This is a genomic window from Acidovorax sp. LjRoot204, assembly GCF_056175785.1.
On record NZ_JBGFFF010000022.1, the window covers coordinates 1 to 44,762 of the forward strand.

The 44,762-nt window shown below is 66.3% G+C and carries 43 protein-coding genes; 33 read left to right on the forward strand and 10 right to left on the reverse strand.

The genetic code is table 11. From position 1 onward, the window contains the following. The 8 genes from AC04MI_RS06620 to AC04MI_RS06655 form a co-directional block, all read left to right on the forward strand. Positions 1-732 (forward strand): ABC transporter ATP-binding protein (locus AC04MI_RS06620; protein WP_476497393.1); only part of this gene is annotated, 732 nt, incomplete at its 5' end. Continuing rightward, a complete protein-coding gene (locus AC04MI_RS06625; protein ID WP_436079124.1) occupies positions 729-1,466 on the forward strand; it encodes an ABC transporter ATP-binding protein in 738 nt (245 codons plus the stop codon). The genes AC04MI_RS06620 and AC04MI_RS06625, both read left to right, overlap by 4 nt. Positions 1,467-1,581: 115 nt before the next feature. Beyond that, positions 1,582-2,568, forward strand: coding sequence for a branched-chain amino acid ABC transporter permease (locus tag AC04MI_RS06630; RefSeq protein WP_056064590.1), 987 nt, complete (start codon positions 1,582-1,584; stop codon positions 2,566-2,568). A 16-nt stretch (positions 2,569-2,584) separates the two neighbouring features. Then, positions 2,585-3,658, forward strand: coding sequence for a branched-chain amino acid ABC transporter permease (locus AC04MI_RS06635; protein WP_436079123.1), 1,074 nt, complete (start codon positions 2,585-2,587; stop codon positions 3,656-3,658). 92 nt (positions 3,659-3,750) lie between these two features. Then, on the forward strand, positions 3,751-5,907 hold the full coding sequence (locus AC04MI_RS06640; RefSeq protein ID WP_436079122.1) for a D-(-)-3-hydroxybutyrate oligomer hydrolase: 2,157 nt from the start codon (positions 3,751-3,753) through the stop codon (positions 5,905-5,907). Positions 5,908-6,007: 100 nt separating this feature from the next. Beyond that, entirely contained in the window at positions 6,008-7,174 is a 1,167-nt protein-coding gene (locus AC04MI_RS06645; protein WP_056064584.1) for an ABC transporter substrate-binding protein, read from the forward strand. A gap of 48 nt (positions 7,175-7,222) precedes the next feature. Beyond that, positions 7,223-8,089 (forward strand): alpha/beta fold hydrolase, encoded by an 867-nt coding sequence (locus AC04MI_RS06650; RefSeq protein ID WP_056747092.1) that lies wholly within the window; start codon positions 7,223-7,225, stop codon positions 8,087-8,089. A gap of 45 nt (positions 8,090-8,134) precedes the next feature. Continuing rightward, entirely contained in the window at positions 8,135-8,602 is a 468-nt protein-coding gene (locus tag AC04MI_RS06655; RefSeq protein WP_056747093.1) for a DM13 domain-containing protein, read from the forward strand. A gap of 169 nt (positions 8,603-8,771) precedes the next feature. Here AC04MI_RS06655 and AC04MI_RS06660 read toward each other — a convergent pair whose 3' ends face one another. Then, a complete protein-coding gene (locus AC04MI_RS06660; RefSeq protein WP_476497396.1) occupies positions 8,772-9,014 on the reverse strand; it encodes a glutaredoxin family protein in 243 nt (80 codons plus the stop codon). A 116-nt stretch (positions 9,015-9,130) separates the two neighbouring features. On the opposite strand from AC04MI_RS06660, the gene AC04MI_RS06665 reads away from it, so the two are divergent. The 8 genes from AC04MI_RS06665 to AC04MI_RS06700 all read left to right on the forward strand — a co-directional run bounded on the left by AC04MI_RS06665 (position 9,131) and on the right by AC04MI_RS06700 (position 17,305). Beyond that, on the forward strand, positions 9,131-9,697 hold the full coding sequence (locus AC04MI_RS06665) for a lipocalin family protein (RefSeq protein WP_436079120.1): 567 nt from the start codon (positions 9,131-9,133) through the stop codon (positions 9,695-9,697). An 11-nt stretch (positions 9,698-9,708) separates the two neighbouring features. Next, a complete protein-coding gene (locus AC04MI_RS06670) occupies positions 9,709-10,716 on the forward strand; it encodes an NAD(P)/FAD-dependent oxidoreductase (protein WP_436079119.1) in 1,008 nt (335 codons plus the stop codon). 23 nt (positions 10,717-10,739) lie between these two features. Then, positions 10,740-12,311 carry a cryptochrome/deoxyribodipyrimidine photo-lyase family protein gene (locus AC04MI_RS06675; protein WP_436079118.1) on the forward strand — a complete coding sequence of 524 codons (1,572 nt, stop codon included), beginning with the start codon at positions 10,740-10,742 and terminating at the stop codon, positions 12,309-12,311. A 3-nt stretch (positions 12,312-12,314) separates the two neighbouring features. Next, positions 12,315-12,488, forward strand: a complete 174-nt coding sequence (locus AC04MI_RS06680; RefSeq protein WP_099730703.1) for a DUF2256 domain-containing protein — start codon at positions 12,315-12,317, stop codon at positions 12,486-12,488. Beyond that, positions 12,485-13,801: a DASH family cryptochrome gene (locus AC04MI_RS06685; protein ID WP_436079117.1), complete on the forward strand. Its 1,317-nt coding sequence runs from the start codon at positions 12,485-12,487 to the stop codon at positions 13,799-13,801. The genes AC04MI_RS06680 and AC04MI_RS06685 overlap by 4 nt, the downstream gene beginning before the upstream one ends. Then, entirely contained in the window at positions 13,798-15,360 is a 1,563-nt protein-coding gene (locus AC04MI_RS06690; RefSeq protein ID WP_436079116.1) for a cryptochrome/photolyase family protein, read from the forward strand. Before AC04MI_RS06685 ends, AC04MI_RS06690 begins: the two co-directional genes overlap by 4 nt. Before the next feature lie 47 nt (positions 15,361-15,407). After that, positions 15,408-16,145, forward strand: coding sequence for an SDR family NAD(P)-dependent oxidoreductase (locus AC04MI_RS06695; RefSeq protein ID WP_436079115.1), 738 nt, complete (start codon positions 15,408-15,410; stop codon positions 16,143-16,145). A gap of 134 nt (positions 16,146-16,279) precedes the next feature. After that, a complete protein-coding gene (locus AC04MI_RS06700) occupies positions 16,280-17,305 on the forward strand; it encodes a phosphotransferase enzyme family protein (protein ID WP_436079114.1) in 1,026 nt (341 codons plus the stop codon). A 43-nt stretch (positions 17,306-17,348) separates the two neighbouring features. Here AC04MI_RS06700 and AC04MI_RS06705 read toward each other — a convergent pair whose 3' ends face one another. The 3 genes from AC04MI_RS06705 to AC04MI_RS06715 all read right to left on the reverse strand — a co-directional run bounded on the left by AC04MI_RS06705 (position 17,349) and on the right by AC04MI_RS06715 (position 18,888). Continuing rightward, positions 17,349-17,516, reverse strand: a complete 168-nt coding sequence (locus AC04MI_RS06705; protein ID WP_156379521.1) for a hypothetical protein — start codon at positions 17,514-17,516, stop codon at positions 17,349-17,351. A 128-nt stretch (positions 17,517-17,644) separates the two neighbouring features. Next, on the reverse strand, positions 17,645-17,893 hold the full coding sequence (locus tag AC04MI_RS06710) for a DUF2805 domain-containing protein (RefSeq protein ID WP_056747101.1): 249 nt from the start codon (positions 17,891-17,893) through the stop codon (positions 17,645-17,647). Between the two features lie 113 nt (positions 17,894-18,006). Next, a complete protein-coding gene (locus tag AC04MI_RS06715) occupies positions 18,007-18,888 on the reverse strand; it encodes a LysR family transcriptional regulator (protein WP_056747102.1) in 882 nt (293 codons plus the stop codon). Between the two features lie 144 nt (positions 18,889-19,032). Between AC04MI_RS06715 and AC04MI_RS06720 the strand changes: the two genes are divergently transcribed. From AC04MI_RS06720 to AC04MI_RS06740, 5 genes are all read left to right on the forward strand, one after another. Next, a complete protein-coding gene (locus AC04MI_RS06720) occupies positions 19,033-19,731 on the forward strand; it encodes a class I SAM-dependent methyltransferase (RefSeq protein WP_436079113.1) in 699 nt (232 codons plus the stop codon). Between the two features lie 217 nt (positions 19,732-19,948). After that, positions 19,949-20,374, forward strand: a complete 426-nt coding sequence (locus tag AC04MI_RS06725) for a hypothetical protein (protein ID WP_436079112.1) — start codon at positions 19,949-19,951, stop codon at positions 20,372-20,374. A 174-nt stretch (positions 20,375-20,548) separates the two neighbouring features. Further along, positions 20,549-21,349, forward strand: a complete 801-nt coding sequence (locus tag AC04MI_RS06730) for an alpha/beta fold hydrolase (RefSeq protein ID WP_436079111.1) — start codon at positions 20,549-20,551, stop codon at positions 21,347-21,349. A gap of 71 nt (positions 21,350-21,420) precedes the next feature. Further along, entirely contained in the window at positions 21,421-22,308 is an 888-nt protein-coding gene (locus AC04MI_RS06735; protein ID WP_436079110.1) for an alpha/beta fold hydrolase, read from the forward strand. A gap of 152 nt (positions 22,309-22,460) precedes the next feature. Further along, on the forward strand, positions 22,461-25,586 hold the full coding sequence (locus AC04MI_RS06740; RefSeq protein ID WP_436079109.1) for an SIR2 family protein: 3,126 nt from the start codon (positions 22,461-22,463) through the stop codon (positions 25,584-25,586). 181 nt (positions 25,587-25,767) lie between these two features. On the opposite strand, the gene AC04MI_RS06745 is transcribed toward AC04MI_RS06740, so the two are convergent. Then, complete coding sequence (locus tag AC04MI_RS06745) at positions 25,768-28,254, reverse strand: Lon protease family protein (protein ID WP_436079108.1); 2,487 nt, start codon at positions 28,252-28,254, stop codon at positions 25,768-25,770. Positions 28,255-28,455: 201 nt separating this feature from the next. After that, a complete protein-coding gene (gene hemH, locus AC04MI_RS06750; protein ID WP_436079107.1) occupies positions 28,456-29,568 on the reverse strand; it encodes a ferrochelatase in 1,113 nt (370 codons plus the stop codon). A gap of 202 nt (positions 29,569-29,770) precedes the next feature. On the opposite strand from hemH, the gene AC04MI_RS06755 reads away from it, so the two are divergent. The 12 genes from AC04MI_RS06755 to AC04MI_RS06810 all read left to right on the forward strand — a co-directional run bounded on the left by AC04MI_RS06755 (position 29,771) and on the right by AC04MI_RS06810 (position 40,097). Then, positions 29,771-30,442, forward strand: a complete 672-nt coding sequence (locus tag AC04MI_RS06755) for an amino acid ABC transporter permease (RefSeq protein ID WP_015014910.1) — start codon at positions 29,771-29,773, stop codon at positions 30,440-30,442. Positions 30,443-30,453: 11 nt separating this feature from the next. Next, positions 30,454-31,107, forward strand: coding sequence for an amino acid ABC transporter permease (locus AC04MI_RS06760; protein WP_436079106.1), 654 nt, complete (start codon positions 30,454-30,456; stop codon positions 31,105-31,107). Positions 31,108-31,169: 62 nt separating this feature from the next. Further along, positions 31,170-31,976 carry a transporter substrate-binding domain-containing protein gene (locus tag AC04MI_RS06765; RefSeq protein ID WP_436079105.1) on the forward strand — a complete coding sequence of 269 codons (807 nt, stop codon included), beginning with the start codon at positions 31,170-31,172 and terminating at the stop codon, positions 31,974-31,976. A gap of 27 nt (positions 31,977-32,003) precedes the next feature. Continuing rightward, positions 32,004-32,783: an amino acid ABC transporter ATP-binding protein gene (locus AC04MI_RS06770; protein WP_056064526.1), complete on the forward strand. Its 780-nt coding sequence runs from the start codon at positions 32,004-32,006 to the stop codon at positions 32,781-32,783. A 90-nt stretch (positions 32,784-32,873) separates the two neighbouring features. Beyond that, positions 32,874-33,629 (forward strand): sugar phosphate isomerase/epimerase family protein, encoded by a 756-nt coding sequence (locus AC04MI_RS06775; RefSeq protein ID WP_436079104.1) that lies wholly within the window; start codon positions 32,874-32,876, stop codon positions 33,627-33,629. Next, complete coding sequence (locus AC04MI_RS06780) at positions 33,626-34,576, forward strand: sugar kinase (protein WP_436079103.1); 951 nt, start codon at positions 33,626-33,628, stop codon at positions 34,574-34,576. Before AC04MI_RS06775 ends, AC04MI_RS06780 begins: the two co-directional genes overlap by 4 nt. A 2-nt stretch (positions 34,577-34,578) precedes the next feature. Continuing rightward, positions 34,579-35,598, forward strand: coding sequence for a 2-hydroxyacid dehydrogenase (locus AC04MI_RS06785; protein WP_436079102.1), 1,020 nt, complete (start codon positions 34,579-34,581; stop codon positions 35,596-35,598). After that, a complete protein-coding gene (locus AC04MI_RS06790; RefSeq protein ID WP_476497400.1) occupies positions 35,595-36,671 on the forward strand; it encodes a LacI family DNA-binding transcriptional regulator in 1,077 nt (358 codons plus the stop codon). The genes AC04MI_RS06785 and AC04MI_RS06790 overlap by 4 nt, the downstream gene beginning before the upstream one ends. A gap of 100 nt (positions 36,672-36,771) precedes the next feature. Beyond that, positions 36,772-37,479 (forward strand): HAD family hydrolase, encoded by a 708-nt coding sequence (locus tag AC04MI_RS06795; protein ID WP_476497401.1) that lies wholly within the window; start codon positions 36,772-36,774, stop codon positions 37,477-37,479. Positions 37,480-37,591: 112 nt separating this feature from the next. Further along, on the forward strand, positions 37,592-38,455 hold the full coding sequence (locus AC04MI_RS06800) for a DUF2189 domain-containing protein (protein ID WP_436074851.1): 864 nt from the start codon (positions 37,592-37,594) through the stop codon (positions 38,453-38,455). Continuing rightward, the gene (locus AC04MI_RS06805) at positions 38,452-38,664 is read left to right on the forward strand and encodes a DUF2788 domain-containing protein (RefSeq protein WP_110961089.1); all 213 of its coding nucleotides are present in this window, start codon (positions 38,452-38,454) and stop codon (positions 38,662-38,664) included. The genes AC04MI_RS06800 and AC04MI_RS06805 overlap by 4 nt, the downstream gene beginning before the upstream one ends. 143 nt (positions 38,665-38,807) lie before the next feature. Beyond that, positions 38,808-40,097 carry a type IV pilus assembly protein FimV gene (locus AC04MI_RS06810; RefSeq protein WP_476497404.1) on the forward strand — a complete coding sequence of 430 codons (1,290 nt, stop codon included), beginning with the start codon at positions 38,808-38,810 and terminating at the stop codon, positions 40,095-40,097. Between the two features lie 46 nt (positions 40,098-40,143). Here the strand turns inward: AC04MI_RS06810 and AC04MI_RS06815 are convergent, their stop codons facing one another. The 4 genes from AC04MI_RS06815 to AC04MI_RS06830 all read right to left on the reverse strand — a co-directional run bounded on the left by AC04MI_RS06815 (position 40,144) and on the right by AC04MI_RS06830 (position 44,526). Beyond that, positions 40,144-41,193 carry a tripartite tricarboxylate transporter substrate-binding protein gene (locus AC04MI_RS06815; RefSeq protein WP_476497408.1) on the reverse strand — a complete coding sequence of 350 codons (1,050 nt, stop codon included), beginning with the start codon at positions 41,191-41,193 and terminating at the stop codon, positions 40,144-40,146. Positions 41,194-41,228: 35 nt separating this feature from the next. Continuing rightward, positions 41,229-42,617: a sensor histidine kinase gene (locus AC04MI_RS06820; protein ID WP_476497405.1), complete on the reverse strand. Its 1,389-nt coding sequence runs from the start codon at positions 42,615-42,617 to the stop codon at positions 41,229-41,231. Between the two features lie 3 nt (positions 42,618-42,620). Next, a complete protein-coding gene (locus AC04MI_RS06825; RefSeq protein ID WP_015014896.1) occupies positions 42,621-43,289 on the reverse strand; it encodes a response regulator in 669 nt (222 codons plus the stop codon). 226 nt (positions 43,290-43,515) lie between these two features. Then, the gene (locus AC04MI_RS06830; RefSeq protein ID WP_476497407.1) at positions 43,516-44,526 is read right to left on the reverse strand and encodes a Bug family tripartite tricarboxylate transporter substrate binding protein; all 1,011 of its coding nucleotides are present in this window, start codon (positions 44,524-44,526) and stop codon (positions 43,516-43,518) included. Positions 44,527-44,762: the final 236 nt, after the last annotated feature.

The window sequence follows — 44,762 nt, forward strand, 5'->3', positions numbered from 1 at the left end:
GCGGTCAACGGCGTGACCTGCTCGTTCGAGCCCGGCACGCTGACCGCCATCGTGGGCCCCAACGGTGCGGGCAAGACCACCTACTTCAACCTCATCTCGGGGCAACTCAAGGCCACCAGCGGCAGCGTGATGCTGGGCGGGCAGGACCTCACGGGCCAGTCCGTCTCGGCACGCACGCACGCGGGCCTGGGCCGGGCGTTCCAGCTCACCAACCTGTTCCCCAACCTCAGCGTGCTGGAGAACGTGCGCCTGGCCGTGCAGGCCACACAAGAAGGCAAGCACCGCCGGGGCATGAACCTGTGGAGTATCTGGAGCGACCACAACGCGCTGACCCAGCGCGCCCGCGTGATCCTGCAGGCCGTGGCCATGACCGACCGGGCCGACACGCCCGTGGCCAGCTTGCCGCATGGCGACCAGCGCAAGCTCGAAGTGGCACTGCTCATGGCGCTGGAGCCGCAGGTCTACATGTTCGACGAGCCCACGGCCGGCATGAGCCATGACGAGGCGCCCGTGATCCTGAACCTGATCCGCGAGCTGAAGAAGGACAAGACCAAGATCATCCTGCTGGTGGAGCACAAGATGGACGTGGTGCGCGAGCTGGCCGACCGCATCATCGTGCTGACCAACGGCACGCTGGTGGCCGATGGCCCGCCAGCCGAGGTGATCGCATCGCCCGTGGTGCAAGAGGCTTACCTGGGCGTCTCCAAGGACGCAGAGAAGGAGGCCGCATGAGCACGACACCAACGACCAACCTGCTCGAACTCAAGGGTGTGCACACGCACATCGGCGCGTACCACATCCTGCACGGCGTTGACCTGGCTGTGCCCAAAGGGCAGCTCACCATGCTGCTGGGCCGCAACGGCGCAGGCAAGACGACCACGCTGCGCACCATCATGGGCCTGTGGCATGCGTCGCAGGGCTCCATCCACTTTGGTGGCAAAGACATCACCGCGATGAATACGCCTGCCATCGCGGGCCTGAACATCGCCTATGTGCCCGAGAACATGGGCATCTTTGCCGACCTCACAGTGAAGGAAAACATGCTGCTGGCCGCACGCAGTGCACGCAACGCCGCGCAGATGGATGAGGCGCGCTTGCAGTGGATCTTCAAGCTCTTCCCCGCGGTGGAGAAGTTCTGGAACCACCCCGCCGGCAAGCTCAGCGGCGGCCAAAAGCAGATGGTGGCCGTGAGCCGCGCCATCGTCGAGCCGCGCGATCTGCTCATCGTGGATGAGCCCAGCAAGGGCCTCGCGCCCGCCATCATCAACAACATGATCGATGCGTTCGACCAGCTCAAGAGGAGCGGTGTGACCATCCTGCTCGTCGAGCAGAACATCAATTTCGCCAAGCGGCTGGGTGACACCGTGGCCGTGATGGACAACGGCCAGGTGGTGCATGCGGGCAGCATGGCCGCGCTGGCGCAAGACGAAGAACTGCAGCGCTCGCTGCTGGGGTTGGCGCTATGAGTCGTGTGAGCAATTTCAGATGTTTTCGGGCGGTAGCGCAGGTATCTATTGCCCTGATAGCTATCAAATGTGTAGCTAATGTACGTGGTGCGGCGACTGCCGCTGGAGGTCGGGCATGAGCGTCACCCGCGATTTCGACTGGAAGCCCCTGGCACTGGTGCCGGCGCTGGCGCTGCTGGTGCTGCCCTTCATCGGCTCGCCCAGCACCTGGCTCACGCTCACGGTGGCGGGGCTGGCCATGGGCATGATCATCTTCATCATTGCCTCGGGCCTCACGCTGGTGTTTGGTCTGATGGATGTGCTGAACTTTGGCCATGGCGTGTTCATTGCGCTGGGTGCGTTTGTGGCCACCAGCGTGCTGGGCGCGATGGGCGACTACACCCAGAGTGCCGAGCTGTGGCGCAACCTGATGGCCGTGCTCCCCGCCATGGTGGTGGCCATGGCGGTGGCCGGGGCCGTGGGCCTGGCGTTCGAGCGCTTCATCGTGCGGCCCGTGTACGGCCAGCACCTGAAGCAGATCCTCATCACCATGGGCGGCATGATCATTGGTGAAGAACTCATCAAGGTCATCTGGGGCCCCGCGCAGATCCCGCTGCCATTGCCCGAGGGCATGCGCGGCTCGCTGCTGGTGGGCGATGCTGCCATCGAAAAATACCGCCTCGTCGCGGTGGCCGTGGGCCTGCTGGTGTTTGGCGTGTTGGCCTGGACGCTGTCGCGCACCAAGGTCGGCCTGCTGATCCGCGCTGGCGTGCAAGACCGCGAGATGGTCGAAAGCCTGGGCTACCGCATCCGCCGCCTGTTTGTGGGCGTGTTCGTGGTGGGCTCGGCTCTGGCGGGCCTGGGCGGTGTGATGTGGGGCCTGTACCAGCAGAACGTGGTGCCCCAGATGGGCGCGCAGGTCAACGTGCTGATCTTCATCGTGATCATCATCGGCGGCCTGGGCAGCACCGGCGGCGCGCTCATCGGTGCGCTGCTGGTGGGGCTGATGGCCAACTACACCGGCTTCCTGGTGCCCAAGGTGGCGCTGTTCTCCAACATCGCGTTGATGGTGGCCATTCTCTTGTGGCGCCCGCAGGGCGTCTATCCCGTGGCCAACCGCTGATGAGGAGCCGACTGACATGCTGAACCGACTTCTCTCTGGCGACTATCCGCGCAGCAAGGTGCTGGCGGTGATTCTGGTGGCCATCTTTGTGAGCCTGGCGTTCGCGCCGTTCCTCTTCCCGGGTGTCAAGGCGCTGTCCGTGGCAGCCAAGGTGCTGATCTTTGTGGTGCTGGTCGCCAGCTTCGATCTGCTCTTGGGCTACACCGGCATCGTGAGCTTTGCGCACACCATGTTCTTTGGCATCGGGGCCTATGGCATTGCCGTGGCCACCACCCGCATGGGGCCCACGTGGTCGGCGCTGCTGGTGGGGCTGGCCGGGGCGCTGGTGCTCTCGCTGCTGCTGTCGCTGGCGGTGGGGCTCTTCTCGTTGCGGGTGCGGGCCATCTTCTTTGCCATGATCACGCTGGCCGTGGCGGCTGCATTCCAGACGCTGGCCTCGCAGCTGTCGGACATCACCGGCGGCGAAGACGGCTTGACTTTCAAGGTGCCCGAGTTCCTGTCGCCCAGCTTCGAGCCGTTTGACGACCCCTTCCTGGGCGTGAGCATCGATGGGCGGCTGATCTGCTACTACCTGCTCTTTGTCACGGCCGTGGCGCTGGTGCTGGCGCTGCTGCGCATCGTCAATTCACCCTTCGGCCGCGTGCTGCAGGCCATCCGCGAGAACGAGTTCCGCGCCGAGGCCATTGGCTACCGCGTGGTGGCGTATCGCACCACGTCCAGCGTGCTGTCGGCGCTGTTTGCCACCATGGCAGGCGCCATGCTGGCGCTCTGGCTGCGTTACAACGGGCCGGATACGTCCCTGAGCTTCGAAATCATGATGGACTGCCTGCTCATCGTGGTGATCGGCGGCATGGGCACCATCTACGGCTCGGCCATTGGCGCCGTGCTCTTTCTGGTGGCGCAAAGCTACCTGCAGGATCTGCTGCGCCTGGGCAGCGAGGCCACGTCGGGCCTGCCCTGGCTGTCGGCGCTGCTGTCGCCCGACCGCTGGCTGCTGTGGCTGGGCGTGCTGTTCGTTCTGTCCGTTTACTACTTCCCCACCGGTGTGGTGGGGCGCCTGCGCGCGGCAGCTGCGCGCAAGGTGGGGTGAGTGGCCCAGCCGCGCCGGGTGACTGGCGTGGCCTGGGTGTGTGGATGAGCTGTGCAACAAGACGCAAAGAAAAAACTCCAGGAGACAAGCACATGAAGATGAGCATGAAGAACCCGCGTTTTCGTCCCTTTTCTCGTCCGTTCGTTCCCGCCGTGCTGGCTGCAGCCGTGCTGGCCGCCTGCGGCGGAAGTGATGGCGACAGCGCCGCACTCAACACCAAGCCCGCTTACCTGGGTGCGATCAGCGAGGCCACGTACGACGGCAGCAGCAACGACCTGCTCACCGCGGGTCTGGGCGCCACGGGCCTGGCTGCCGCCGTGCCGCCGGCCTATGCTGACCCGCTCAAGCCCACGGCGGCCGAGCTGCGCCGCACCGCCATCCACACCAATTACCGTGCCATGCTCGACATGACGGCGGCCGGCGGCTACGGCACGCTGTATGGCCCCAATGTGGATGCGCAGGGCAAGGTCACCACCGGCGAGGGCAAGGTGGCGGGCACCGAATACATCGCGTTTGCCGACGACGGCATGGGCCGCAAGAACGTCACCCTCATGGTGCAGGTGCCTGCCAGCTTCGACCCCAAGAAGCCCTGCATGATCACCGCCACGGCTTCGGGGTCGCGCGGTGTGTACGGCGGCATCTCCACGGGCGAGTGGGGCCTGAAGAAGGGCTGCGCCGTGGCGTACTCTGACAAGGGCACGGGCGGTGCTCCGCACGACCTGCAAAACGACACCGTGCCGCTGATTGACGGCACCCGCACCACTGCCACGGCAGCGGGCAAGGCGGCGGCCTTCAACGCAGGGCTCACCGCTACCGAGCTGGCAGCCTTCAACACCGCCACCCCCAACCGCTTTGCCTTCAAACACGCGCACTCGGGTCAGAATGCCGAGAAGGACTGGGGCACCACCACCCTGCAGGCGGTGGAGTTTGGCTACTACGTGCTCAACCAGCGCTATGGCGCCACCGATGCAGCGGGCCAGCGCCTCAAGACGCTGACCCCGGCCAACACCATCGTGATTGCATCCAGCATCTCGAACGGTGGCGGCTCCGCGATTGCTGCGGCCGAGCTGGACACCCAGGGCCTCATCAGCGGCGTGGCCGTGTCCGAGCCTGCCATCGAGATGCCAGCCAACCCCGGCATCACGGTGCGCCGTGGCAGTGCTGAGGTGGCCGTCACCGGCAAGACGCTGGTGGACTTCACGACCTACGCCAATCTGTACCAGGCCTGCGCGTCGCTCGCGCCATCGGTCAGCACCAGCCCCTACGCAGCCGCTTTTGCAGCGGGCTTCGGCAGTGCGGCCCTGCCCATTGCGCCCAATCGCTGCGCTTCACTCAAATCCGCAGGTCTGCTCACGGCCTCCACCACGGCCACGCAGGCCGAAGAGGCTTTGCAAAAGCTGCGCGCCTACGGCTGGGAGCCGGAGTCCAACGACCTGCATGCATCGCTGGCTGCTTTTGAAGTCGCTCCGGCGGTGGCCGTCACGTTCGCCAACAGCCTGTCGCGTGCCAGTGTCAAGGACCACCTGTGCGGCTTCAGCTACGCGGCCACAGCGGCTACGGGCGCGGTGACATCACTGGCACCCGCAGCCCTCGCTGGCATGTTTGCCACGGGCAATGGCGTGCCTCCATCGGGCGGCATCAACCTGGTCAACAACCTGGGCAAGCTGGGCCCGGCACGCGACTTCCTGTCGGTGTCGGACGCTGGCGTGGCCGACTGGAACCTGAGCGGCGCGCTGTGCCTGCGCAACCTCGTCACCGGCAACGACGCTGCTGCCAAGAAGCTGCAGGCCGGTGTTCAGGAAACCCGCCGCAACGGCAACCTGCGCGGCAAGCCCGCCGTGATCGTGCATGGCCGTGCCGATGCACTGCTACCCGTGAGCCATACGTCGCGCCCCTACGCTGCGCTGAACAAGAAGGTCGAAGGCGCCGCCAGCAAGCTCAGCTATGTGGAAGTGGCCAATGCCCAGCACTTCGACAGCTTCATCGGCTTGCCTACCGTGCTGCCGGGTTATGACAGCCGCTATGTACCGCTGCACGTGTACCTGAACCACGCGCTCGACGCCGTGTACGACCACCTCGCCAACGGCAAGGCGCTGCCCGCCAGCCAGGTGGTGCGCACGGTGCCACGTGGCGGCACACCTGGCAGCGCCCCGGCCATCACCGCCGCCAACGTGCCGCCGCTGGCCACCACGCCCGCTGCCGCCAACGCCATTGCCATCACGGCGGGCGCCATCTCCATCCCTGACTGACCGGGACGCTGAACGACCTATGTGGAAGCCCGGGACTCGTGCACTGCCGGCGCATGCCGCCCGGGCCATTGAAGGCGCAGTCATCACAAGGATGGAACCAATGAACACTGTGAAGAGTTGGGCACGCCGCGCGTCGGCCGCCCTGAGGTGGAGTGGCGCGCTGATGGTGGCACTGGCCGCAGGCGTTTCGGTGCCCGCGAGGGCTGCCGATGTGGTGGTGGGGCAGGTGGCCCCGCTGTCTGGCGTGCTGGCCAGCACCGGCGCGCAGATGGTGCTGGGCGGCAAGATTTATTTTGACTGGGTCAATGCACAGGGTGGCGTGCACGGCGCCAGCATTCGCCAGGCGGTGGCCGACGATGGCTACAAGGTGGCAGACACGGTGGCCCGCACCCGCGAGCTGCTGGCCAAGCCCGAGGTGGTGGCGCTCTACGGCTTTGCAGGCACGGCCAACATCACCCAGCTGCTTTCCGATGGCGTGCTGGAGCAGGGCGGCGCCGCGCTGGTGGCGCCGTACACCGGTGGCGAGTCGTTGCGCAGCCCGTTCAACCCCTGGATCTTTCATGTGCGTGCGGGTTATGTGGACGAAACCGAGCACATGGTGCAGCAGCTCACCACCCTGGGCATGAACCGCGTGGCCGTGATGTACCAGGACGACGGATTCGGCAAGGCGGGCCTGGCGGGCGTGGAGGCGGCACTGGCCAAGCGTGGCCTCAAGCTCGTGGTGTCAGCAGGCTATGAGCGCAATACCGACAAGGTGGATGACGCCGTCAAGGCCATCAAGGCTGCCGATGTGCATGCGGTCATCATGATTGCGGTGAACAAGCCTGCGGCGGCCTTCATCCAGCGCTACCGCGAGCAGGGCGGCGGCGCGCAGCTGTACAACATCTCGGTGGTGGACCCGACGGAGCTGGTCAAGCTCGCGGGCCTGAAGAACGCCCACGGCCTGGGCATCAGTCAGGTGGTGCCGTACCCCTACCGCCCGCAACTGCCCGTGGTGCGCGAGTACCAGACGTTGCTGAAGAAGTACGCGCCTGAGGCCGAGGTCAACTACACCAGCTTCGAGCAGTTTTTGGGTGCCAAGGTGCTGGTCGAGGCCCTGCGCCGCGCCGGGCCTGCGCCCACACGCGCTAAGGTTGTGAAGGCGCTGGAGTCACTGCAAAGCTATGACCTCGGCGGTATCACGCTGGGCTATTCGCCCACCAACCGCATCGGCTCGCGCTATGTCGAGGTTACCGTCATCGGCAGCAACGGCCGTCTCATGAAGTGAGCCGCCGACGCTTCACTTTTTTCTTCTCTGTTCCACAAGGTCGCCATCATGTCCCCCACCTCGCACTACGCCACCTGTGCTGGCTATGAAATCCACTACATGGAGTGGGGTGCGCGTGACGCGCCGGTGGTGATTGCATGGCATGGTCTTGCGCGCACCGGGCGCGACATGGACGAGCTGGCCGCGCACCTGGCACCGCGCTACCGCGTGATCTGCCCCGACACCCTGGGCCGAGGCCTTAGCCAGTGGGCGCGCGCGCCGCACGACGAGTACCGCCTGTCGTTCTACGCGCGCATTGCGGCCAGCCTGTTTGACCAGTTGGGGATCGAGAAAGCGCACTGGGTGGGCACGTCGATGGGTGGAGCCATCGGCACGGTGTGCGCATCGGGTCTGTTCGAGCCGCAGCTCAAGGGCCGCATCACCAGCCTGCTGCTCAACGACAACGCACCGCGCCTGGCCGATGCCGCGCTGGAGCGCATCAAGGCCTACGCGGGCCACCCGCCGGCGTTCGATACGGTGATGGAGCTGGAGGCGTTCTTCAGGCAGGTGTACAAGCCTTACGGCTGGCTGAGCGACGCGCAGTGGCGTCGGCTGACCGAGAGCAGCACGCGCCGCCTTGCCGACGGACGTGTGACGCCGCACTACGACCCCGCCATGGTGCAGCAGTTCACACACCATGCCAATGACTACCTGATCTGGGACCACTACGACGCGCTCAGCATTCCAGTGCTGTGCCTGCGCGGGGCGGAGTCTGACCTGGTGCTCCCGGATGTCACCGCCGAAATGCTCACGCGCGGCCCGGGTGCCCGGGGGCTGGCCCAGGTGGTCGAGGTGCCCGGTTGCGGCCATGCGCCAGCACTGAACGTGCCCGAGCATTTCGCACTGGTAGACGGGTTTTTGGCTCGGGCGGGGTGACGCGACTGGCGGTACATTGGCTCCAACTGTTTGTTGCCTACCGCCATGAAACCGTTCTTGTTGATCGCCTCGCATTTGCTCACCCTGGCTGTGGGGTTCGCTGCGGGTGTGTACTGGTTGCCGATCCTGATCGCGCCCGCAGCCCCTACGCTGCAGGAGGTGCAGGCAAGCCTGCCCACGGCAGCATGGAAAGCCACCTTTCGCCGCGATCTGAAGGACAGCGACGCCCTGCACTGGGGCGAGGGCGTGGTGTCGATTGGCCCGCAAGCCATCAGCCTGGCAGGCAAGCTGGCACCGGGGCCCGACTACAAGCTGTACCTGTCGCCTGCGTTTGTGGAGACAGAGGCGGACTTTCAGCGCCTCAAGCCACAAATGCTGCGGGTGGGGGATGTGAAGACGTTTAACAACTTCATCGTTCCGGTGCCGCAGGGCGTGGACCCCGCACGGTTCAACACCGTGATCGTGTGGTGTGAGACCTTCGGCCAGTTCATCACGGCCGCGCAGTACCGGTAGAACGACTGTTCAAGGTCTTTCAGGGTGTGTGCGAGCGCTCTGCCGGAAGGCGTGGAGCCACGAAGGGGGACTGGGCGCCCCGGCTAGTGGCATGTGCATCAGCCCATGCGGGGCGCCCAGTGCATCCACGCCCCCCGATTGCACTGCCCGCTGATGTCGGAAAAGGCGTTCAGGCGCCCAGCTGCGCCAGCGCGGCTTGCAACCCGGCGAGTCCGCCCACGCGCTGGTCATTGATGAAAATTTGTGGCATCTGCCGCACCGATGGCCCGCACTTGGCATAGAACGCCAGGCGCTCGGCTTCGTCATCGATCTTGATTTCCTCGTAGGGCAGGGCGCGGGATTTGAGGAGCATCTTGGCCGACTCGCACTGCGGGCAGGCAGACTTGGAATACACGGTGATTTGAAGGGTCATGGTGCGAGTTTACGGGGCGTGGAGTGGGTCATGAGACCGCGCCGACTTCAGGCTTGTACCGTTGCTGCAGCAGAGTGGTTTACTATTCTGTTTGTTTTGTGACTGATTGGTAATTTATGGCTCTGCTATTTCCTTGGGTCCGCCGTTCGGTGCTGCTTTTAGCGGCGTCTTTTGTCGTGGCCTTGGTGGGCTGCTCATCCACCTCGCCGCCTCCCGGTGTCACCCCCGTCACCCCGTTTGATCTGGCCCGGTACGAAGGCCGCTGGTACGAGGTGGCGCGGCTGGACCATTCTTTCGAGCGCGGCATGACGGACGTGAGCGCCACCTACCAGCGCCAGGCAGATGGCAGCGTGCGCGTGCTCAACCGCGGTTTCGATACGGGCAAGGGCGATTGGCGCCAGGCGGAGGGCAAAGCCAAATTCACCGGCGACACCAACACCGCCTCGCTCAAGGTCTCGTTTTTTGGCCCGTTCTACGGCGGCTACCACGTGGCCGCGCTGGATGCCGATTACCAATGGGCGCTGGTGGTGGGGCCGGACCGCAGCTACTGCTGGATCCTGTCACGGACGAAGCAGCTGCAGCCTGCTGTGCGCGAGCAACTTTTGGCCCGCGCACAGGCATTGGGCATCGATACCCAGGCGCTGATCTGGGTAGCCCAAGAACGCACCGACCCGCAGCCATGAGTGTTTTGACGATGTCACAACCCATCGCCGTCATCGGTGCAGGTCTGGCGGGCCTATCGTGTGCGCAGGCGCTGCTGCAGGCGGGACATACGGTGCATGTTTTCGACAAGAGCCGGGGGCCGTCGGGCCGCATGAGCACCCGGCGCGCGGAGGACGACAACGGCCCCTGGCAGTGCGACCACGGCGCGCAGTATTTCACCGCACGTGACGCCGCTTTTCGCTCAGAAGTTGCCCGGTGGCAGCAGGCCGGTGTGGCCGCCCCGTGGGGTGCACGCCTGGCAAGTTTTGATGGCACTGGCTGGACCACCCCGCACACGCCCCTTGAGCGTTTTGTGGGTACACCGCGCATGACATCGCCCGCTGCTTGGCTGGTGCAGGGCCTGGCACAGGCCGGCGAGCGCACCCACACCCAGTGGCAGACCACCGTGCAGCGGCTGGAGAGGCACCCCGAAGGATGGGCCATCACTTGCGCAGAGCAGGGGCTGCATGCGCAGCGCTACCGCGCTGTGCTGTTGGCTGTGCCCGCGCCTCAGGTGCCGCCGCTGTTGACCCAGGTGGCCCCTGTCGGCGCTGCGGTCGCAGTCAGTGCCCGCATGCGGGGCAGCTGGGCCGTCATGTTGCGTTATGCCTCGCCTGTGGCCTTGCCTTGGGACGGCGCCTTCATCAACACCGGCCCGCTGCGCTGGGTGGCGCGTGATAGCAGCAAGCCCGGCCGTACGGGGCCAGAAACGTGGCTTTTGCACGCCAGTGCCGAGTGGAGCGAGGCGCATATCGAAGACAGCGCGGACAGCGTCACCGCTGCCTTGCTCGCCGCCTTTGCGGCCCTGGGCGGCCCCACACCCCTGGCTGCCACGGCGCACCGTTGGCGCTATGCGGATACCGAACCCGCACTGACCTTGGGCTGCTGGTGGGACGCCAATGCCCGCCTGGGGCTGTGTGGTGACTGGCTGAATGGCGGCAAGGTCGAGGGCGCCTGGCTCAGCGGCCTGGCGCTGGCGCGACAGGTCGCAGCCGCCTGATCTGTGCGCACAGGGCTTGTGCCATGAGCTACACCGTGGTCTGGTTCAAGCGCGACTTGCGTGTGCACGACCACGCCCCGCTGCGGCACGCCGCCGCCCAGGGCCCGGTGCTGTGTCTGTATGTCGTCGAGCCCAGCCTGTGCGCGCAGCCTGATGTCGCCCTGCAGCACTATCACTTTCTGCAAGAAAGCCTGCACGACCTGGCCCAGGCCCTGCAGCGGCGCGGCGCCACGCTTCAGGTGGCCGTGGGCGAGATGGTGGACGTACTGGCCCGCCTGCATGCACTGGCCCCTTTCCACACTCTTGTCGCGCACGAAGAAACCGGCAACGCCCACACCTATTCCCGCGACTTGGCCGTGGGCCGGTGGTGCCGCACGCTGGGCGTAGCATGGCGCGAATGGCCGCAGCACGGCGTGGTGCGCCGCCTGCGCTCACGCGATGATTGGCAGGGACACTGGCAGGCCCACATGCACGCACCAGTGGTGCTCGCCCCCGGGCCTGATCTCTTGCAGGCCCGTACGTTGCCGTGGCCTGCACAGCCCTGGCCCAGCGGGGCTGAACTGGGCCTGCCCGCGCATGACCCACCCCAGCGCCAGCGCGGGGGGCGCAAAGAAGGCCTGCGCGTGCTGCAAGACTTTTTGGCGGAGCGCAGCCAGGGCTACCGGGGCGGCATTTCGTCGCCGCTGACAGCGCCCAGCGCCTGCTCGCGCCTGTCGCCCTACCTGGCATTGGGTTGCCTGGGCATGCGCGAGGTGGTGCAGGCCACCCAGCGGCGCCAGCAGCAACTCAAGGCCAGCACCGACTTTGGAGCTGCGTGGCAGCGCAAAGGCTTGACGGCCTTCATGAGCCGCCTGCACTGGCATTGCCATTTCATCCAGAAGCTTGAATCGGAACCCGCGCTGGAGCACCACAACCTGCACCGGGGCTACAACGGCCTGCGCGAAGCGGAATGGACCCCCGCTCACTTCGAGGCCCTGGTGGCCGGGCGCACCGGCTGGCCCATGGTCGATGCCTGCGTGGCCATGCTGCGCGAGACGGGATGGGTCAACTTCCGCATGCGCGCCATGCTGGTGTCGGTGGCCTCGTACCCGCTGTGGCTGCACTGGCGGCCTGTGGGTGAATGGCTGGCCCGCCAGTTTCTCGATTACGAGCCCGGCATCCACTGGAGTCAGATGCAAATGCAGGCGGGCACCACGGGCATCAACACCACCCGCGTCTACAACCCCATCAAGCAGGCGCAAGACCACGACCCCCACGGCCACTTTGTGCGTCAGTGGCTGCCCGCCTTGCGCCGCGTGCCCGATGCCTGGCTGCTGGAGCCCTGGCGCATGCCGCCCGATGTGCAGGCCCGCTGCGGCGTGCGCGTGGGCCACGACATTGCCGTGCCGCTAGTGGAGCTGGACACCGCCACCCGCACGGCCAAGGCCCGCGTGCACGGCCTGCGCGCCCAGCCCACCGTGCGCGCCGCCCAGGCTGCGATTGTGGAAAAGCACGGCTCCCGCCAGTTTCGCGATGGCGGCAGCCCCCAGGCACGCGCCCGGACCCGCGCACTCTACGCCGCCCAGCACCCCCAGCAGCAAACCCTGGACTTTTGAACCATGCGCATGCGCAAAAAATCCGACCTGCCGCAAAAGACCTGCCAACACTGCGGCCTGCCCTTCACCTGGCGCAAGAAGTGGGAGAAGGTGTGGGACGAGGTGAAGTACTGCTCCGACCGCTGCCGCAGCGAACGCAAACGCACCGACAAGGCCGCAGGGGAGGGCGCTGCATGAGCACCGTGCTGTTCTGGTTTCGTAACGACCTGCGCCTGCACGACCAACCCGCGCTGCGTTCAGCCCTCACCAGCGGTGCCACTCACCTGCTACCCGTGGTGTGCCTGCCTGCGCCTGATGAATCCACGCCGTGGGGCTTTGCCCGCGTGGGCGCGCACCGCCGCGCCTTCACCGCCGCTGCGCTGCGCGGGCTGCATCAACAAGCGAGCGCGCTGGGCAACCCACTGCTCATCTGCCAGGCCCCGCCTGCCACCGCCTTGCTGCAACTGGCCCAGGCCGTGGGTGCCACCACCGTGGTGTGCGAAGACATTGCGGCCCCCTACGAACAGGCCGAGGCGGCCGCACTGCGCGCCGCTGGCTTGCAGGTGCGTACCGTGTGGCACAGCAGCTTGCTGCCTCCGGCGCGTATGCCCTGGCCGGTGGACCAGTTGCCCGGCGTGTTCACCAGCTTTCGCCAGAAGGTAGAGCGCGCGGGCATCGCCCCCGCCGCACCATTGCCGTTACCGACCAAACTGCCGCCGCCACCCGATGTGCCCGCGCATGTGCGGCAGGCCTTAGGGGCAGAGCAGGGCACCGCAGCCATCCTGCAACCCGCGCCGCCGCAGGGCAGCGATGCCCGCTCGTCCTTCCCCTACGGCACCGCTGCCTGTGATGGCAGCGAGGCCGCTGCGCTGGCCCACCTGGCGCAGTACCTGGCCCGCAAGTTGCCCCACAGCTACAAGGACACGCGCAACGGGCTCACGGGGCTTCATTACTCCAGCAAGTTCTCGCCCTGGTTGGCTACGGGCGCGCTGTCTCCGCGCCAGATCTATGCCGATCTGAAAAATTTCGAGCGCGACCACGGCGCCAATGACGGCACCTACTGGTTGTGGTTTGAGCTGCTGTGGCGCGATTACTTCCGGCTGCTGCACCTGCAATACGGTGCAGCGCTGTACCGGGCGCGCGGGCTGTCAGAACTGCCGCCCGCCCCGCACAACCCGCGCGGTTTTGATCGCTGGTGCCGGGGCGATACGGGCCAGCCCCTGGTCGATGCCGCCATGCGCGAGCTGGCTGCGACCGGCTACCTCAGCAACCGCCTGCGCCAGGTGGTGGCCAGCTACCTCATCTACGACCTGCGCGGCGACTGGCGAGCGGGCGCGGCGTGGTTTGAATCGCAACTGGTGGACTACGACGTGTACAGCAACCAGGCCAACTGGCTCTACATTGCGGGACGCGGCACCGACCCGCGCGGGGGGCGGCGCTTCAACCCCATCAAGCAGGCGCAAGACCACGATGCCGACGGCAGCTACCGCAGCATGTGGGGCACGGCATGACCACGCCACAACCCTCCACCCTACAGAGTGCCCACACCCTGCGCCTGCTGCTGGGCGACCAGCTCAACCCCGAGCATTCGTGGTTTGCCACGCTGGACGAAGGCGTGGTCTACGTGCTGATGGAAGTGCGGCAAGAGACCGACTATGTGCTGCACCACGCGCAAAAGATACTCGCCATTTTTGCCGCCATGCGCGACCTGGCCCGCCACCTGCGCGAGGCCGGGCACCGCGTGCGCTATGTGGCGATTGACGACGCCAGCAACCGCCAGTCGATGCCCGACAACCTGGCCGCCCTCATGGCCCACTACGGTGCGCACACGCTGCAATACCAGCACCCCGACGAATGGCGGCTGGACGAGCAACTGCGCACCTGGGGCGCAGAGCAAGCCTTTGCCGTGCAGGCTGTCAGCAGCGAGCACTTCTATACCACCCGCACCGAAATGGCCGAGGTGTTCCAAGGCCGCAAACAGTGGCTCATGGAGCACTTCTATCGTCGCATGCGCCAGCGCCACAGCGTGCTGATCGACGCAGCGGGTGAGCCCGAAGGGGGGCAGTGGAACTACGACCACGACAACCGCAAGCCCTGGCCCGGCACACCCGTGCTGCCGCCCGATGCCCGCCCCACGCACGACCACAGCGCACTGTGGGCCACCATCCAGGCCGCGGGCGTGCAAAGCTTTGGCAACCCGCAGGCCCATGCATTGCGCTGGCCCCTCAACAGGGCCGAGGCACTGGCGTGGCTGGACCATTTCATCTCCACCACGCTGCCCGACTTTGGCGCTTACGAAGATGCCATGAGCACCAAGAGCGCGCGGCTCTTTCATTCCCTGCTGTCTTTCGCGCTCAACACCAAAATGCTGCGCCCGCACGAGGTGGTGCAACGCGCCCAGGCCGCCTACCACGCAGGCGCTGCGCCCCTGCCTGCGGTGGAAGGCTTCATCCGCCAGATCCTCGGTTGGCGCGAATACGTGCGCGGCATCTACTGGGCCCACATGCCCGGCTACGACGAGCGCAACGCCCTGTGCCACAGCACGCCGCTGCCTGACTGGTTTTGGACGGGCAACACCCGCATGCGCTGCATGCAGCACGCCGTGGGCCAGTCGCTGGAGCATGCGTATGCCCACCACATCCAGCGCCTCATGGTCATCGGCAACTTTGCGCTGCTGGCGGGGCTCGACCCTGCCGCCGTGCACCGCTGGTACCTGGGCGTGTACATCGACGCCTTTGAATGGGTGGAAGTGCCCAACACCGTGGGCATGAGCCAGTTTGCCGACGGCGGCTTGCTGGCCACCAAACCCTATGTGAGTAGCGCCGCCTACATCGACCGCATGAGCGACTACTGCAGCGGCTGCCACTACGACAAAAAACAAAAAGTCGGTGAGAGGGCGTGCCCGTACAACGCGCTGTACTGGGACTTTTTTGCGCGCCACGAAGGCACGCTGGGCAACAACTTCCGCCTCGGCATGGTGTACCGCCAGTTGCAAAAGATGCAAGGCCCGCAACTGGATGCGTTGCGTGAGCATGCGGCCAGCCTGCGCACGCGGCTGGATGCGCTGTAGCCCGCTTGCCGAACCACCCCACGACACCCTCACCGCAGGACCGCGCCATGTCTCAAGCACAATCTACCGCAACGCCGTTCACTTCTTTGCAGTCGCTGCCTGATGGCTACCGCGCCCTGGTGATCGGCGCCACAGGCGCGATTGGCAGTGCCTTCCTCGCCCACCTGCAGGCCGAACCGCGCTGCGCGCTGGCCGTGGGCCTGGGCCGCCACACCACCCCGGCGGTGGACTTGGACGATGAAGCCACCATCGCCGCCGCCGCCCACCAGCTCAAGGCCCAGGGGCCGTGGCACTGCATCATCCAAGCCGCTGGCCTGCTGCATGGCCCCCACGGCATGCCTGAAAAGCGCCTGGGCCAGTTGAACTACGCGCAGATGGAAGCCACCTTCCGCACCAACACCTTCGGCCCCGCGCTGGTGCTGGCCCACTTTGCACCGCTGCTGCCCAAGCAGGGGCGCGGCTTGCTGGCGGTGCTGTCGGCCAAGGTGGGCAGCATTGGCGACAACCGCCTGGGCGGCTGGTACAGCTACCGCGCCAGCAAGGCCGCGCTCAACATGCTGGTCAAAACGGCGTCCATCGAAGTGGCCCGCACCCACCCGCAGGCCGTGCTGGTGGCGCTGCACCCGGGCACCGTCGACTCGGCCTTGTCGGCCCCGTTCAATGGCGCAGAAATTGGCCGCCCGGCAGCGGATGCGGCGGGCGACATGCTGCGGGTACTGGATGGGCTGGCGCCCGAGGAGACCGGTAGCTTCTACGCCTACAGCGGCGCCCCACTCCCCTGGTAAGCGTGGCGCGCGGTGCTATGGTTTTGATACTGCTTGCGTACCAGCAGTAAGCGCTGGCAGGCCTTTTGATCAAAGGCACGCCATGTGCCACTGTCCGTGCGCGACCGCCGTATTGCTTGCATGCAGAATGCCGCATGCATTCCACCCCATCGCCCGACACAACACTGGTTGCCTCCCACACCACGGCCGCAGCCGCGTCTGTGGCGCAGTGGGTAGAGCGCCACTACGGCCTGCCCGTGCAGCAGTGCTACCTGATCCGCCGCAACCTCAATGACAACTACGCGGTGCGAGCAGCGGATGGCAGCCGATACGTGGCAAGGCTCTGCGCCATCCGACCGCGCGGTCCGTTCAATGTGGATTTTGAGCTGGCGTTGTTGGCTCACTTGGAGGCGCAGGGCGTGGGTGTGGCCTCTCCGGTGTTGGCTGCGAACGGCACGACCAGCGTGACCCTGTCGTTCCCGGAGGGCCCTCGTGTGCTGGTCCTGTTCCGCCACTGCGACGGCGCCGTGCCCGATACGCCCGAAGACCTGCACCTGACCGGCGCCACGCTGGCACAGATTCACAGCGCCGCGCAAAGCTACACCGGCCCCGCAAGCTTCTACGTGCTGGACGGCCACCATCTGGCGGGCCGCACGCTGGAGTACCTTGCCGCCCATCCTGAGCTGGCCCCCACCGTGCTGGATGCCTACCGCGAACTGATCCATCGCCTTCTGGGCGAGTTGGCGGATGTTGAAGGCACCTTGACCCGCGTGATGTGCCACGGCGACACGCATGGCTTCAACAACCATGTGTACACCGATGCCAAGGGTGTGCGCCGCGCCGCATTCTTCGACTTTGATGACGCCGGGCCAGGGTTCCTGGCTTATGACCTGTGCGTATGGCTGTGGTCGAACCTGCCGCGCAAAGCCCCCATGGAGCCCGACGAAGCCCTGCTGAAGCGCTGGCAGCAGTACCTGGCCGGCTACCGCGCAGGCGGCGGCCACATCACCGATGCCGACCTCGCCGCCTTGCCGCTCTTTCTGCAATTGCGGCACCTGTGGAACATGGGGGAGGGCGTGGCGCGCATCCACCACTGGGGCGCCAACATGATGTCTGCCGACTGGATCAAGAAGCAGCCGGATGTGATGGCCGCCTGGGCCCGCCTGGATTTGCCCGCTTGATGGGCCTTCACTCAATCCAGATGGTTTGCGCTGGCACTCGGGCTCAGGTCATGTGGCGTGGGGCCACTGGGTGCGTCAGTTGCTGCGCATCGCTGGGGTCTTGCTCCAGGCTGTACGGGACCGAGAGAAAGGCCACGCTGAACACAAAAAACAGCGTGGCGGACACGGCCCGGGCGATGGGGAGCACAAAGTTCTTGAGGTCAGTGTTCATGGTGGTTCCTGCAGCGGCTAGAAGTGGAGAAGGGTCGGGGTCAGATGCCGCCTTGACCCTTGCCGCCATGTTGCCGGTACCAGACTGAACGGGTGCTGAACAGGTGGCGAGCGGCGCTTGCTCATCGCCTACTTGTAGTTCTCCCGGCGCTCCCCAAACTCCCTCACCCGCTTGCGCCACGCCCTGTAGCTGCCCGGCGCCAGGTGCGTGCGCATCAGCACCTTGACTTGATCATGGTGCAGGCCGTGGACGGCGCGGATCTGCGCAAAGCTCACGTGGTCGCTCAGCGCCATCTGGATGATCTCGCCCACGGTGGCGGCGTCCAGCGGTGCGCTCGGGTGGGTGCTCGGCAAGTCGGCGGCGCGCGGTGTGGTCATGGTCAGAGTGTTCAGGTGGTGGCGCGAGGGTAGTGCGCCTGCTTTCACCTTGCGCTGCGGTGGCCCTTTCACCCTTGCCATGCAAGCCCTCCACGACCCCTTGGCGCGGGCGTTCAGCGGTCTAACGACAGCCCCTCGGCCAGCGCCTCAAACACCACCCGAATCCGTCGCGATGTGCGCAACTCGCGGTGCGACACCAGCCAGACGGGAAAGCGCACCGGCGCCACATCGTCCAGCACGCGGACGATGCCCGGCGTTTCGCGGGCGATCTCATCCATCATGGCACCAATGCCCATGCCCTGGCGCACCAGCGCCCAGTGGGCGGCGGTGTGGTCGGCGTAGCAGGTGAAGTTGTCTTCGCTCAGGCTCAAACCGTACTGACGCAGATACGCAAGGTACTGGCCGTTGCGGTCTGACCCCACAAACTCCGCATTCACAGCGTCCTCCGCGCTGCGCGGGTGGCCGTGGGCCTGCACCCAGCTCTCCGACGCGTAAAAGCACGCCCGGGCCTCGCGCACCAGGCGGGCGATCAGCTCCGGCTGCTCGGGCTGCACGTGGCGGATGGCAATGTCGGCCTCGCGGCGCAGCAGGTCGCTCAGCGCGTTGGAGGCGATGACTTCCACGGCAATGCCTGGCTCCTGTGCCCGCAGGCGTTGCAAGATCGGGGGCAGCAAGTGCGTCGCCACTACATCGGTGGCTGACACCGACACCACGCCCCCCACCGCCTGCGACCGCCCGCTGGCGGCCAGGCCCAGGGCCTCTGCAGCAGTGCCCATGGCGCGGGCATGTTCCAGCAGGTCCAGCCCGGTGGGCGTGAGCACCATGGATTTGCCCACGCGCTCAAACAGCGTCACGCCCATCTGCTGCTCAATGGCCGCCACCTGCCGGCTCAGCGTGGGCTGGGTGAGGCCCAGCTTGCGTGCGGCGGCAGACAGCGAGCCGGTTTGCGCCGTTTGCAAAAACGCCTTCAGTTGGTTCCAGTCGAGGTTATCCATGCGTAAACGTATATGTTCACTGCAATTTACCGCAGTTTCCTGAGCTTCAATGCATGGATAGCATCTGGGTGTTGCTCATTGCACTTGCCTCCACAAACTGCCTCTTTACCTCGCCGCTTCAGCACTTCACCCGGTCTGCACACCATGTCGTCTTCTGCCATTGCCCCCGCCACTCGCGCATTGCCCTCCGCCGCCACCCCGCCGGCTGCGTCAGCCAAAGCGCGCTTCTGGGACCGCATTGCACCCAAGTACGCCGCCGACCCCATTGCCGACTTGGCAGGGTACGAGGCCACCTTGCAGCGCGTGCAAGGCCTGCTGTCGCCCCAGGATGACGTGCTGGAGATTGGCTGCGGTACCGGCAGCACGGCGCTGCGGCTGGCGCCCTTTACCCGCAGCCTGCTGGCCACCGATGTGTCGTCGCAGATGATCGCCATCGCCCACCAGCGGCTGGCCGCGCAACCGTCAGCAGCCTTACGCTTCGCCGTGGCCGACGCCGAGGCCATGGCCCCTGGGCCAGAGGTGTACGACGCGGTGCTGGCCTTCAACGTGCTGCACCTGATGAGCGATCTGGACGACGCGCTCAGGCAACTGGTGAAGGTGCTGCGCCCGGGTGGGCTGCTGATCTCCAAGACCGCCTGCATCGCAGAGATGAACCCGCTGATCCCCTACCTGGCCGTGCCCCTGATGCGCGCCATCGGCAAGGCCCCTCCGGTGTTGTCCTTTGACGAACAGCGGCTCCGCTCGGCCATGGTGCAGCAGGGCCTGCAAATCGTCTGCACCGAGCGGCACGGCACGCGCGGCAAGGACATCCGCGCCTTCATTGTGGCCCGCAAACCGGGCTGAGTTTTACCCACCCACTTCAACACAGGCTGGCGGCTTTACAAGGCCGCCGGGCGGAGCCTTGCCCACGGATGTGTTGTTGGTCCCCTGCGTTCATCCCATGCGCCGCAGAAGGGTCCCCAGATATTCGATTTGCTGCGGCCCGGCCGTCATCACCCATCTTGTTGCACACACGGTTTCGCTCGCTCACCCACCACCTCCCATCACTGCCACTCACACCATGAACCATCGCAACCACCCCCTGTCCCTTACCTCCATTGCTGGCCTCGTCGCAGCCGTGGCATTTCTCACCGGCTGCGCGTCCACCCTCGACCAGGCGGGGCTGGAGCAGCGCACTGCGCAAGCCATTGGCCGCACGGCAGGCCAGTTCACCATCACCGACCGGCAGGAGGAAACCGGCGGCCGCATCAACTACACCGTCAACACCCGTGACGGCGCCAGCTACCGGTGCTATCTGTACGGTGCAACGGGCTTTCAGAAAGCCATGAGCTTCGGCCAGACACCACACTCCGATGCCATCTGCACCGCCATGGTGGGCAGCGCGGGCACTGGTGGCGCCCAGGCACCGGCAGCGGCCGCCCAGCCACAGGGCCGCAGCGCGGCCAAGGAATGCAATGCTCTGCTGCGCACGGCGGGCCGCTGCTAAGAGCGGCTCACAAAAATCTTCTGGCGTCGTTGCTGTGTCTTTTCGTACTGCTCGTACTGCCTGCGACACAGCGCCTGGCCAGAACCGCTTCGCTGAGCTTTGTGAGCCGCTCTAAATGGCACCACGCTGCTTTGGCCTGCGGGCCATGAACCTGTATGCAAAGGACTTGAGACCATGAACCGATGGCACTGGGCCAGCCTGCTGCTGGCAGTCTGCTTGAGCGGTTGCGCCAGCTTGCCCGGCGCCACCACCGACACGGTGGACGGGCGCACGGTGGAATACGTGCAGGCAGGGCTGGGCACCCCCGTGGTGGTGTTTGAGAACGGGCTGGGCGCCCGGCTGGACTGGTGGTCCAAGGTCTGGCCCGACACCGTGGCAGAGACCCGCGCGCTGGCCTACAACCGCGCGGGCTACGGCCGCAGCGATGCGTCCCCCCAGCCGCGCGATGGGGCGCAGGTGGTGCAAGAGCTGCGGGCATTGCTCAGGGTCCGCCAGCTACCGCCGCCCTATGTGCTGGTCGGCCACTCGCTGGGCGGCCTGTACATGCAGCTGTACGCGCGTCAATACCCCGCCGAGGTGGCCGCGCTGGTGCTGGTGGACTCCACCCACCCCGAGCAGATGCGAGGCGCTGGCAACCCAGACCTGTGGCCGACATGGCTGAAAGTGGCCTTCCGCCTGGGCACCTCTGACGTGGTCAAACAAGAGCTGGCAGCGCTGGATGCCACCGGGCAGCGCGTTGTCAGCCTGCCGGTGGACCCAACCCTGCCCGTGTTTGTCCTCAGCGCACTGCAAACCCCAGGCGCTTCATCTGCGCTGGCCGAAGAGGTGCGCCAAAAACGCGCCGACTTCGCCCACCTCTACCCCGGCTCCACCCAGGTGTGGGTGGACAGCGGGCACGGCATTCCACTGGAGAAGCCCGAGGCGGTGGTCAGTGCAATTCGCGCAGCATTGCAGGCGGCCCGCGCGCCACGCTGAAAGCGGTGGCGGCCACGCCAGTGGCAATTTCATCGTGGCGTGGCAACCAAACCCCGTGCCAGAATGAAACGATGAGCACCACCACCTCCTCCTTCCAGTCCAACGCAGACGGCACCCAGGTCACCACCTACACCTGGGCCCAAACCCCGGGTCAACCAGTGGGCGTCGTTCAAATCTCCCACGGCCTTGCCGAGCATGGCGAGCGCTACGACCGCTTTGCGCGGGCCTTGAACGCCGCAGGCTTCATCGTCCACGCCGTGGACCATCGCGGCCACGGGCGCACGGCAGGCGGCAAGCTGGGTGACTTTGGCAGCGCTGGCTTCGGCGGCCTCATTGCCGACGTGGCCCAGTTCGGCGCGCTGCTGCGCGCGCAGCATGGGCCGCAGCAGCTCCCGCTCTTTTTGTTCGGCCACTCCATGGGCTCGTTCGCAGCGCAGGCGGCCATCCTGGACCATTCATCCACCTGGTCCGGCGTCATCTTGTCAGGCTCCACCGCCCTCGACCTGTTGGCCGCTGCCATGGCCAACGCCCCCGCCGATGCGCCCGCTGGGCTCGCGGCATTCAACGCAGGCTTTGAGCACCGCACCGGCTACGAATGGCTGTCGCGCGACGCTGCCGAGGTGGACGCCTACGTGGCCGACCCGTGGTGTGGCTGGGACGTGCCGCCCGACGTGATCCCCTCCCTCTTCGCCCCCGCCCCCCGCTTGGCCGACCCCGCACAACTCGCGCGCATCCGCAGCGACTTGCCCATCCTCATCGCATCCGGCGACGCAGACCCGCTGGCCGCAGGCGGCGTCTTGTTGGAGCAACTGGGGCAGCGGTATCGGGACGCCGGTGTGGCCGATATGACGGTCAAGCTGTACCCGGCGGCGCGGCATGAGATATTGAATGAGACGAATCGGGATGAAGTGACGGAGGATGTGGTGACGTGGTTGCGGGAGCACGCGGAGGTCGCGTAGTTGTTGCGCAATGCTCTTGTGGCGATTTGGTCGATGGTTATTCCGGCTGACAGCCGTCGGTGACAAGCGGCAGGGTATCGGCGATTCGGGATGCAAGAAAGACGTATTTACAGGGGGGGCTCCAATTGATACATGTGCTGTCAATCGACGCCATGGTGCGCTCGATCGGAATGTCGCGAGACCAGCCATTGCTGGTCTTCCTCGGAGCCGGAGCTTCCATGAGCTCAGGGATGCCTTCAGCGACGCAGTGCATCTGGGAGTGGAAGCGCTCTATTTTTTTGACCAACAACCCGGGTCTCGAGCGCCAGTTCGACGAGCTTTCGCTTCCATCCGTTCGACAGCGTATCCAGCGCTGGCTTGATGCCCAGCGTCGATATCCAGCGAGCGGTTCAGCCGACGAGTACTCGGCATACATCGAGGCCTGCTATACGCGCGGAGACGACCGGCGTCGGTATTTCCAAGAATGGGTCAAGCGGGCCAAGCCGGGGCTGGGCTATCAACTACTGGCTGAGCTTGCTAGGCAGCGGCTGGTGACCTCAGTCTGGACGACTAACTTTGACGGCCTGGCAGCGCGCGCGGCAACTAGCGCCGGGATCACCGCCATTGAGGTGGGGCAGGAATCGAAGGAGCGTATTTCCCGACCCATGGCCCTCGATGAGTTGCAGTGCGTTTCCATGCACGGGGACTATCGCTACGACGCGCTGAAGAACACGCAAAGGGAGTTAGCCGAGCAGGAGGCCGAGTTGCGATCGGCCCTCGTCCACCAATTGCGAACTCGGCCCGTCCTGGTCTGCGGCTACAGCGGTCGGGACGCGAGCGTTATGGCTGCGTTTTTGGAGGCCTATGGCGACCCCGCGCAACAGCGGCTGCCGCTTTTCTGGACCCAGTACGGGGATTCGCCAGTGACCGGTGATGTCGAGACGCTATTGCAGACGTCTGACCGGGCCGATCCGCAGCGATTCGTCGTGCCAGGTGCGACCTTCGATGACGTTGTTCGACGCATCACGCTGCATGTGGCGCCCGCCGATGCCCGCGCTCATGTGGACTCGGTGCTGGACAAGTTTAAGGAGTCACCTACCGCCCGGCGCGCCGCTTTCCAATTACCAAACCTGCCCGTCACGGGGCTGATCAAGAGCAACGCCTTTCCGATGCAGCCGCCGGGCGAGTTGCTTGAGTTCGATCTGGTGCAGTGGCCTGCGCGGGGCACGGTGTGGTCCGAACTTAGGACGATCGGCGAGGAACACGGATTCGTCGCGGCGCCTTTCAGGGGCAAGGTGTACGCCATTGCGTCGCCACAGCAGATTCAGTCGGCATTTGCGGGGAACATCTCGGGCGAGGTCAAACGTGTCCCGCTTAACGATGAGGATCTTCGCTACGAAGACGGGACGGCCAACAGCCTCATGCGGCGGGCCACCGCTCTGGCGCTGTCTCTCAGGGCAGGGTTGAATTGCGACAACGAAGGCTTGATCTGGGATCCACAGGAAACCACAGAGCAACGGGTCGAAGCGCGGCAATGGACTGTCTACAAAGCCGTCCTCTTGCAGGTCAAAACCGTCAGCGGCTCGCTGGTTCTTGTGCTCAAGCCGACCCTGTTTGTCACCGATACGGCAGGTGAAGAGGCGCCGCGTGCAATTGCCAACGCTATCAAGGTCAAGGTCCTTGGTTATCAGCACAACGACAAGTTCAACGAAGCGCTAGAGTTCTGGCGCGTTCGGTTGCTTCCGGACCGCGAGAACACGCTGAGGTTTCCTGACGTCGACGAAGGCATCAAGTTTTCTGTCTCAGCACGTCCCATCTTCGCGAAGATCACCGATGAGCGTGAGGCGTCTGTCGCGCTTAGCGAACGAAACGAGCGCTTGGCATCGCAGGTCGGTCTGCAGATCCGTGAGCCCAGGTTGTTGTTCCTGCCCAGGGCTGGGCGGGGCGTTGCCTTCGATACACATCCGATTCGCGGGCTACTACGTGATAGGCCCTTCGACGCGCTGCTCACCGAGACCGGCATGGCGCCCAATATCCGCGTAGGCTTGATCGCACCCGCAAGGGATGGTCGTCGGGTCACCCAGTATCTCAGCCAACTCCAGGACTCTGTCGGTCCCACGCAGAGAGATGCCGACTATCTGCTGCCGTTCCCGGGCTTCAGTACCGCATTCAAATGCGGCCTGGAGATCACTCAAGTGGGTGGCAAGGGATTCGTGGGACTCGATGAGCCGACGGAGAGGACGCCTGCAAGTGCCCGCGAGCTTGGTGCACGAATCTCCGCAGCACTGGCCTCGTTGAAGGCTGCCTCGAACCCAAGTGTCATCTTCGTGTACATCCCAGCTCGATGGGCCGCGTTGCGCGGGTACGAGTTCGATGGCGAACAGTTCGACCTCCACGACTTCGTGAAGGCGTCCGCGATCCCGCAGGGGATCTCAACGCAGTTTCTCGAGGAAGACACCTTGGTTCAAGAGCAACAGTGCCGAGTGCGCTGGTGGCTATCGTTGGCGACCTATGCGAAGGCAATGCGAAGCCCATGGGCATTGGACGGCCTCGACAAAGATTCAGCCTATGTTGGTATCGGCTACAGCTTGCGCAACAAGCCGGGCGAGGATGGAAATGTCGTTCTTGGGTGCAGCCATCTGTACAGCCCGAACGGTTTGGGCCTGCAGTTTCGGCTGAGCAAGATCGAGAACCCGATCATGCGGCGGAAGAACCCCTTCATGAGCTTTGATGACGCTCGGCGCCTTGGCGAGGGGATTCGAGAACTATTCTTTGAAGCAAATCTTCGGCTGCCGAGCCGAGTGGTGGTCCATAAGCAAACGCCCTTCCTCAAAGAGGAACGGGAAGGTTTGCAGGCTGGACTAGAAGGTGTGGACTGCGTCGAACTCTTGCAGATTCACATTGACGACACGCTCCGGTATTTGGCCTCCAAGGTGAGCCGGACCGGCACATTAGAGATCGACGGTTATCCCATCCATCGAGGGACCACGGTAGTTGTCGATGATTCGACGGCGTTGCTGTGGGTGCACGGCGCCTCTACAGCCTTGAACCCTTCCCGCACCTACTACCAAGGTAAGCGTCGAATTCCCGCACCTCTGGTGCTTACCCGACACGCCGGAACGAGTGACCTTATGACGCTGGCTGAGGAAATTCTGGGGCTCTCCAAAATGAACTTCAACAGCTTTGACATGTACGGGCAGCTTCCAGCGACTATCGAAACTTCGCGACGTGTTGCGCGCGTCGGTGCGCTGCTGGACAGGTATGCCGATCGTTCCTACGACTACCGTCTGTTCATGTGAATCGCATGTTTCGATATTCAGGAACCGCCAGGCAATCCCACAATCCGCAAACAACCGAGGCGGGAAAAGTAGAGATGCGCGTCAAAAGGAATGCGAAGTTTGATCGGACGACTGCAACCGGCCGCTAAACGTACCGTGACCCGAGCATTCACTCTTGCCGGTGGCAAACCTACCTACCTACCTACCGCCCTCGAACCCCGCGCCCCCTACGCGCCCCCCCGGCCACCTGGCAAGCCTTCCGATACGCCCGCAGCGTCACTTCCGCCCGCTGCATCACCGTGTCCTCCACCGTGGCCGCGCCTCCGGCCAGCTCATCCGCCTGCGCCTGCAGCAACTCTGCCGGGCTCATGCCCGACGCCTCGCCCGTCAGCAGCGCAATCCCCTCGCTCACATGCCCCATGGTGTAGACATGGAACAGCCCGCGCTCCACCGCGTTCAGCACGCTGCGGTCCAGCATCAGGTGGCGCTGGTTGCGGGCGGGGATCAGTACGCCGTGGGTGCCGTCCAGCCCGGCCGTAGCGCAGGCGCGGAACCAGCCTTCGATCTTTTCGTTGATGCCGCCCACGGGCAGCACTTCGCCGTGCTGGTTCAATGCGCCCGTCACGGCAATGCCCTGGCGCAGGGGCAGGCCTGACAGGCTGGACAGCAGCGCATACAGCTCGGCGCACGAGGCTGAGTCGCCTTCCACGCCGCTGTATTCCTGCTCGAACACGATGGACGCGTTGAGCGCCAAGGGCGCTACATGGCTGAACAGCGCGGTGAGGTAGCTGTGCAGGATGAGCACGCCCTTGTCGTGGATGGGGCCGGACATATCGACCTCGCGCTCGATGTTGAGCAGGCCCTCTTGCCCAGCAAAGGTGCGTGCGGTGATGCGCACCGGAAAGCCAAACCGGTAGTCGCCCAGGTCGATCTGCGTCATGGCGTTGATCTGGCCGGTGATGGAGCCCTGCAAGGTGATCAGGCGCTCGCCTTCGGTGATGGATTCGTGCAGTTCTTCTTCGGGCTGGTTGTGGCGCAGGGTGCGGGCGGCCAGGGCGGCTTGCACGTCGGCGGCTTGCACCAGGGTGCCTGCGCGGGCCTGGCACAGGGCGGCGCTTTCGATGGCGAGTGCTTCGGTGTGGGCAAAGCGCGCGCTTTGGCGGCCTTGGTCGTCGGCCTCGCGGTGTGATTGCTCCAGCAGCAGGGCCACAGCGTCGGCGGCAAAGTGGGGCAGGCCGCGTTTTTTGCAGCAATGCGCGACCAGGATGGCAGACGACTGGTGGGTGCCGGGGGTGGCGATGAACCGGTCTGAGAAGTCCACCTTGACGCGAAAGCGGCGCGCGGCGTCGGGGTCGGCCTCTTGCAGCGCGTAGTACTCCTCCACCGACCCGATCAGCACGATCTTCACATCCACGTCCACCGGCTCGGGCTGCAGTGCCACGGCGCCGCCGGGCGCATGGGCGGGGCTGCCGCCACCGCTGCCGTCTTCGATCTGCAAACGCCCGCAGCGCAAAAAGCGGCGCAGGCGCGGCCACAGGCCTTCTTCGGCGGCCAGGTCGTGCAGGTGCAGCAGGATGAAGCCGCCATGCGCCTTGAGCAGGCTGCCTGCGTGGATGCTGGCGTGGTCGGCCTGCACGGTGTCGGCGTCGGCACCATGTTCGATGCTGCCAAACAGGGTGCGGGCCGTGGGGTTGTCTTCCACCACCACGGGGGCGCTGGTGCGGCCGTGGTTGTCTACCACCACGTTCACCTGGCAGCGGGCCAGCAGGTCGTCCAGCGCGTCCTTGCGGTCGTCTTCGGCGTCCTGGCCTTGGTCGGTGTCACCTGGCTCGAACAGGTCGATGTGGTCCAGCACGGCGCGCTCCACCTGGTCCAGCCACTGCGTGAGCTTGACGGCGTCCTTGATCTGCTTGCGCAGGCCCTGGCGGATGCCGTGCAGCGCGTGCTCCACCAGCGGCTTGATGGCCTGGCGGCGCAGGGCGGCCAGGGCGTCGTCGCGCGCGCGCTCCAGCGGGCGGGTGGTTTCGAGAAACTTGGCGATCTCGGCGCGCAGCTCCTGCTCGGCGGCGTCGATCTCGGTGCGGCGCTCGCGGGGCAGGGCGCGCGCCTCGCCTTCGGTCAGCGGCTGGCCCTTGGGGCCGGTGAGGGTGAACACCATGTGCCCGGCCTCGCGGCTCAGGCGGAACTGGCGCGCCTCGGCAAATGCGTCCAGCGCTGCAAAGGCTTCGCTCTCTTGCGTTTGCCAGGTCTTCTCGATGCGCTCGGCCTCGGCCTTGAAGTCGGGGCTGGTCAGGCGTTTGGGGATGTCGGTCTGCAGGCTGCGTGCCATGTCTGCCAGACCCTGGCGCAGCAAGCGGCCCTCGCCTGCGGGCAGGCGCAGCGCGCGGGGGCGGTCGGGCTGGTCAAAGTGGTGCAGGTAGCACAGGTCGGGCGGCACCGCGCGTTTCGCGGCCTCGGCCTGCATGGCCTGGCGCAGCAATGACGCCCGCCCGCTGCCCACTTCGCCCAGCACAAACAGGTGGTAGTCCGGCTGCTGCATCGCCAGGCCAAATTGCGCGGCGGCCTGGGCACGCTCCTGCCCGATCCAGGGCAGGGGCAGGTCTTGCAGCTCGGCGGTGCTGGCAAAACCCAGCGTGGCGGGGTCAATGGTCAGACGCAACTGGTGGGGGGCAAGGGCAAATGCGGGCATTGATGTGGGTGTAGGAGGGGGCGGTGCGGAGTGCGTGGCAGGCAGCCGTGCAGCACCTGGCAACCAAAATATGAGCCAAAACGGGCAGATGCGCTAGTGCAATATGCCCTGAGTGCTATCAATAATGTAGTGAATGACCATGGGCGCACAGGCCGCCCGGTGCCATTCGCTTTCGCATGCGCAATGGCATGGGCATGGGCATCAGTGCGCCACCGGGCAAACCCCGGCAGGTGCACCACCGGCCAGCGCGTGGCTGCGCGCATCGGCCAGTGCGGCGGCGGTGGGTGCCTCGGTGGGCCAGCCCGCCAGGTGCTGCTGGGCCACGCGGCTCAGCGCAGTGATCCAGTGGTGGTTGTCGTTCAGGCAGGGAATGTAGTGAAACTCTTTGCCCCCTGCGTGCAAGAAGGCCTCGCGCACTTCCATGTTGATTTCTTCCAGCGTCTCCAGGCAGTCGCTGGTGAAGCCGGGGCACACCACGTCCACCCGCCGCGTGCCCGCCTTGCCCAGCGCCTCGATGGTGGGCTGGGTGTAGGGCTCCAGCCACTTGGCCTTGCCAAAGCGCGACTGGAAGGTGATGCGGTAGCGGTCCTCGCGCAGGCCCAGGCGCTCGGCCAGCAGGCGGCCGGTTTTGCGGGCCTCGCAGTGGTAGGGGTCGCCCAGGTGCAGGGTGCGCTCGGGCACGCCATGAAAGCTCATCACCAGCTGGTCGGGCTGGCCGTGGTGCTTCCAGTGCGTTTCGATGGTGCGGGCCAGGGCGTCGATGTAGCCGGGGGCGTCGTGGTAGTGGTTGACGAACCGCAGCTCGGGCACGTTGCGGGTGGCGGCGGCCCAGGTGTAGACGGCGTCAAACACGCTGGCTGTGGTGGTGGCCGAGTACTGCGGGTACAGCGGCAGGATGAGGATGCGCGTGGCGCCTTCGGCTTTGAGCGCATCGAGCTGGCTGGCGATGGACGGGTTGCCATAGCGCATGGCGTGGCGCACCAGCACGTTGTGGCCTGCCTCGCCCAGCCAGCCGCGCAGCAGCGTGGCCTGCTTGGCCGTCCAGTGTGCCAGGGGCGACCCCTCAGGCGTCCAGATGCTGGCGTATTTGGCGGCCGACTTGGCCGGGCGGGTGCGCAGGATGATGCCGTGCAGGATGGGCATCCACAGCAGCTTGGGGATCTCCACCACGCGGTGGTCACCCAGAAATTGCGCCAGATAGCGGCGCACGGCCGGGGCCGTGGGTTCGTCGGGCGTGCCTAGGTTGCACAGCAGCACGGCGGTGCGGTCGGCCTGGCCGTGGGTGAAAGGGGGTTCGGGGTGGAAGGAAGGCATGCGGCATTTTCACCCACGCGCCGTGCCAGTGCGGGCCGGGAGCCTATTTGCGGCCTGACACACCACCGCCTGCGAGATCAGCGCCGGGCATGGCGTCTTCAGGTGTTTTCAGCCCCTTTTGGGGGTGCATCGGGTATTCCCTGATGTGGTTATGAAACCGGTTTCATAAACTGACGCCACTTTGGAATAACCGCTGTTCACCGTGAATTACCAGTTCCAGTTCGATGCCGTGTTTGCCGCGTGGCCCTTGTTGCTCAAGGGCACCTGGATCACTGTGCAGCTGTCGCTCACCGCCACTTTGCTGGGGCTGGTGGTGGCCATCTTTTGCGCCTGGGGCAAGACCGGCGGGCCGGGCTGGCTGCGGTTTTTGATCAACGCGTACATCGAGGTCATCCGCAACACGCCGTTTCTGGTGCAGCTGTTTTTCTTCTTCTTTGCGCTGCCGTCCATTGGCCTGCGCTGGTCGCCCTACACGGCGGCGCTGACCGCCATGGTGGTCAACCTGGGGGCCTATGCGGCAGAGATCGTGCGGGCGGGCATCGAGTCCATTCCCAAGGGGCAGATCGAGGCGGGCAAGGCGCTCAACCTCAAGCCGTGGGAGATCTTTCGGTTTGTGATCCTCAAGCCCGCGCTCAAGGCCATCTACCCGGCGCTCACCAGCCAGTTCATCTTGCTGATGCTCAGCTCGGCCGTGGTGTCTGTGATCTCGGCGGACGACCTGACCTCGGTGGCGGCCAACCTGCAGTCGCAGACCTTCCGCAGCTTTGAGATCTACATCGTGGTGACGGCCATTTATCTGGCGCTGGCGCTGAGTTTCTCGGCGCTGTTCAAGCTGATTTATCAGCGCGTCCTTAACTACCCAGACCGCCGATAAGGAGACCGACCATGCGTACCTTCGGACTCTCCGAGTTCCTTTTCATCGTGCAGGCCGCGCAGTGGACGCTGGCGTTGTCGGCCATTGCCTTTGTGGGCGGTTCGCTGCTGGGGCTGGTGGTGGCGCTGTCGCGCACCTCAGAGAACGCCGCGGCACGCAATGCATCGCGCGTGTTCATCCAGGTGTTCCAGGGCACGCCGCTGCTGCTGCAGCTGTTCCTCATCTTCTTTGGTGCGCCGGTGCTGGGGTTTGACATCAACCCCTGGGTGGCCGCGGGCGTGGCGCTGGTGCTCAACAGCGCGGCGTTTCTGGCCGAGATCTGGCGCGGGTGTATCGAGGCTGTGCCACGCGGCCAGTGGGAGGCCGCCCAGGCCCTGAACCTCAAGTACGTGGCCCGCATGCGGTTTGTGGTGCTGCCCCAGGCTTTCAAGATCGCGCTGCCGCCCACGGTGGGCTACGTGGTGCAGATCATCAAGGGCACATCGCTGGCGGCCATCATCGGCTTCACCGAGATCACGCGGGCGGGGCAGATCATCAACAACGCCACCTTTCAGCCGCTGCATGTGTTCACCACTGTGGCCGCGCTGTACTTCGTGATCTGCTGGCCGCTGTCGCTGCTGGCCGCACGCATGGAGCGCAAGCGCGCCCGTGCTCTGGCGCGCTGACCACGCGCCGCCATCCTCTTTTCTTTCTGTTCTCGTTCACACCAACCACCAGGAGACATGCGATGACTTTTTCTTTGCAACGCCGCACCGCCACCGCCGCTTTGGCCGCCTTGGGGCTGGGTGCTGCCCTCACGGCGTTTGCGCCGCTGGCCGCGGCCCAGTCCGTGGCGGACATCAAGAAGAAGGGTGAGATCACCATCGGCATGCTGGTGGACTTTCCGCCCTACGGCACCACCAACGCCCAAAACCAGCCCGACGGCTACGACGCCGACGTGGCCAAGCTGCTGGCCAAGGACCTGGGCGTGAAGGCCAACATCGTGCCCGTCACCGGCCCCAACCGCATCCCGTTTTTGCTGACCAACAAGGTCGATGTGCTGGTGGCCTCGCTGGCCATCACGCCCGAGCGTGCCAAGCAGGTGCAGTTCTCGCAGCCTTATGCGGCCGCGACCATCGTGTTGTACGGCAAGACGGGCGCCAACATCAAGAGCGCGGCAGACCTGAAGACCGTGCGCGTGGGCGTGGCCCGCGCCAGCACGCAGGATGTGGCTGTGACCAAGGCGGCGCCCGAGGGCACCGAGATCCGCCGTTTTGACGACGACGCGTCGGCCATGCAGGCGCTGATCTCGGGCCAGGTCGATGCGATTGGCTGCTCGGTCACGGTGGCGGCGCAGATCGCCAAGCGCGTGCCCGCCAACACCTTTGAGAACAAGTTCAACCTGCTGCAGCAGGCCATGGGCATCGCCCTGCGCCCCGGCCAGGACGAACTGACCAAGGCCGTGAACGACTTTGTGGCACGCAACACTGCCAATGGCGAACTGAACAAGCTGTACCAGAAGTGGCTGGGCGCTGACCTGCCCAAGCTGCAGTAAGCCTGCCTGAACGATAAGGAGCCATTGATGAGCGACGCAGTCACGACCGCCCCCGGCACACCGCCGATCATCCGCATGGAAGGGGTCAACAAGTGGTACGACAGCTTCCAGGTGCTCACCGACATCAACCTGTCGGTGCGGCAAGGGGAGCGCATCGTGATCTGCGGGCCGTCGGGCTCGGGCAAGTCCACGCTGATTCGCTGCATCAACCGGCTGGAGACGGTGCAAAAGGGCCGCATCGAGGTCGATGGCATCGACCTGACCGCAGGCGGCAAGAACGTGGATGCCGTGCGCGCCGAAGTGGGCATGGTGTTCCAGCAGTTCAACCTGTTCCCGCACCTGACCATTCTGGAAAACTGCACGCTGGCCCCCATGCGTTCGCGCGGCATGAGCAAGGCGCAGGCCGAAGAAGTGGCCATGAAGTACCTGACCCGCGTGCGCATCCCCGAACAGGCGCACAAGCACCCCAGCCAGTTGTCGGGTGGGCAGCAGCAGCGCGTGGCCATTGCGCGGGCGCTGTGCATGGCGCCCAAGGTGATGCTGTTTGACGAGCCCACTTCGGCGCTCGACCCCGAGATGGTCAAGGAAGTGTTGGACACCATGATCAGCCTGGCCGAAGACGGCATGACCATGCTGTGCGTGACGCACGAGATGGGTTTTGCCCGCAGCGTGGCCGACCGGGTGATCTTCATGGCCGACGGCAAGATCCTGGAGCAGGCGCCACCGCAGCAGTTCTTCGGCCAGCCGCAGCACGACAAGACGCGGCAGTTCCTGGGCCAGATCCTGAGTTCACACCACGCACATTGAAACCCACGCACAGACCCACGCACATCGAGACCTGACAGGTCGTGCGGTTGATGGCCTTCGCCCCGTGGGGGCGCGGCCTGAAAGAAACACATGAAGGTATTGATTTCCCTGTCCTCCTTCGGCGCGGCCGAAACCGGTCGCCACGGCCAGCTGTGGTGCACCGACCTGGCCCTGCAAGCGGGCGCGGACGGCGTGGAGGTGCGTGGCGAACTGCTGCGCGACGCAGCCACTGAGCTGCCCGCACTGGCAGGCCGGGCGGCGGTGTATTCCAGCCCCGAAGGCCTGTGGACCGCGCATGGCGAGCTGGATGAAGCAGCCCTTGCACGCGGCGTGCAGGCCGCCCAGGTGCTGCGTGCACAGCGCCTGAAGATGTCGATTGGCGGCTTTGGCGCAACCCTGCCGACATCGCATGCCTCGCTGCAACGCCTCCAGGCCCTCCTGCAGGCCGCCCCACAGGTGGAGCTGGTGATCGAGAACGACCAGACCGCTACCGCAGGCACGCTGGCCGCCATGCAGGCCTTCTTTGCGGCCCAGGCACAGGCGGGGCTCGGCCTGGGTATGACCTTTGACATGGGCAACTGGCACTGGCAGGGCGAATGCCCGCTGCAGGCCGCGCAGGCACTGGCGCCCTATGTGCGTTATGTGCATTGCAAGGGCGTGCAGCGCCTGCCCGCCAAGTGGGTGGCGGTGCCGCTGGCCGATTCGGTGGCGCCCTGGCGCGCCGTGCTACGCGCCTTGCCTGCCGATGTGCCGCATGCCATTGAATACCCGCTGGTGGGCGACGACCTGGTGGCCGTCACGCGCGAGCAGGTGGCCTTTATCCGCGCTGCACGGGAGGCTGCATGAGCGATTCAGCCTTCGACGTGGCACTGTTTGGCGAGGCCATGCTGCTGCTGGTGGCCAACGAGCCCGGCCCGCTGGAGAACGCCACCGGCTTTCACAAGCGCACGGCCGGGGCCGAGACCAATGTGGCCATTGGCCTGGCGCGCCTGGGCCTGAAGGTGGGCTGGGCCAGCCGCCTGGGCACCGACTCCATGGGCCGCGCGCTGCTGGCGGCCATGCAGGGCGAAGGCATTGATTGCTCGCACGTGGTGTGCGATGCCACGCAGCGCACGGGCTTCCAGTTCAAAGAGCGCGTGATGGATGGCCGCGACCCGCAGGTGGAATACCACCGCAAGGGTTCTGCCGCCAGCCAGATGGGGCCCGCCGATGTGGACGAACCCTGGCTGCGGTCTGCGCGCCACTTGCATGCCACAGGCGTGTTTGCCGCCATCTCCGACACCAGCCTGCAAGCCGCCATCCGCACGCTGGAGGTGATGCGCGCCGCAGGCCGCACCATCTCGTTCGACCCCAACCTGCGCCCCACGCTGTGGTCGTCGCCCGAGACCATGCGCCACTGGATCAACACCCTGGCGACCTATGCTGACTGGGTGCTGCCGGGCATGGAAGAGGGCGTGTTTCTGACCGGTGAAACCACTCCAGAGGGCGTGGCACGCTTTTACCGTGAGCGCGGCGCCAAGCTGGTGGTGGTCAAGCTCGGGCCCGAGGGCGCGTACTACGACAGCGATGTGGCCGGCACCGGCCGCGTGCCCGGCGTGCCCGTGGCCCAGGTGGTGGACACCGTGGGCGCGGGCGACGGCTTTGCCGTGGGCGTGATCAGCGCGCTGCTGGAAGGCTTGACCGTGCCTGCCGCCGTGCGCCGTGGCGCCTGGATTGGTGCGCGTGCCGTGCAGGTGCTGGGCGACACAGAGGGGCTGCCCACCCGCGCCCAGCTGCAGGAGGCGGGCCTGTGAGCATGGCGCTACCTTCTACAGACGGCAGCACAAGCTCAACGCGCAAGCAAGTGCTGGTGTTTCGCGAACTGCCGCCCGACCAGCTCGCGCGGCTGACCGCCGTGCACGACGTGACCGTGGCCGACCCGCGCAAACCCGATGAACGTGCGCGATTCGATGCCGCGCTGGCACAGGCGCACGGGCTCATCGGCTCCAGCTTTCCCATCGATGCCGCCGTGTTGGCGCGTGCGCCCCAGCTGCAGGTGGTGTCCAGTATTTCGGTGGGCGTAGACAACTACGCGCTGGACGTGCTGCAGGCGCGCGGCATCATGCTGTGCCACACCCCCGGAGTGCTTGACGAAACGGTGGCAGACTCGGTGTTTGCCCTCCTCATGGCCACCAGCCGCAGGCTGGTGGAGCTGTCGCAGTTGGTGCGCGAGGGCCGGTGGACCAAGAACATTGGAGAAGACCTGTTTGGCAGCGATGTGCATGGCAAGACGCTGGGCCTGCTCGGATTTGGCCGCATTGGCCAGGCGGTGGCGCGCCGCGCCGCACTGGGGTTTGGCATGCCGGTGATGTACCACGCCCGCCGCCCGGTGGACCTCGCCACCCAGGCCCCTGAATTGCAGGGCAAGGCCATCCACACGCCGCTGCCCGCGCTGCTGGCGCAATCAGACTTTGTGGTGGCCATGCTGCCCTTGTCGGACAGCACGCGGGGCATGGTCAACGCCGAACTGTTTGCGGCCATGAAGCCCGGCGCCATCTTCATCAACGGCGGCCGGGGTGCCACCGTGGTGGAACAAGACCTGCTGCACGCGCTGGACCATGGCCCCCTGTGCGCAGCGGGGCTCGATGTATTTGCCACCGAGCCGCTGCCGCTGGCGTCGCGCCTGCGCACCCACCCGCGCGTGACCCCGCTGCCCCACATCGGCTCGGCCACGCACGACACCCGCCATGCCATGGCGGCGCTGGCCACCACCAACCTGCTGCAGGCCCTGGCGGGCGAACGGCCCGCCGCCGTGTACAACGCCGTACCCGCATGAGCCCGCCGACACCCGCATCCTCCGCCACGCCCCGCGCCCGCCCCACCATTGCCGATGTGGCGGCCGAGGCCGGTGTATCCAAGGCCACGGTGTCGCGCTACTTCAACCACCGTGAACGCCTGCTCAGCCCCGACATTGCGGCGCGGGTTGAGGCCGCCATCGCCAAGCTGGCCTATGTGCCCAGCCCCATGGCCCAGGCGCTGAGCCACGGCCGCTCGCGCCTGATTGGCCTGGTGGTGGCCGACATCACCAACCCCTATTCGGTGGCCGTGTTGCGCGGCGCCGAGAAAGCCTGCCAGGATGCGGGCTACCTGGTCATGCTGTTCAACCTGGGCAACGACCGCGAACGCGAGCGCGCGGCCATCGATGCGCTGGCCAGCTACCAGGTGGATGGGTTCATCCTCAACACGCTGGGGCAGGGCGAGGGGCAGGCGGATGTGAACACCTTGCACGGCAAGCCCGCCGTGCTGGTGGACCGGCGCCACGCCGGGCTGGCGGCAGACTTCGTCTCGCTGGACAACCAGGGCGCCATGCGCGAAGCCTGTGCCCACCTGCAGCAGCAAGGCTGGCAGCGCCTGCTCTACATCACCCAGCCCTTGCTGGGCGTGAGTTCCCGCATCGAGCGCACGGAGGCCTTCCGTGCGCTGGTGTCCTCCAAGGGCTCGGCGGTGCGCGGCGCGGTGCTGGAGCTGGCGGCCGAGCAGGGCGATGAGGTGCTGGACCAGGCGCTCACCGATCTGCTGCGGCAGGCCCGGCCCGGCGAGCGCTGCGCGGTGGTGGCGGGCAATTCGGTGGTCACGCTGCGGGTGGCAGCGTCCGTCTCGCGCCTGGGGTGGACGTTTGGACAACAGCTGGGTTTTGTGGGCTTTGACGACCCTGAATGGGCGTCGCTGATCCGGCCTGGCCTGAGCGCGGTGGCCCAGCCCACCGACGCCATCGGGCAACGTGCTGCGCAGTGCCTGCTCGAGCGCATCAACGGCCTGGAGGGCCCCGCACGCGAGAGCCTGCTGCCCGGGCTGCTGGTGGTGCGCGGATCTACGTTGGGGCCTGGGGGCGCGCCAGACCCGGGTTGAACGCACTGCATTCCGCAAAGGCCTGCGGTATGCTTTGCGGCCCTCGCCCCGGTGCATCGCCGGGGCCTCTTTTTTCGCCTTCATCCTTCAGGTGCGCCCTGTGCCAAATCCCTCTCTGGACACCTCCCGCATCCGTGCGATCTCCATCGATCTGGACGACACGCTCTGGCCCATCTGGCCCACCATCACGCGGGCCGAAAGTGTGCTGCTGGACTGGCTGACCCACCACGCGCCCGCCACGGCGGCATTGTTCTCGGATACCGAGGCGCTGCGCGCCATCCGCAACCAGATGGTGACCCTGCGTCCCGACCTGAAGGGCGACCTGAGCGCGCTGCGGCGCGAGTCCATCCGGCTGGCGCTGACGCAGGCCGGTGACGAGCCCGCGCTCGCCGAACCGGCGTTTGATTTGTTCTTTGCCGAGCGCCAGCGGGTGGAGCTGTTTGACGATGCGCACGACACGCTGGCTTTCTTGTCAGCGCGCTACCCGGTGGTGGCGGTGTCCAACGGCAATGCCGATATTCACCGCATCGGCATCGGCCACTACTTTCGCCACAGCATCAGCGCGTCGGAGTTTGGTGTGGCAAAGCCCGATGCTCGCATCTTCCATGCGGCCGCCACGGCCGTGGATGTGCTGCCCCACGAGGTGCTGCACGTGGGCGACGACGCCACGCTGGATGCGCAGGGCGCGCTGAATGCCGGCATGCAGGCGGTGTGGATCAACAGTGCCAACCACCCCTGGCCGCACGACGACACCCCGCCCCATGCCACGGTGGACAGCCTTACCGCGCTGTGCCGGCTGTTGGCCTGACCGGTTTCGCTGGGTTCGGTTTCTTGCCTCAGGTCAAGATTTGGGCGCGCGGCGGTTGAAGCCGCGGCCCGATCAAGTCACACTCCATCGTCGCTCAGCGACCCCTCCCACCATGCCCCGTACTCCCCCCCCGTTGCCCGCCATCCGCACCATCGGCATGATGCAGCCCATGACTTGGCTGGTGCTGGCCTGGCGCGACATGGCACGGGCGGGCTGGATCAGTTTTGCGCATGGCCTGGCACTCACACTGTTTGGGGCCGCCATCTTTGCAGTGGCCCACCACCGCTTCTGGCTGCTGGCGGGGGCTCTGTCGGGCTTTCTGGTGGTGGCGCCGGTGCTGGCCACCAGCCTGTATGCGCTGAGCCGCGCGCTGGAGCGTGGCGAAGCCGCCAACCTGGGCGTGGTGCTCAAGACCTGGCTCAACTGGCAGAACAGCCATGTGAACAAGTGGGGCAGCGACTACTGGTGCATGCTGCAGTTCGGGGCCCTGCTGGCGCTGGCCGCCTCGGGCTGGGTCATGACCTCAGCGGCGCTCATCACCTTGCTGGCACCCGTGCCCATCGAGACGCCGCTCGACTTTCTGCGCCACGTGGTCATGGCGCGTGACGGCTGGTTGTTTGAAATCTGGCTGGCGCTGGGCAGTCTGATGGCCGCGCCCATTTTTGCGTCCAGCGTGGTGGCCATGCCCCTGCTGCTGGACCGCCGCGCCACGCTGCTGCAGGCGGTGCTCACGGGCTGGCAAGCGGTCATCACCAACCCGCTGCCGATGGCGTTCTGGGCAGCGATCATCCTGGGCTTTACCTTGCTGGGCCTGGGCTCCGTGCTGCTGGGCCTGATCGCTGTGATGCCCATGCTGGGGCATGCCAGCTGGCACGCGTACCGCGACCTGGTGGATGCATCCAGCTTGCCCGAGCGTGACCTGGTGGCCCCCGCTGTACCGAATGCCTCTGTGCGTCGGCCAGGAGGGACATCGTGATTTTTGGATTTACCGAGGCGCAGATCTCGGGCTTCTTCCTCACCTACGGGGTGGGGGCGTTCATTGCTTACATGCTGTTCATCATCGGGCAGCTGGCGTGGGAATCGAAGGCCGGACGCTTTGGCACGTTCGTGATCTTCCTGGGGCTGGGCGTGGGTTTTCTGGGGTTCCTTGCCAAGGTGGTGATCCAGTGGTGGCTGGAGCGATAGCCGCCTAGGCGGCCTGCTGCTCAATGCCCCGCGCTCTAGATTGCGTGCTTTGCGGGGCTTGGCACTGAGGCCTGCGCATTCATTTCTTTTCGTTGTGTTTAGTTTCCTGTAGAAACTAATTGCAATGGCAGGAGGTGGTTGTGATGCTGCGTAACTCCCTGATCGTCGCCCTGCTGGGGCTGCTGGCCGAGGCGGCGGAAGCCCTGTCCCTGGGCGCGCCGCAAGGCAAGGTGTGGCTGGGACAGCCCATCGACCTGGGCTTTGAAGTCCAGCTGGACCCCGGCATGTCGGTGGACGCCTTGTGCCCGCAAGCGCGGCTGGTGTCTGGCGATGTGGCCGTGCCGGCAGGCCGAGTCCAGGTGAGCGTGCGGCCGGGCGAACCGGAGCGCAACCCGGTGCTGCGGGTGCAGTCCTCCCATCTGGCCGACGAGCCGGTGCTGACTGCCCAGGTTTCTGTCCATTGCACGGGGCGGGTGACGCGCGAATACACCTTTCTGGCCGATCTGCCCGCCACCATTGCGGCCGGGCTGAGGCCAGTGGCGATTCCCTGGGAGGTGCCGTTGGCAGATGCCTCCCCCTCGCGGGCGGCCGGGGTGGCTGCCGGAGAAGCGTCGTCTGTACCCGCAATGGGCCCCTCGCGGCCGCGCAAGGCGTCGGCCGCCAGCCGGGTAGCCCGCAAGGGCACGAAACTGGCCGCAAAGTCTGCCGGGGCTCCCGTTGCGCGCAGCCGGTCCGCTGACACAGCGGCAGTGGCTTCCGTGACCAGCACTGCGCAGACGGCGCCTCACGAGCCACCCAGCACCGTGCCCAGCATGGCGCCCGAGGCCGCAGCAGCGCCCCCCGCACAGGCGTCGGCATCGTCCACCGCCTCGTTGGCTCCAGCAGCGGCACCTGTTGCGCCTGGACCGTCCAAGCCCCGGCTGGTGATGGAGCCGTTGACGGCGCTGGTCACGCCGCCCGCCTCGGGCGAAGGGGCTCCGTCCGACGGCGCAACACTGATGCCGGTGGCGGCTTCGGCTGCGGAGGTCAACGCGCCGGACGGCGCGGGATCCCCCGGCGCGCGCATGCAGGCCTTGCAGGTGGAAGTGGATCGCATGCGCGCGCAGGCCGAGCAAGACCATCAGGCCACGCTCGCATTGCTGGCCCGTGTGGAACAGCTGAAAGCAGGGCATTTCCCGGCGTCCTTGGTGTATGGGCTTCTGGCTATGCTGGCCTTGACGGTTGGGGCAGCAGGCTGGCTGCTGGCGCGCATGCGACACGCCATGGACGCATCGAACGAAGAGTGGCGCAACACCCTGACGGCCTATGTGGCGCAGTCTTCCTTGCCCGCAGCGGGAGACGCCGAGGCCGAGCGCCGCACAGCAGTGCTACCTGCCGATGACAGGCCTGCCGGGTTGCCCGGACTACAAGGAGTGGGTGCCTTGCCCGCGTAGGGATGGTCAGCGGACCAATCGCTCAGGAGGTGGTGCGCAGCGCAGATCAACGCGGCCAGGACCGCAGCCCCAGATCCTGCGCCAGGCGGCGATAGTCGGCCAGGCTGCGTTGCACATAGTCGTCCAGGGCTGGGCCAATCAGCGCAAAGGGGTACAGCCCATGGCGGGCGCATAACGCGGCATACCCGGGCGCCGCCTGGGCTTCCTGCAGGGCGGTCGTCCAGGCGTGGGCAGCCGCGTCCGGCACGCTGGCAGCCATGTAGAGGCCGCGCACGGTGGTCCATTGCAGGTCAATGCCCTGCTCGCGTGCCGTGGGCAGGGCGGCCAGGGTACCGGGTAGCCGCGCGGGTGCCAGCACCGCCAGGATGCGCACCGGCAGGCCTTCTGCAGCGGCCCGGGTGGCCTCGGCAGCATCGCCGGTAAAGATGTCGATGTGCCGGCCGCCCAGCGCCTTGAGCGCTTCGCCGCCGCCTTCAAACGATACAAAACGCATGCGCTTGTGGTCTTGCCCCGCTGCGCGCACCAGCAGCGCGGCCTTGACCCAGTCCTGGCTGCCCAGCGTGCCGCCGGCGCCAAACACCACGCGGCCCGAATCTTTTTGCAAGGCGGTGACCACGTCCTGCAAGCGCTGGTAGGGGGCGTCGCGGTGCACAGCCACCACGCCGTAGTCGTTGCCCAGTGTCGCTATCCAGCGCACGGCGCTCACCGGGTGTGGGCCGAAGCGGCCCTGCGCCATGTTGAGCAGCGAGCCGCTGGAGAACGCCACCAGCGTGCCGGGCCCTCCCAGGCGGCCGGTGGCCACCTGGTCAAATGCCACCGCGCCAATGCCGCCGGGCAGGTAGCGGGTGCGCAGCGGCGTGCGGCCAGGGCGCACGGCCTGCAGTGCCTGCGAGGCCAGACCACAGGTCAGGTCAAATCCGCCGCCGGGGCGGGAAGGCGCAATGCATTCCGCCGGCTCACGGGATGCGTCGGCCACCGCCGGGAAGGGAGCCAGGCCCGCGCCAGCGCTGGCGGCGGCCGCGATCGTCTGCAGCAGCTGGCGGCGGCTGCAAGGCGCTGTCAGCGGGCGGTCTGTGGTGGGCAAGGGCTGCGGCATGGGGTGTGGAGCGTTCACTTGTTCAGCAGACTGTGTCAGGCGCGGGGCCACCAGAGTATTGCCAGGAGCCCAGTCCCTTCAGCGCGCGCCTGCAGCCGCAGGCTGCCCCGGTGCCGTTCGGCAATCGACCGCGCAATGGCCAGCCCCAGGCCGGAGCCGCCCGCCGTGGCCTGCGAGCCGCGCCGGTAGCGCTGGCCCAGTGCGTCGCGCTCCTCGGCGGGCAGACCGGGGCCGTTGTCCTCCACGCAGATGCTCCAGCCCAGGCTGTCACCCGCGGCCGACACGGTGACGGTGCCCTGCGCGGGGGTGTAGGCGATGGCATTGGCTGCCAGATTGGTCAGGGCCTCGCGCAGCAGGCCACTGTCGCCCACGGCCTCGATGCCAGCGGAGGGCGTATGGATGCCAAAGTCGATCTGCTTGGCGCGCGCCTGGGGCAGCAGCTCCAGCGCCACCGTGCGCAGCAGCGCGGCCAGGTCAAAGGGCGTCAGCTCCACCGCCGCTGTGTCGCTGCGGCCCAGTGCCAGCAGCTGCTGGGTGCTGCGCGTGGCGCGGGCGATCTCGCCTCCGATGGCTGCCAGCGTGTGCTGCACCTGCGTGGTGTCGCCCTCGCGGCGTGCGTAGTCGATCTGCATCTGCAGCGTGGTGAGGTGGGTGCGCAGCTGGTGCGAGGCATCGTCCAAAAACTGCCGTTGCTGTGCCACCAGATCTTGCGTGCGCGCCATCTGCTGATTGACCGCGTCCACCAGCGGGCGGATGTCAGCGGGCAGGTCGTTGGATGCCAGCGGGGTCATGTCGTCGCCGCTGCGGGCCTGCACCTCGCGCGCCAGCCGCGCCAGCGGGCGCAGCGCCACAGCCAGCAGTGCCGCAGTGCCCAGCACCATCAGGGCCAGCACCAGCGCATCGCGCTGTACCGCGCGGCGCACAAAGCGGGCTGTGAAGTCCTGGCGCGACCGCGTGCTTTCGGCCACCTGTACCAGCACGGTGGATGCGGGCTCCGCGCGGTCCAGCGCGCGGCGGTAGGCCGCCAGCCGCACGGATTCGCCAAAGTAGGTGGCGTCATAAAAACGCGGCACGCCGGGCTCCAGCGAGCCGGCGGGCAGGGGCAGGTCGGCATTGCCCAGCTCCACCAGCCCGTCGGACGACGCCACGCGAAAGTACACATTGCCGCTGGCCGTGAGTTCAAAGAATTCCAGCATGCTGTACGGCAACTCGGCCGACAGGCCGCCCGAGGCGGTGGAGATGTTGGCGTCGATGGACTTGAGCGCGCCGAGCAGCGAGCGGTCGTAGGCCGCGTTGGCGGCCTCCAGCGCATCGTGCCGGGTCATCCACAGCTCCACGCCCGTCACCAGGGCCAGCAGCGGCAGCAGCAGCATGGCCAGCAGCCGCCACAGGCTGGCGCGGCGCAGGCGTGCGGTCAGGCCCATCGTTCAGTCCGCCTCCAGCGCATAGCCCAGGCCACGCAGCGTGGTGATGCGCACACCACTGCCATCCAGCCGCTTGCGCAGGCGGTGCACAAACACCTCCACGGCTTCGGGGTGCACATCGTCATCGTCGGTGAACACGCGGTCCAGGATCTGCTGCTTGGAAAACGGCTCGCCACTGCGCTGCACCAGCACGCGCAGCACGGCATGTTCGCGCGGAGACAGGGCCAGGGGCTCGCCGCGCAGGGTGAACTGCTTGCGGGCGCTGTCGTACACCAGCGCACCGCAGGCCTGGCGCTGGTGCTCGTTGCCGCGCGCGCGGCGCACCAGGGCGTGCAGGCGAGCCTCCAGCTCGGCCAGTTCAAAGGGCTTGGCCAGAAAGTCGTCGGCCCCCGCGTTGAGCGAGCGAACGCGCTCGTCCAGCGAATCACGTGCCGTCAGGATCAGCGCGGGCAGGCGCTGGTCGCGGTCGCGCAAGCGCTGCAGCACCGCCTGCCCGTCCAGCCCGGGCAGGCCCAGGTCCAGCACCAGTGCGTCGTAGTTGTCGTGCTGCTGCAGCGCGCGGTCGGCCAGGCGGCCGTCGTTCACCCATTCGACCTGGATGCCCGCATGCTCCAGCGCACGGCTCAGCCAGGTGCCCAGGTTGTGGTCGTCTTCGGCCAGAAGGATGCGCATGGAGGGATGCTACCGTTTGTGCGGATGACGCAGGGCTTGCCTTCAGCATTGAGCCATTCAACGCGGAGCGGTCACGGCGCGCAAGCGCCAGCAGTCAGCTTGCGAGCACGCACTGCCCAGGCCATGCAGCCGTGCAAGGGCCGCCCCGCCGCACTGGCTGCGTCCCCCTTCCCGACCCGCGCAGCGGGGCGAAAGAAAGGGGGAAGACGCGAAGCGGCTCAGGGGGTTAGTCTGGCTTCACCTTCGCGCGCAGCAGCACCTTCTTCCAGCGCTCTTGTTCGGACGCGATGAACTGCGCAAACTGCGCTGGTGTGCCGCCAATGGCCTCGGCCGCGTCCGCGTTCAGGCGCTCCAGCGAGCCGGGGGCTTTGACGGCCTTGGCGGTCTCGGCCGCCAGCTTGTCGAGGTTGGCCGGGGCCAGGTTGGCGGGCGCCAGCATGCCGTACCACTGCGTCATCTCAAAGCCCGGAAAGCCCTGTTCGGCCACCGTGGCCACGTCGGGCAGCTGGGGCAGGCGCTTGGCCGAGCCGGTGGCAATGCAGCGCACCTTGCCGGCCTTGATGAAAGGCAGCAGGGCGGCAGCGCCCACGGCAGCGGCATCAAGGCGGCCCGAGAGCAGGTCGGTCATCATGGGGCCGGTGCCACGGTAGGGCACGTGCAGCATGAAGATCTCGGCGGTCATCTTGAGGTATTCAAACGCCAGGTGGCCCGCGCTGCCGTTGCCCGCCGAGCCATAGCTGAGCTTGGCCGGGTTCTTCTTGGCGTAGGCGATGAACTCCTTGAGATTCTTGGCGGGCACGTCGGGGTGCACCACGTACAGGCTGGGCACCTTCGCCAGCAGGCTCACGGGCTTGAAGTCCTTGTTGGCGTCGTAGGGCAGCTTGTCGAAGATGAAGGGGTTGACGGCCAGTGTGCCGATGTGGCCCAGGATCAACGTGTGCTGGTCGTCAGAGCGTGCCACTTCACCCATGGCGATGTTGCCTGCGGCGCCCGGCTTGTTGTCCACATACACGCTCTGGCCCAGCGTCTTGCCCAGCTCGGCAGCGGTGGAGCGGGCCACGATCTCCGAGCTACCGCCCGGCGCGAACGGCACCACAAACCGCACCGACTTGGACGGCCAGGTCGCCTGGGCCGAGGCACCAGCGGGCAGCAGGCCGCCCAGGGCCAGCGCGCCGCTGGCTCCCAGCAGATGGCGGCGGGTGGGGGACCAGAGGGCGGGGTGTTCGTGTGAAAGCATGGGGGGGTCTCCGTCAAAACAAAAGGCCGAAAGGCCAGCGCGCCCAAAGGCGAACAAGGCGCATGCGGTATGCGAGTGGCGCCATGGTGCCTGGGTCGTGCTTTCGGAATGCTGTCAGCGGGCTTGGTAGTTACCCGGGGGTGGCCTGCTGGCCCGGGTGGTGTTGTGTCAGCCCGCTGCTGCGCAGGCCGCCACGGCGGTGCCGCAGAGCACCGCGCCTTCGAGCGTCGCCGGGT

What these genes read in the sequence shown, in the direction of transcription:
- AC04MI_RS06625 (WP_436079124.1), top strand. Translation starts at nt 729, where the DNA reads ATGAGCACGACACCAACGACCAACCTGCTCGAACTCAAGGGTGTGCAC.
- AC04MI_RS06630 (WP_056064590.1), top strand. Translation starts at nt 1,582, where the DNA reads ATGAGCGTCACCCGCGATTTCGACTGGAAGCCCCTGGCACTGGTGCCG.
- AC04MI_RS06635 (WP_436079123.1), top strand. Translation starts at nt 2,585, where the DNA reads ATGCTGAACCGACTTCTCTCTGGCGACTATCCGCGCAGCAAGGTGCTG.
- AC04MI_RS06640 (WP_436079122.1), top strand. Translation starts at nt 3,751, where the DNA reads ATGAAGATGAGCATGAAGAACCCGCGTTTTCGTCCCTTTTCTCGTCCG.
- AC04MI_RS06645 (WP_056064584.1), top strand. Translation starts at nt 6,008, where the DNA reads ATGAACACTGTGAAGAGTTGGGCACGCCGCGCGTCGGCCGCCCTGAGG.
- AC04MI_RS06650 (WP_056747092.1), top strand. Translation starts at nt 7,223, where the DNA reads ATGTCCCCCACCTCGCACTACGCCACCTGTGCTGGCTATGAAATCCAC.
- AC04MI_RS06655 (WP_056747093.1), top strand. Translation starts at nt 8,135, where the DNA reads ATGAAACCGTTCTTGTTGATCGCCTCGCATTTGCTCACCCTGGCTGTG.
- AC04MI_RS06660 (WP_476497396.1), bottom strand. Translation starts at nt 9,014, where the DNA reads ATGACCCTTCAAATCACCGTGTATTCCAAGTCTGCCTGCCCGCAGTGC.
- AC04MI_RS06665 (WP_436079120.1), top strand. Translation starts at nt 9,131, where the DNA reads ATGGCTCTGCTATTTCCTTGGGTCCGCCGTTCGGTGCTGCTTTTAGCG.
- AC04MI_RS06670 (WP_436079119.1), top strand. Translation starts at nt 9,709, where the DNA reads ATGTCACAACCCATCGCCGTCATCGGTGCAGGTCTGGCGGGCCTATCG.
- AC04MI_RS06675 (WP_436079118.1), top strand. Translation starts at nt 10,740, where the DNA reads ATGAGCTACACCGTGGTCTGGTTCAAGCGCGACTTGCGTGTGCACGAC.
- AC04MI_RS06680 (WP_099730703.1), top strand. Translation starts at nt 12,315, where the DNA reads ATGCGCATGCGCAAAAAATCCGACCTGCCGCAAAAGACCTGCCAACAC.
- AC04MI_RS06685 (WP_436079117.1), top strand. Translation starts at nt 12,485, where the DNA reads ATGAGCACCGTGCTGTTCTGGTTTCGTAACGACCTGCGCCTGCACGAC.
- AC04MI_RS06690 (WP_436079116.1), top strand. Translation starts at nt 13,798, where the DNA reads ATGACCACGCCACAACCCTCCACCCTACAGAGTGCCCACACCCTGCGC.
- AC04MI_RS06695 (WP_436079115.1), top strand. Translation starts at nt 15,408, where the DNA reads ATGTCTCAAGCACAATCTACCGCAACGCCGTTCACTTCTTTGCAGTCG.
- AC04MI_RS06700 (WP_436079114.1), top strand. Translation starts at nt 16,280, where the DNA reads ATGCATTCCACCCCATCGCCCGACACAACACTGGTTGCCTCCCACACC.
- AC04MI_RS06705 (WP_156379521.1), bottom strand. Translation starts at nt 17,516, where the DNA reads ATGAACACTGACCTCAAGAACTTTGTGCTCCCCATCGCCCGGGCCGTG.
- AC04MI_RS06710 (WP_056747101.1), bottom strand. Translation starts at nt 17,893, where the DNA reads ATGACCACACCGCGCGCCGCCGACTTGCCGAGCACCCACCCGAGCGCA.
- AC04MI_RS06715 (WP_056747102.1), bottom strand. Translation starts at nt 18,888, where the DNA reads ATGGATAACCTCGACTGGAACCAACTGAAGGCGTTTTTGCAAACGGCG.
- AC04MI_RS06720 (WP_436079113.1), top strand. Translation starts at nt 19,033, where the DNA reads ATGTCGTCTTCTGCCATTGCCCCCGCCACTCGCGCATTGCCCTCCGCC.
- AC04MI_RS06725 (WP_436079112.1), top strand. Translation starts at nt 19,949, where the DNA reads ATGAACCATCGCAACCACCCCCTGTCCCTTACCTCCATTGCTGGCCTC.
- AC04MI_RS06730 (WP_436079111.1), top strand. Translation starts at nt 20,549, where the DNA reads ATGAACCGATGGCACTGGGCCAGCCTGCTGCTGGCAGTCTGCTTGAGC.
- AC04MI_RS06735 (WP_436079110.1), top strand. Translation starts at nt 21,421, where the DNA reads ATGAGCACCACCACCTCCTCCTTCCAGTCCAACGCAGACGGCACCCAG.
- AC04MI_RS06740 (WP_436079109.1), top strand. Translation starts at nt 22,461, where the DNA reads ATGGTGCGCTCGATCGGAATGTCGCGAGACCAGCCATTGCTGGTCTTC.
- AC04MI_RS06745 (WP_436079108.1), bottom strand. Translation starts at nt 28,254, where the DNA reads ATGCCCGCATTTGCCCTTGCCCCCCACCAGTTGCGTCTGACCATTGAC.
- hemH (WP_436079107.1), bottom strand. Translation starts at nt 29,568, where the DNA reads ATGCCTTCCTTCCACCCCGAACCCCCTTTCACCCACGGCCAGGCCGAC.
- AC04MI_RS06760 (WP_436079106.1), top strand. Translation starts at nt 30,454, where the DNA reads ATGCGTACCTTCGGACTCTCCGAGTTCCTTTTCATCGTGCAGGCCGCG.
- AC04MI_RS06765 (WP_436079105.1), top strand. Translation starts at nt 31,170, where the DNA reads ATGACTTTTTCTTTGCAACGCCGCACCGCCACCGCCGCTTTGGCCGCC.
- AC04MI_RS06770 (WP_056064526.1), top strand. Translation starts at nt 32,004, where the DNA reads ATGAGCGACGCAGTCACGACCGCCCCCGGCACACCGCCGATCATCCGC.
- AC04MI_RS06775 (WP_436079104.1), top strand. Translation starts at nt 32,874, where the DNA reads ATGAAGGTATTGATTTCCCTGTCCTCCTTCGGCGCGGCCGAAACCGGT.
- AC04MI_RS06780 (WP_436079103.1), top strand. Translation starts at nt 33,626, where the DNA reads ATGAGCGATTCAGCCTTCGACGTGGCACTGTTTGGCGAGGCCATGCTG.
- AC04MI_RS06785 (WP_436079102.1), top strand. Translation starts at nt 34,579, where the DNA reads ATGGCGCTACCTTCTACAGACGGCAGCACAAGCTCAACGCGCAAGCAA.
- AC04MI_RS06790 (WP_476497400.1), top strand. Translation starts at nt 35,595, where the DNA reads ATGAGCCCGCCGACACCCGCATCCTCCGCCACGCCCCGCGCCCGCCCC.
- AC04MI_RS06800 (WP_436074851.1), top strand. Translation starts at nt 37,592, where the DNA reads ATGCCCCGTACTCCCCCCCCGTTGCCCGCCATCCGCACCATCGGCATG.
- AC04MI_RS06810 (WP_476497404.1), top strand. Translation starts at nt 38,808, where the DNA reads ATGCTGCGTAACTCCCTGATCGTCGCCCTGCTGGGGCTGCTGGCCGAG.
- AC04MI_RS06815 (WP_476497408.1), bottom strand. Translation starts at nt 41,193, where the DNA reads ATGCCGCAGCCCTTGCCCACCACAGACCGCCCGCTGACAGCGCCTTGC.
- AC04MI_RS06820 (WP_476497405.1), bottom strand. Translation starts at nt 42,617, where the DNA reads ATGGGCCTGACCGCACGCCTGCGCCGCGCCAGCCTGTGGCGGCTGCTG.
- AC04MI_RS06825 (WP_015014896.1), bottom strand. Translation starts at nt 43,289, where the DNA reads ATGCGCATCCTTCTGGCCGAAGACGACCACAACCTGGGCACCTGGCTG.
- AC04MI_RS06830 (WP_476497407.1), bottom strand. Translation starts at nt 44,526, where the DNA reads ATGCTTTCACACGAACACCCCGCCCTCTGGTCCCCCACCCGCCGCCAT.